Source organism: Corynebacterium sp. sy039 (assembly GCF_007904105.1).
Classification (GTDB): domain Bacteria; phylum Actinomycetota; class Actinomycetes; order Mycobacteriales; family Mycobacteriaceae; genus Corynebacterium.
Map to the genome: position 1 here is coordinate 519,041 of NZ_CP042325.1, position 57,671 is coordinate 576,711.

Consider the following 57,671-nt stretch of genomic DNA (forward strand, 5'->3'; position numbering starts at 1 on the left):
GAGATGGACTATCTCAAAGAGGGCATTGGTTTGCGTGCTATGGCACAGCGTGACCCATTGGTGGAATACCAAAAAGAGGGTGGCGATATGTTCAATGCGATGAAAGATAGCATTAAAGAAGAAACTGTGCGCCAGCTTTTCTTGTTGCGGAAGCAATTTGCTGAGCAACCTGCCCCAGCATCAGCTGAGGCTTGAGACTGAGGCTTGAGGCTTAGTGGGCAAAAATTAGATGAGTAGCGTCGCGATGGCGTTAGAGAATATCTAATTGTTGGACTTGGAGTCCAAATAGCGCATCTTTTATCAGAGCCAGATAGGCGTAGGCCTTCTGGCTCTTTATATGTATCACCGTTCCGTAGGCTTGAAAAGTGTCGGGTGATATTTCGCGAAAGCGAATAGAGACGATCCCGATTGGTCCAGGTGTTAGTATCTTGTTCGGGCCAGGTGTGGTGGATAAGCGTCTAATGGCGGGGCTAAAACGCTTGGTGTTCAGACTATGCGCTGGTCTGAGGCCAAAAGCTGCGGCAAGACTTGTGTGAGTGAGGGCATAGATTTCTTGTTTGCGTTGTGCAGTAAGGTGCTTATGTATTGTTGCTATACCCGTAGTGGTTGTGTGTTCCGGCAGCCTAGTGGTTTGTTCTAGTTTCAGTAAAAATCTTGTTCCTGGCATCGGAACGAGTTGTTTTTCGTGACGAGAAGATGCACAAAGCATAGAAAACATCCTTGAGGAAAGAATCTCAAGGCAAGTGACGCTACAATAAATAATAAATATAGAGCATTTGTATAGCAATTGTATGGCGGTCTATGGAAAAATGAATGCCGCCAAAACAGATTTTGAGAAAAGGTGAGGTGCAGCCAAGACATGCGTGGCTTGATTGTTGATTACGTAGGTGTGTTAGATGGCAGTGATGAGGATCAGCGTCGGTGGCGCCATCTTTTAGAGGCTGCTCGAGCTAATGGTGTTGCCTTGGCTGTGCTTTCTAATGATCCAGGGGTCAACGCTGATCATATTCGTGTTTTGCAGACGCAGGGACTTGTCGATGCTGTAGTGCTCAGTGGGGATATTGGGGTGGAGAAACCAGAGAAAGAGGCATTCCAGGCAGCTGCTGATGCTCTTGAGTTGCCTATGCGTGATTGTGTCATGGTTGATGATTCCATCCTTAATGTTCGTGGTGCGGTAGAAGCAGGATTAGTTGGTGTGTATTATCAGCAATTCGATCGTGCAGTGGTAGAGATTACTGGCTTGTTTGGTATTGACAAGGAGTTTTAGTGCGGGTTTATCTTCCAGCTACTTTTTCCATGCTTCGTGAGTTGTCGCAAACGGGAGTGATTCATGCTCGCTCTGGCTATGGTTTTGCGGTAACGCCAGCGTTAACTGATTTTTTTGAGTCTGGCACTGAAGAAGAAATCGCAGAGTATGCTTTCGACGAAGCCTCTCGTGCATCTTTGCGACTATTGGCGATTGGTGATGACTTCTTCCCGCATCGGCGTGTTGTGGTAAGTGTCGATATTGATGATGGGCGTGTAAGTTTTGTGCCTGATCTCGACGAGGCAGTGCTTAAGATTGAGCCAGCGCAGATAGCTGTATCGGATGTTGCTGCGATACATATTGATGTGGAATCAAGTGAGGAAGCAGTAGCCAAAGCGATTGCTGTTATTGATGAGGCAGATCTTGGTGATGAAGACGCCATGCTGGTAGTGGGCGACGCATTGGATAATTTTTTGGCTTGGTATGACCCTAGCGAATTATCTGCCTTAGTAGAGTTGTTGTAGCACTACTGTGTGTTACCTGGTATCTCGGTAGTTTCTATTTTCTCCTAGCTCTTTGTGGCTAGGAGTTTTTATTTTTTCTAGGTGCAGTGGTGCTGTGCTTTTGCAGTGTGTTTTCAGGAAAGTTACCTACTTTAGCGTAACTTATAGACAAGTAACTTACTAAAGCGTAATATGAGGCGTTGTTGATGTACTCACCAAGAAATGGGGATCACAATGCCCAAAGATGCCTTAGGGAAAATACGTGGTGTGCTCACCAGGCTGACTACGCCATTGTTGCCTGATGATTATTCAGTATTGGCTAATCCCTTGTGGTCCACCCGGCAATTGCGTGGACGCATAATATCTATCGAACACGATAAGAATGCATCAGATGTGGTGCATATTGCGATTCAGCCCGGTTGGGCAGTACCTACCACTTTCTATGCAGGGCAATATATTGGCGTTGGCGTCGCTATCAATGGTCGATTTGTGTGGCGAAGTTACTCACTCACTAATGCTCCCGTCTTATCTGAGGAAGAAGATAAGAGTGCCCTATTATACATCACGGTTCGAGCAGTAGAAAAAGGCCAGCTTTCTCAGCATTTAGTGGGCAAGACCCAGCCGGGAACTATTATTCGGCTTCTGGCACCCGCTGGTGATTTTCAGTTAAGCCAGCCACCAGCTCCGAAAATGGCTTTTATCGCAGCAGGTACAGGCATTACCCCCATTATTTCTATGTTGCGTACCCTTGCTCGTCGAGGTGATTATGCCCACTGTGATGTCGTGATTGTGTACTCGACAAAAAATAGCCATGAGGCACTCTTTGCTACACAAATCCAGGAATTAGCTGACACCTATCCTAGTGTGCACGCCATATTCCATTACACGCAAGAAAAACCACGTCTTCACGCTCAAGATTATGGCACTCTTATTCCAGATATTGCGCACAGAACTATCTATGCTTGTGGTCCGGCGCATATGCTCAGAGATTTAGAACAGTGGGCTAAGCAAGAATCTTTATGCCTAAAAACAGAGCATTTTACGCTTGATCGACGATCCGATGCGCAGGGCGGCGTGGTGACTTTCGGACATCGTGGCGCTATCACTACCGATGGAGCCACAACAATTCTTGAAGCAGGCGAACAAGCTGGGATAAATATGCCCTTTGGTTGTCGTATGGGACTGTGCCATACCTGCGTGCGGCCATTGCGCAAAGGGCACGTATTTAATGTGCATACTGGTCATACCCATGAAGCTGGGACACAGATACGTACGTGTGTTTGTGTCGCTGCTGGTGATGTCACTATTGATGTCTAAGAAAAATAATCACTCTGATCGATAAGGACTTTTTAATGGCAATTGATAATATCAAGGCTTATTCTCATCTAAGCGACGACGATATAGCAGAAATTGGTGCGCGCCTAGATCGCATTAAAGCTGAGGTAGAAAATGATTTAGGCACAAAAGATGCGCGTTATATTTATCGACTCATTCGCACTCAGCGAGTTCTCGATCTCGCTGGCCGAGCAGTATTGATTTTCTCTGGCAATAAAAAGTGTTGGTGGACTGGTACTGCCTTACTTACTACTGCAAAGGTGCTAGAGAACTTAGAAATAGGGCACAATGTTTTGCATGGTCAATGGGATTGGATGAATGATCCAGAAGTGCACTCGACGACATGGGAGTGGGATATCGTATGCCCATCCTCACAGTGGATGCATTCGCATAATTATGTGCACCATACTTATACCAATGTCTTAGGCATGGATCACGATGTAGGATATGGTATTTTGCGTGTTACTCGTGATAAAAAATGGACTACGCTCCATGCCTTCCAGCCTCTTGTCAACACAGTGCTCGCTACTCTTTTTGAGTGGGCAGTAGGATACTATGACGTAGAGCTGGGTAAGTTTTTTAGCGGCCGTGCCACATGGGCACAAACTCGGGAAAAGTTTTGGGAGACTACGCGCAAAGCCGGACGACAAGGTGTGCGTGATTATGTTCTTTATCCGTTATTGTCCGGAAAAAATTTCCGCCATACGCTTGGCGCTCACGTCAGCGCTAATATCTTGCGTTCACTGTGGGCATATGCGGTTATTTTTTGTGGACATTTTCCAGATGAGGTAGAAACCTTTACCAAGGAGCAGTTCAAGGACGAAGATCATAATCAGTGGTATTTGCGCCAAATGCTGGGCTCGGCAAACTTTCGTGGCGGAAAAGTGCTCACGATTTTATCCGGTAACTTGAATTACCAAATCGAGCATCATCTATTTCCTGATATGCCATCAAATCGTCTTGCTGATGTGGCGAAAAAAGTACAACAGCTGTGTGCAGAATATGATTTGCCCTACAATATCGACTCATTCCCGGTGCAGTTATTGAAGGTGCAAAAGACACTGCTCAAACTCACATTGCCGAATAAGTATTTACTCGCTGATCCAGACAATGCCCCAGAAGTGCGTTCTAACCGAGCGTTTACGCATAACCCAGATGTGGAGGAACAATTATGGGTTGGGGTTAAAGATAATCAGCGTGCCGGGTTGCGTACTGGACTCACACTCTTAAAGAAGTTACGACCACGGATAACGGATGTGGCGCGTAATTATTTTCGCCGTGCATGACCCTGTAGCTACCAGTCCACGTTATTGCGCAATGTGGTGAGTAATTTGCGTACGGCTTGCACTCGACGACCAGTGGGGGAGTCATGGGGAAAATCATCCAGCTTGCATTCCGGATCTGCAGGTGCTCCCATGTGTGTGCAACCACGTGGACAATCCTCTACTGAGGAAGCTAGATCCTCGAACACATTGACAACGGTATCTGCATCAACGTGTGCTAGTCCGAAGGAACGGATACCAGGAGTATCGATGATCCACCCACCGTGTGGTAGTGCTAATGCAACAGCTTGGGTGGATGTATGCCGTCCTTTTCCTACACCGGATACTTCTCCGGTTTGTCGTCCGGCTCCAGGAACTAATCTATTGACAAGTGTGGATTTGCCTACACCGGAGTGTCCGATTAGTGCTGTCAAGGAATTATTCACAATGTCATTGATCGGTTCTAATGGGTCATCGATGCCGCAGACTATGACCGGAACGTCGAGAGCGGCAAACTCAGCAGCAAATTCTTGTGGATCAGCAAGATCGGATTTCGTCAGACAAATAATAGGCTTGAGATTGCCGACAAAGGCAGCAATGAGTGCTCGCTCGACAAAACCCGCTCGTGGTGGAGGATCAGCGACTGCACAGACGATGAGGAGGTTTTCGGCATTGCCGACGACTATGCGTTCATAGGGATCGTTATCATCAGCGGTGCGTCGCAGAACGGAAGATCGCTCTGCTATTTTTACGATTCTTGCCAAGCTGCCTTGCCTACCTGAAGTATCGCCGACGACGCCTACTCGGTCGCCAACTTCAACGGGACTGCGACCAAGTTCTCTGGCGCGCATACAAGTAACGGTAGTGCCGGTGTCGAGAACTACGCCCCACCTACCGCGATCTTTAGAAATGACCATGCCAAATTCAGCGTCATCATGCTGAGGACGTGTTTTGGTGCGTGGTTTAGAGCGTTTTCCAGGACGAATTTTCACGTCTGATTCATCCCATGCACCACGGCTGCGATGAGTGATTTTTTTAGCCATGCATCATCTGCTCCCACATAGCGGCAAAATTGGGCAAGGTTTTGGCAGTAGTCTCAATATCTTCCACAGTCATATTTGGTACACCTAGACCAATGATGGCGCCAGCAGTTGCCATGCGATGATCTGCATAAGAATGCCATTGTGCTCCATGATAATTATGCGTAGGTTCAATATAGAGTCCGTCGTCAAGCTCAGTGCACACACCACCGATCTTATTGATTTCGGTGCATAGCGCAGCCAAGCGATCTGTTTCGTGACCTCGCAGATGAGCAATGCCACGCAGCGTAGTAGGGGAATCAGCAAAAACTGCCAATGCTGCGACGGTAGGGGTAAGTTCACCGATATCGGACATATCAAGATCAATACCGCGCAAAGAGCCTGTGCCTTCTACCGTTAAGGTGCCATTATGCAGGGTTATTTTAGCTCCCATAGCGTCGAGGATTGGGCGAATACGATCGCCAGCTTGGGTGGTATGCGTTGGCCACTGCCTAATGCGAACACGGGATTGGCTGATAGCTGCCGCGGCGAGAAAAGGCGTAGCATTGGATAAATCAGGTTCGATCACCCATTCTCTGCCAGCAATAGTGCCAGGGGAAACGTGCCATTGGTTTTCTACACTGTGGTCAACGTGTACTCCTGCTTGTTCGAGCATTGCAATGCTCATGTCAATATGAGGCATACTCGGCAAAGTATTCCCAATGTGTTTGATGCTTAGACCTTGCTCAAAGCGTGCCCCAGAAAGCAAAAGTCCCGATACGAATTGTGATGAATGCGAAGCATCAATTTCTACTGTGCCGCCTGGTGCACAGCCGGTACCGTGAATACTAAACGGCAAGCGATCGCCAGATACTGTTACTCCAGCTTGTGTCAGACCATGCAGAATTTGAGTCATTGGGCGAGAACGTGCTTGCTCATCGCCATCGAATACCACTTCACCCTGGGCAAAAGCAGCCACAGGTGGCACAAAACGCATGACAGTACCAGCAAGCCCACAGTCAATGTGTGCACTGTGAAAAGGCGCAGGTGTGATATGGAAAGTTCCAGTATCATCTGTGCTTATTTCAGCACCGAGGCTACGGAGTGCCTGTGCCATTAAATCAGTATCACGCGAACGTAGTGCACCGCGGATAGTTGAAGGCTGATCGGCAAGAGCAGACAGGATGAAAGCACGATTAGTCATTGACTTTGAGCCAGGAATGCTGAGCGTGGCGTCGAAAGCCTGTGTGCAATGTGGAGCTTGCCATAATGGGGTAGGGGTGGGGCTAGACATAGTTATCTACTATAGAGTCTTAATGCGATCATGTGAATGGGGCAGGCACAAGAGCAACTGTGTAGTCTAGCAAGAAGAAGCTAGGATTGAACACGAGCCTAAGGAGGGTGACGATACATCTTGGCTGAGCGATCTGAGAAAAAGCATAAAACACCTGCGTCTGGTTCGGAGTTAGAACAGCGATTCAAGCAAGAGGCACTGCCGCTTTTGGATCAGCTCTATGGTGGCGCATTGCGTATGACGCGCAATCCCGCAGATGCAGAGGATTTGGTTCAAGAAACCTATATGAAGGCCTTTAGTGCATTTTCTTCCTTTACCCCAGGGAGTAATCTTAAGGCGTGGTTGTATCGCATTATGACCAATGCTTATATCAATAGTTATCGGAAAAAGCAGCGGCAACCACAACAATCATCGGCCGATGACATCACCGATTATCAGCTACTTGAATCCTCCTCGCATACGGCTACTGGTTTGGAGTCTGCTGAGGTAGCAGCGTTAAAAAATATCCCTAATCAGCATATTGTGCAAGCAATGAATGAGCTTTCCGACGATTATCGCATGGTCGTTTATTATGCTGATGCTGAAGGACTGCCCTATAAAGAAATCGCTGAGATTATGGATATTCCTTTAGGGACTGTCATGAGTCGTCTGCATCGGGGAAGAAAACAGTTGCGTGGTGCGTTGAAAGATGTGGCGCGTGAATATGGCATTGGTGTGACTGGCACGAAAAATGCTCAAGAGACGAAAAAGACGCACAAGGCGGATAGTGAGAAACAGAAAGTGAGCACGCAATGAGTCATGACAGTTCTTCTCGTTCATCTGAATGTAGTTGCTCCGAGGTTCATGTGGGGATGTATGCGTTACTTGACCGTGAGCTTACCCCTGCTGAGTGTCAGCGCTTGGAAGCTCATGTGGCGCAATGTCCTGAGTGTGCTCAACAAATAGCGGCAGAAGTAGATTTGCGGCAACTTCTTAAAAAATGTTGTTGCCAGCCAGCACCAGAGAGCTTAAAAGAACGAATAAGTGTATCGATTAGCACTGTGTCCCTTAGGACAGAGGTTATCGAGTAAAAGCCTGAAGATAAAAATAAAGAGTGCGTATCTTTGTTAAGAAGATCGCACTCTTTTACTTATGCGTTAGGACGCTTGCCGTGGTTAGCTTTTTTCTTACGACGATCCTTGCGCTTACGACCACGCTGGCTCATGAAGATACTCCTCACTCATTGGGATAATAACAGCTATACACTTTAGCTGTTTGCAGTGCACGAACTGAAATTAAGGCTGTGCACTGCTGTTTTGGGTTGGTCTTTTAGGAAACGATGCTGCGGGCGCGTCCACGACCACGGTTCTTGCGTCGTTTGAGCGCACGACGCTCATCTTCGCTCATGCCGCCCCATACGCCAGCATCTTGCCCGGTTTCTAGTGCCCATGCGAGGCACTGAGAAGTAACAGGGCAGCGGTTGCAGACAACCTTTGCAGAGGCAATTTGGGCAAGAGCTGGTCCTGAATTACCGACAGGGAAGAATAGCTCGGGATCTTCGTCTCGACATACTGCTTGGTGACGCCAGTCCATGAAAAAACTCCTTAAAGATAGTTGTGGGGTTGTTGCTTTGTCATTGGGACACAGTTGTGCAGAGCTTAGTGGGAAATAAGGGTGTTATATGCCCAGAAGCTGCGTTATGGAATCAGCTCGTAGTGCATGAACGTGTGGTTCATGTGTTTACGTACTGTTTACTTTGCAACTGTGCAAAATGCTGAAGTTGATCTCTTATGATCACTTCAGGAAGTGCTTATGAAATAATGTCACGACTTTGGCAACTTCGCTAGGTTTATCTGGGTAAAAGTGATTAAACTCACATATTTATGTCATGTTTTGATAGTTTTCCCGCTCCCATGACGCGCCGTCTCTTGAAGGTAAGGGTAACCTTTTAGGTTAATAGGGGTGATTGAACAGCCTTTTCTCTAATATCTTCGAGAACACCCTTGCGTTATTACGTCAAATTACCAATGCGCAAAATGGGGCACTGTGGTTTGTGAACTATGGCGAAAAACTTAGGCAAAAAACTCAAAAAAATCACAGGAAAAAGAATCTGATGGGCGTCGTAGGTGCACAATGAGGCAAGAGATAAGAAAAGGGAGAGGGTGACGAAAAAGTAAACACAATATGAAAGAAGATCGGATTGCGCTTGTGTTGGTATTAGTATGTGTGGAAGTTTGTCGAAAACAGAAAGCGCTATAGTCGCTAGAATAAAGTTCTATTGTTATCAATAAAAATAAATAGGAATGGTCATGTCGTCGCACCCAGGAACACAAGAGCACTTAGAACACAACAAGACAACACAGCTCGCACCCCCACAAACACTGAAAAAAGCAGGGGTTATTGCCATTGCACAATCAATGCTAGGGATCGCCTTTGCAGCGTTTTTAATTATTCGAGAAATATCTGGACTTCATGACGAGTCACTTGTCTATGAGACTAAAGCTAACGACCTCACGCATACCGGAGTAGGTTATGGTACCGCACTATTTTTTATCATTGTATTTGGTGTGGTGATAATCGCTGCAGCCATGATGATTAAAGGGAAACGATGGGGGCGTGGACCAGTGCTTATGCTTGAATTACTCTTACTACCCATCAGCTACTATATGTGCACCGGTGGGCAAATTATCGCTGGGATCATTACTGCTTTATCTGCCCTCATAGCGCTCGCTTTGTTATTTAGTGCGCCAACCTTGCAATGGTTAGCGCACACTACTCGTAGCGCACAATGAAAGAGCAAGTGATGAGACAGGAAAGCAGGAGCAGAGGCACCTCGCCTTTCAGGTAAGCGTTAAGTAAGCGGTAGGAGCTTTTCGCCGTGCGCAAAAGTAGCTCGCACAGTGTGATCCTTATTGAGCGCCACAATATCTGCTCGTGCCCCTGGCTCCAACCTACCACGATCAGGCAATCCCAATAATTGGGCTGCGCGCGTCGACGTAAAACGAACCGCATCAGCTATACCATGCCTGGAAGCAAAGCGTGCAAATTGCTGAGCAAGTGTTGACGTCCCACCAGCAATAGTGTGCGTGCCCTGGGCATAGGCATCAGCTAAAAATGCGCCGCCTTGCTCTACTACAACTGATAAAGAACCAAGCTGATAGTGACCGTCAGGCATTCCGGCAGCTTCCATCGCATCAGTGACCGCAATGGCGTTATGCGGATAACTCATATCCACCACAGCATCATGAAGATGAACTCCATCAGCTACTAACTCACAGAACACCTTATTTTCTTGAGCAGCATTAAGCAGTGCTACCGTTGCACCGGGGGTGCGATGATGAATAGGGGGCATAGCATTAAACAGATGCGTCGCACTGACTGTGACACCCAATTGCCGAGCCTTATCAATCACTGCCAGGGTGCTGTGATAATCAGCATCTGTATGCCCAAGACTAGCAATGACATTATGCTTGGCGCACAGGTCAAGCAGTTCATCAATATGATCAGTCTCTGGGGCGAAAGTAATGGAGCGCAAAAAGCCCTGCGCATTATTGATAACCTTTTCTAAAATTTCAGGATTGCCTGGAATAATGTGGTGTGGATCTTGAGCGCCGCACTTATGCGCACAAATAAAAGGCCCTTCCATGTGGATGCCGTAGATTTCTCCTTCTTGCGCAAGACGGGCAAGAATGCGCGTTTGAGCATATAGCTGTTGCTCTGATGCAGAAACCAAACTGGCGAGCAATGTTGTCGTACCATGACTGCGATGAAAGCGAGCTGCACGTTTGCAATCCTCATAGTCCCCATTGGGAAAAGAACCATGAAACCCACCATGATTATGCACATCAATGAAACCTGGTACTAGCAGGGGTAACGATGCGGCTTGTTGCTCATTTTCTGGTTCATACTCGCTAATATCAATGATCTGTCCTGATTCAATACGTATGGTATGTGCCTGCATTTTTTCATCAGAGCAGTCAGAGTAGCCAGAATATAAATATCCGTTAATCATATGTGAATCAGTCATCATCAACCTCTTATTGTGCCTTTGTTGTGCATCATTATGTATGATTGCGCATTATTGCGCCTGAAGAATTGCAACTGTATCTCCGCGCTTTTCGACGACATACTCGCCAGCGAGAGCAAGAGAAACATCCCCATCATAAGTACCACGATCGACAGGAATAATTCTTTCGATTGCATAAGTATCAGGATTAGCGACCGCAATACCGCTGCGAATAGGTAGTAGTAAAGAACCCTCTACTGCAGCACCAGTGCCAATAACATTGCTGAAAATATGCAGCAGTTTTTGCGTGCTAGGGTCAAAAAGATAGAGGGAATGACCGTCGAACCAGCTCATGTGATGAGGTAAATCAGCGGTTTTGGGATTAAACACATGACTATCGGGATCAACAACAAGTTCTGGTGGCGTGGAGATTTTTGTTCTGGCAGTGACTTGACCATCTTTTTGGTAGCTTATGATGCTTGGTTGAGGACCAGGAACATATACTGCAGCTCCTTCCTGTCCAATGGATACAAGCTGTGCCTGAGGATTATCTAGTTTTACTTCATGCTCTATTTTTGGTTCTCGAGAATCCTCAGGTGTAGTTTTCTGAAAACGTAACCACGCTTGACCATCACATATGTCTACGCTCGCCAACAGTTCTGTGCGGGTAAGCGCGGAGGCGATTGTACAATTTTCATGTGGCTGTTGATTAGGTTCTTGTTTCGCAGGGATTTTTCCGTATTCGACTGTCCGAACAAAATCACTAGGTCGCCATAGCTCTAATCGCGTGGAGCTTACGACTCCAACATAGGAATTAGACCGCAATAGCGCACTATGTTCGCTGGCAATAGCACTGCGCGTACCTGCATAATCGCCAGTTGTGGCATCAATACCTACGACATCACCGCATCCGACACCAGTAGCAAAGACCAGAACAACTTTTTCATCCAACGTGCTCAGCGCACACAAGGCTGCGTCACGTTCATAGCTCCAGACCTGTTTATTATTTTCTGGGTTGATTGCGCTGACTACTGAATGAGAACCAGTATTGTGTGCTGAAATAACAAGTCCATTGGTGACAATAGGTTTGTGGTTAAAAGAGTCAGCGGGAAAAGAACCTCTGTCTCCTGAAAAGCTCGTAGGGATAGTCGGTGCAGTAGCAGATTCTTCATAATGTGAGAGCACCGTAAGATGTGCTTGTCGAATGGGAGCGCTGAGCCATGCACATATAAGCGCAGCAATGCTCACAATGCTGATGACGCCACAAATAATCCAATTCTTTTTACTAAAACCAGGTGTGACCGCTAGAGACGTAGCTGTATTTACGTCTGTATTGTCTCTATCTGATTTTTGAGTCTGAATCTGCTCAGGTGCTTGCGTCATAAAACCATTGTTAATGAGAAAAAGCAAAGACGCAAAAGTACATCACATTAGGTATAAGATTCATCTCTCGATTTCGAGCTATGATAGGAGGACATATGTTTAACTCAAGAACCTCTTGTTTATGAACTGAGAAGAACTGGGAAGAACGAAGAAAAATCAACAACCTGAAAGGATATGAGTTCCACATGGATATTAAAATTGGTTTAACGCAATCACCACGTGAATTGGTAATTAGTTCAACTAATACGCAAGAGGAACTAGCTGCACAGGTGAGTGCTGCTTTTACTGCAGAAAACGCCCAAGGGTCAGGGGTGTTAGATCTCGTCGATGAGCGCGGCAATCGTTATCTTGTGCGTACTGCACAGATTGCGTATGTTGAATTAGGTAGTAATCAAACCCGAACCGTTGGGTTCGCAGGAGCATAAGTTCATGGCACACACTGATGAGGGATTTCTCGTACGCTTTGCACGCAATTATGGTTGGCGTGCTTATGCAATACCAGTGCTGATTGTGATTAGTATTTGGGTGCTTTACGACGTTCTCATCAGTCCTGCTTTAATCGAAAAGCGCACGCAACCTGTGGCATCAACGGTCGCGACGGTATCAGAAGCGGAGAAAAGCGTAAGCAATACCGATAAAAAGTCTGCTATTCCCGGTCCGAATCCAGCTAGTGCGCGTAAGTTAGCCAATGACGCGGCACAGTTACCTCTAGGCGGTTCTTATACAGAAAAAGGTGATGAGTCATATCGCACCGTTGGTGTCGCAGGAGCAGCGGTTGGGCAGGGGCGAGAAAAAACCTTTACCTATGTTGTAGAGATTGAAAATGGCATAGATTCTGCTGCTTATGGTGGTGATGATGGATTTGCTGCCATGGTTGATGCCACTCTTGCTAATCCCAAAGGTTGGACTGCAGATTCTCAATATAAGTTTGAGCATATTAACGACCCTGAGCGAGCTGATTTGCGTATTCAACTCACTTCACTTGGTACCACTCACAAATTATGTGGCGATGACATTGCTATGGAAACAAGCTGCTTTTATTCTGAAGGCAATCGCGTGGTCATCAATGAATCTCGTTGGGTTCGAGGTGCAGCAACTTTTAACGGTGACCTAGGGGCATATCGCCAATACTTGATTAACCATGAGGTTGGGCACGGCATTGGTTTCTCTCAACATCAACCCTGTGCACGCAATGGTGAATTAGCGCCGATAATGATGCAACAGACATTGAGCTTATCTAACTCAGAACTGTTTAGAATAGAACCTAATGAGGCGTATGCAAATGACAACGCAGTATGTGCGCCGAACGCATGGCCTTATCCACGTGGTTGAATCATAGCCAAACCATAGCTGCTGAGCACAGCATATAGAGAGTACACAGCTACAGTGCAGGATTGAGAGGATAGTAGCAATCATGGATCATCAGAACCTACCAGATCATGTTCGTGATGCTTTTCATGCTTCTCATGCATCAGCACACATACTCGATGTTGCATGGGGCTATGGTTGGCGCGTTGATGATCTTGTGCTCTCTGCTGTTACTCGGCATGATCATAGTGCTTGGTCAGCGCGGATAAGAGAGAAGCTCAATGTTCATGGTCTACGTATCGTGCGCCCAGTGCGTGCTACAGATGGCAGATTTATTAGTGCTGGTTGGTGCGCTAATACCTTCGTCGAGGGCAAAATAGAACCACGAGTTGATGAAACAGTTGCTGCGGCACTGCGCCTAGATACTATGTTGGGGCAATTGGATATTCCAGACTTCTTCCATGAGCCTGATCCTACAGATATTTTTGCTCTTGCCGACGTTCATGCCTGGCTCCCTAACCCAGCACATACATTAACCTTTGACCAGGAGATTCCTACGCAACGCCTTGCCGCAGAGCTTGTGACACAATTAGCACCCTACTTCTCGCTTATCGACGCCCCTCGCCAGGTAAATCACGCCGATATGATGGCGACAACCATCTACGCTGGTAGCCAAGCTCCTGTGCTGACGGAACTTGTAGGAGTAGCGCGTCCTTATGGATATAGTGCGGCTTTAGCTATTATTGATGCACTGCTTATCGGGGCAACTGATGAGAAAATTATTGATCGCTTTGCGCATATCGCACATCGTGATCAGCTTTTGTTAAGGGCACTAACGTATCGAATTTGTTTGCATGCCTATCATCCGGAAGCTAAACAAAAAGCAGGGGAAAACCTAAAATGGGTGACTGGTGCGCTTATCTCGCGGCTATCTGCCAAACTATAAGCTATGACTGATAAGACAGATACAACTCATGACTCGATTTTTCTAGGGCAGCGCAGTCCTATTCCTCGTATTCGCCTTCACGCTCCTGAGCGGCAGAATGTCGCACGTACGTGGGATAATGATTTATATCGTGAGCATAAGGGGATTTGGCGCTTACAAGGTAGTGCAGGTAGTGGTGTGAGTAGCCTGATCCTTGATACCGTCGCAAAGCGTATTGAGCAAGGATGTGATCCCGCCAGTATTATTGTGATCGGTACTACTCAGGCAGCTGTTGCTTCACTGAGGTGGGGACTGGCACAGCGATTATCCGATAGTCAATTCGCGAGCACTAATACAATTGTTCGTTCAGTACACTCGCTTGCTTTTGCCATGTTGAGAATAAATATGGCAGAACATACTCAAGAAGAGTTAAGGCTGATCCCTGGTGCGCAGCAGGACGCAGTTATGCGTGAGCTATTGGCTGGTCATGCGGCTGCTGGGGCGCCTGGATGGCCAGAACAAATGCGAGAAGCCGTGGGAATGCTTGGCTTTGCCCGGCAGCTTCGTGATTTTCTCTTGCGCTCAGCAGAACGTGGGGTAGGGCCGGAGGATTTAGAAGAACTGGGGGCGCGCTTTCACCGTCCAATGTGGACCAGTGCTGGAGCATTCATGCGCGAGTACGAGCAGACTATGGAATTGGGGGGTAACCGTTCCTTGAGTGCTTCTGAGCTCATTAGTGCAGCATTAGCATACTCGGCTACCGATTATGGTTTTAGGACAGTTATTGTTGATGATGCGCAAAACTTAGATCCACAGGCTGCCCGCTTGATTGATCGGCTTCTGCACTATGCAGATTTTGGTATTATTGCCGGAAATCCTCAGCACAGTATTTTCCACTTCCGTGGTGCGCATACGCAATTTTTAGAACACTACCCTGTAGATCATGAGCTGTATCTGTCGGATAGCTACCGTCAGCCAAATAAAGAAGTACATATTCTTGATTCTGAGAATAAGCAGTGGGAATTAGCTGCTGATACTTTTCGCAGGAAACACTTGTTAGAAGCAGTGCGGTGGCGCGACATGGCACTTATTGTGCGTTCATCCACAATGGTCGATGCAGCACGTCGTACGCTGTTGGCAGCAGGAGTGCCGGTACATACTGATCCAGGCGATATTATCCTTGCTGAACAACCTATTGTTGCTGCACTTTTGCGTATTCTACGTTCCTTGTCTCAGCCACTTAGTGCTCGTGAACTAGAAGACCTTGCCCTAGGGCCACTAGGCGGTGCCGACCCAGCAACAATGCGGCGTCTTTTACGTGGATTGCGGTTATTAGAGATACGTCGAGGTGGAACGCGTCGGGCAATCGAAGTGCTCCAGATAATAATTAGTGCACAGCCAGAACACCAGAATGAGAAAGCTGAGCTATATGAGCAAGCGCACAGTGTGCTGACACAGCGTGAGTTAGACATTCTTGACCGTATCAGCAAAGTTTTTATTGCTGCTGCACAGGCTTATCGTAGCAAAGCCAATATCGAAGAAGCATTGTGGGCTGTGTGGTCGACATCTGGCTTAGCAGAGCATTTACTGGCAGTAAGTTTACGTGGTGGTACTGCAGGTGCACAGGCAGATCGTGATTTAGATGCAGTAATGGCGCTTTTCGACGCAGCGAGCGACTGGGTACGTCGTCGTCCAGGAGCAAGCATCCATTCTTTCCTTGTGCATATCGACGAGCAGGAATTACCTACAGGAGTGCGTGATCGTCGGGTACTTAGACCTGATGCTGTGCAGATCTTGACAGCTCATAGCGTGGGTGCACAAGAATGGGACATTGTTTTTATTGCAGGGGTACAAGAGAATACGTGGCCGGATATGGCAATCACGGGTTCACTTTTTGGTCAGGAAGAACTTATTGATTACCTTGACTCAGGTATTGAACCTGGTACACCAGTATCACAAATTAGTGCACGTGTTGCAGAAGAAAAGCGGTTATTCGAGTTAGCAATCAGTCGTGCAACGACATTAGTGCAAATCAGTGCGGTGGATGATCCAGAAGGGGATATTCCCTTAGAACCATCACGATTTATTTATGACATACCTGGGGCAGAATACTATGACAGCCATGATAAAGCAGCTACTACCACAGGTGAGCAACACGCGGGGGCTGACAGTGGCACGTCGGATGCGTCGCATACTACTAAATCCACTGAATCCACTAATTATTTTCGATTCTTTTTGCTCAGCTCACTGGTAAGTGAGTTGCGTAGGGCAGTAAGTGATGAAGAGAACCCACCGCAATTGCGAGAACAAGCAGCACGTCAGCTTGCAAAACTAGCTGAGACAGGGGTGCCAGGGGCAGATCCTGATTCTTGGTGGGGAATACAGGAACCTAGTGAGTCAGAACCAATAACAGTACGCAGTTTATCTCCGTCGGCTGTGGAAAAAGCAATGGAGTGTCCATTGCGTGTCAGCCTAGATAATAAGAAACTTTCCGCTGATGCAAGCAATGCTTTTGCTATGCACAAAGGCACTCTAGCTCATGCTTATGCCGAAGCAATCACGAATGGTATGCCCGAGGAAAAAGCGCGAGCACTGGTCAACGAAGCATTTGTGGATTTGGCGGAACTGCCATCGTGGCGTAAAGATACCGCCATAGAAGAATGGGAAAATATACTGGCTAAGTTACGTAGTTGGTTGGCGGGAAGAACCGGAAAGACTGAACTGCTAGGGGTGGAAGTGAGCGCTGATGTGCGTATTTCTGATTCTCTGCGGTTGCGCGGCAGGATTGACCGACTCGATAAGACCGAAGATGGGGTATGTATCGTCGATATTAAAACGAGTAAAACTGCCATCAGTGTCAAAGACGCCGAGGACAATAAGCAATTGCTGACCTATCAGTTGATGTTGAGCCGTTCGCAGTTGGAAGAACAAGACGGTGAAATCCATATTCGCAGTATTCCTATGCGAGGTACCGGTAACAACAGCGACGATGCCAACGACACAGCACGTGTAGGAATAGACGTTGATGAGGCAATGTTGGTGTATCCTGCTACCACCTCCAAAGGCGTTACGGTACGTTCTCAGACGCGTCGTACTAGAGAAACTCTTGATGAGTTGGCAGCAGAGCTTATTTATGTGGCTCAGGAATTACGTGGTCCCACTATTATCGCGCGGAAGAATAAGCAATGCGATTTGTGCGATTACAAGAGCATATGCCCAGTGCAACCTGAAGGAAAGACGGTGTTATCATGAGTTTTGCGAATAAAGCTAATAAAAACGCCACCAGTGAGATAAAAATTTCTCCGCAGGAACTTTCGGTTGCGCTCGGGCAAAAATTTCCCCCTACAGAACAACAAGCAGCAGTTATTGCTGCCCCGCTTCATTCTATGCTGGTCGTCGCGGGTGCAGGTGCGGGTAAAACCGAAACAATGGCGGCTCGGGTTGTGTGGTTAGTGGCTAATGGTTTTATACGCCCAGATCAGGTTTTAGGCTTAACTTTTACCCGGAAAGCAGCACAAGGACTCAGTGCTAGGATTCGTCAGCGTTTAGAGCAACTTGTTGGTGCCCCGATTATTAAAGATCTAGATCCCACCGGAGAGCTGGAAAAAACTCTCGAAACCATTGCGCCTGTGAGCTCTACCTATGATGCGTTTGTCGGGAAGGTTATGGGGGAGTTTGGGTTACTGCTGCCGGCGGAACCAGGGGCACGTTTGATTGGTGAGACTGAACTATATCAACGTGCGCATACTTTTGTCACTGAGTATCGCGGCACGTTGAGTACGAGCCACAGCACTGCTACCGTAGCGGGAACACTATTAAAACTCATTGCTGAGTTAGATAATCATCTCATTGACGAGAAAGAATTAGCTGAAGAAACTGATGCATTTGACAAGCTTTTCGACGAACTGCCTCCAGGGCCACGTCAGAAATCTACGCTCAATCAAACTCTGCAAAAAATACGTGATCTCCAACTAAATCGTTTGGAATACGTCGATCTTGTACGGCTATTCAAGCAGCAATTGCGGGAAGATCGACTCAAGACTTTCGGCGAGCAAACTGCCCAAGCTGCACGGTTGGCACGGCAAGATCCCAGCGTGGGCGCATTGTTATCCCAGCGCTATCCAGTAGTTATGCTCGATGAGTATCAAGATACCAGCTATGCTCAGCGGGTGCTTTTGCGTAGTTTATTTGCCCATAGTGCAGTTACTGCAGTGGGTGATCCCATGCAGTCCATCTATGGGTGGCGTGGTGCAACTGCTGCTAATCTCGAGCACTTTATTGCGGATTATGCTATTCGAGATGAGCAGGGCGAAATAAGCGTTCCAGTAGAGCGCAAAGAACTAACGACAAGTTTCAGAAACCCAGAGCAAGTATTAGCACTTGCCAATGATGTCGCCGCTAGTGTCTTAGAAAAAAATGGTGCAGATAAACGTCCTGTCTCGCCTTTGCAGCCAGGTCCTGGTGCTCAAGACGGCATGATCCAATTTGGTTTTTTCGCAACAGGGCAGCAGGAATGTGATTTTATTGTGGATGAACTCGCCCAAGCATATGAGCGTAGTCATATCCAATCTGATGGCGCTGCGAAAGATTTTCGTGCGGCGATTCTCTTGCGCAAAAACGCTCAGGCGGCACCCTTTGCCCAGGCCTTAGCTGAGCGTGGTATTCCTTATGAAATAGCTGATACCAGTGGGTTAATTCATATACCAGAGGTGGCAGATCTTATTGCAGTGGCAACAATGCTGATTCGGCCTCAGGATTCTCATGCTGCATTGCGCATTTTGCTCGGGCCACGGATTCAATTGGGTCTTAATGATCTTGGAGCTCTTGCTCAGCGTGCTGCAACATTAGCTGGTCGTGTTCGCCATGAGGGGCAAACCCAACCTGAGGAGCAATCAAAGACACCTGAGGAAAAACTAAAAGATATCATCGCAGAGCTATATGAATCTGATCCTGATTTTTCCGTTGGGTTGGCAGATGCGTTGGCAGATTTGGGCGAGCCTGAGCAGTATTCTGTTCAAGGCTATCAACGTCTTTATCGACTTTCTGGTGAGCTACGTGCCTTGCGTACTCATAGTTTGCATCAGAGTTTGTCTGATCTATTCAATGATATTGAACGGGTAATGGGGATTCGTACTGAAGTGCTCAGTCGTCAGGATCCTCATGCTGCGGGGGCAGTAGGCACAGTGCATTTGGATCAATTTGCCAAAGTCGTAGCCGATTATGCCAAAATACCTGGTGCAACGCTTGGCGCCTTCTTAGATTATTTGCGCGATAGTGAAAAGTGGGAGCGAGGTTTATCCCAAGGGCAAGTACGCGTTAATACTCAACGAGTGCAGATTCTCACGATTCACAAAGCTAAAGGCCTAGAGTGGGATTTTGTCATTGTCCCAGGGGTTGATCAAAAAGCATATGTCACTAATACAAGTACTTGGTTGAGCAAGGTGGAGTATGTGCCTTGTGGTGTCAAAGGTGATCCTGATGACGCAGTTGAGCCTGGAGTTCCAGTGCTTGACTTAGTTGAGGTGGAAAATCGCAAAGATCTCGAAGAAGCCTTAAAACACCATAAGAATGAATACATTATTGCTACTAAAGACGAAGCCACGCGACTTTTCTATGTGGCACTCACGCGTAGCGAACGACGACTACTCATTACTGCATCGGCAGAAAATGAAGCTATTGTCTCTGGTGACCGTGAACCTTATGAGCTTTTTAGCTCTCTTGCTGCGCACTATCCGGATTATGTAACCCAGTGGTATGGGCAAAACCTAGAGGTAGACATATCAGCAGAATCTGATCAACCTCTATGTGCCAAACCACCTGTCTCAGCAGTGGTAGAGGGGGCATTTCCGCAGCAATTAGAGCACTCACACAAAGCAGCATTACTTAGTGGTGCACAATTGGTGCGCCAGGCGCAACAGCAACTACCTGAGTTAAGTCAGGATCGAGAGATTTATGGCACGTGGGAAAAAGAAGTTGCTGCTTTGATTGAAGAACATCGATTGGCACAGCAAGCATATGTCGATATTGAGTTATCTCAAGAATTGACTGCTACAGATTTGGTGAGTTTAAGCAGCAATCCTGAGTATTTTGCTCGCCGTCAACGTCGTCCGGTGCCTTATAAACCACAGAGCAGTTCGCGGCTTGGTGAGTCTTTCCACAGTTGGTTGGAAAAACGTGTTGGTGTCCAAGCTCTGTTAGATGAAAATGAGCTTGTAGCAGATGAAGAACAGGTTTCTACAGAACAACTTGATCAACTTAAAGCTGCTTTCTTAGCTAGCGATTGGGCACAGCGCACGCCAACTTATGTGGAGTATCCATTTGAGATCGCCATTGGACGAGTGGTGGTGCGTGGCAGGATGGATGCAGTATTCACCCAACCTGATGGCACATGGCAGATTATTGACTGGAAAACTGGGCATATTCCTGGGAAAAAAGAAATGGAGTCGGCAAAGATACAATTAGCGGTGTATCGTTTGGCATTATCGCGACTACATGGCATACCAGTCGATTCCGTGTCTGCAGCGTTTTACTATGTTGCCCATGATGTGTTAGTCGCACCGAAAGATTTACCAACACAGCAGGAACTAGAGCAACTGTTGTTGATAGAAAGTGGAGGTAGCAACGAGCATGAGTAATTCTCGTTCTCTGGCGCGCCGTCGGAAAGAACATAGCTCTGGGATTGCTGAATATGCGCAGTTACATACAGTGGGTTTGCCTAAGCCATATGTGGTTTCTCCGGTGCGGCTCATTGCGCAGCGTATTGCTTATGCTCTTATCCTTCTTGTTGCAGTAGCGCTTTTGGTCTATACCGACAAAGGTGGATATTCAGAGTCGTTGACGTTCATTGATGCTCTGTATTATTCGACCGTGTCACTTTCTACCACTGGTTATGGTGATATAACCCCTGTGACTCAGCAAGCGCGATTGCTCAACATTATTATTATTGCTCCTTTGCGAGTAATGTTCCTTATTTTGTTGGTCGGTACGACATTGTCAGTGCTGACTGAAGAGTCACGAAGAATGTGGCAGATCCAGCGTTGGAGGAGAAGAATGCGCAACCATACGGTTGTTATTGGATATGGGACTAAGGGGCGATCCGCAGTGGTTGCCTTGCTTGCCGACGGAGTCCTACCGAAAGACATTGTTGTTGTTGATACAGACAAAGAGGCGCTTGACCTTGCAAACAGTGAGGGCTTGGTGACCGTCGCTGGTTCCGCAACGAAATCGGATGTCCTAAAACTAGCCGGTGTGCCGAAGGCGAAAGCAGTGGTAGTGGCACCAAATCTTGATGATACTGCAGTGCTTGTTACCTTGAGTGTGCGTGAATTAGCGCCATCGGCGTGGATTGTGGCTAGTGTGCGAGAGTCAGAAAACCAAAGGCTTCTTGAACAATCTGGTGCTGATTCAGTAGTCATTTCTTCGGAAACCGCAGGTCGAATGCTTGGTCTTGCTACAGTAACGCCATCTGTGGTGGAAATGATGGAAGATTTGCTGTCGCCAGACGAAGGTTTTTCTGTTGCTGAACGCCTTATCGCAGAGGACGAAGTAGGTGCAAACCCTCGTCACCTCGCCGATATTGTGCTAGGAGTGGTGCGTTCCGGTGAGCTATACCGCATTGATTCTCCTGAAGCTGAAACAGTGGAACCAGGCGACCGTCTCCTCTACGTGCGGCGCGTTTTCGCTGATCAAGATTGATAATCCATACCGCAATAGAGGCTGTAGCTAATAGATGAGTATAGATTTAAGCCTTCTCGACGCCGACCAAAAGCAAGCAGCACTGGCTCCGCGAGGACCTGTTGCTATTTTGGCGGGTGCAGGTACTGGAAAAACTCGGACTATCACCTATCGTATTGCTCATTTAATTGAGCAAGGATTAGTAAGCCCACAGCGTGTGTTAGCCGTATCTTTTACCAAACGTGCTGCGGGTGAAATGCGCCAGCGCCTGACCAACATGGGTATTAGCGGAGTACAAACCAGAACTTTTCATTCTGCAGCGCATAAGCAACTCAGCCATTTTTGGCCGCAGATTGGCGGCTCATTGCAATGGCAACAAGTGGATAAAACCTATGCGCTGGTTGCTCAAGCAGCGCAACGGATTGGTGTTTCCAGTGAGAAAGAAAACATCAAAGACATCAAAACCGAGATAGATTGGGCAAAAGCTAATCTATTATCACCTAATGGATATGCGTCGTATGTGCACCAGCATAATGACAGAACGCTGAATGAATCAGTGGAAAAAGTCGCTGCTGTTTATGCCGAATACGAGAGGCTCAAAGATGCAGGTGAGCATCTTCTTTTTGACTACAATGACATTTTGCTCCACATCGCAGGGGCAATAGAAAATCAACCTGCTATTGCTGAGCAGATTCGTGAGCAATACCGCACTTTTGTTGTCGATGAGTACCAGGATGTTACTCCGCTGCAACAGCGATTATTAGAGGCATGGTTAGGTGGGCGAGACGACCTAACCGTGGTGGGGGATCCAAGCCAAACCATCTATTCTTTTGGTGGGGCAACAGTGCGGTATTTGCAGGAGTTTTCTAAAAAATATCCGCACGCTGTCACTATCAAATTGCAGCGCGATTACCGTTCCACACCAGAAATAACTGGACTTGCCAATCATGTCATTAGCCAGGCTAAGGGGACACTTGCTGCTCATACACTCACGCTACAAGGTATGCAGCCTACAGGTCCACACCCAGCGTTTTCCCGTTACGCTGATGACTATGCGGAGGCACAAGCTGTAGCTCAGAAGATAAAAGATCTCATTGCTCAAGGGGTAGCGGCTGGACAGATTGCAATTCTATTTCGGACAAACTCACAAACTGCGGTGTTGGAGCAAGCACTCGCCGAGGCACAGATTAGCTATTATGTCCACAATGATGATGAGTTTTTCCAACGTCCGGAAATTAAGCAGGCAATAAGCCAACTCATCCGGATAAATATGCGCCTGGAACAGGAAAAAGCGCAACTCGATTCTGATGTAGCTCTAGTAGATTTGGTGCGCAATGCCCTTGCGCCAGTGGGGTTGGTGGCTCAAGAACCCCAGGGGCAGCACGCGAGAGCACGGTGGCAAACCTTGCGTTCTTTGATGGACATAATCGTCGACATTGTGCAGCAGCAGCCACACATGGGGTTGGCGCAATTACTTACCGAGCTACATAACAGACACCAGCGGCAACACAATCCAGCTCCTAGTGGGGTCAGCCTCGCCACGCTACATACCGCCAAAGGTTTGGAATGGGAGGCGGTTTTCCTCATTGGGTTAAGTGATGGACTGCTGCCAATGACTCATGCAATCACCGTGGGAGGGGAGGCTATTGAAGAAGAGCGTCGGTTGCTTTATGTAGGAATTACTCGTGCGCAGAAGTATCTTTATTGTTCCTATGCCAAGGCGCGACACGCTGGTGGGCGAGCGAGTCGTCACTGTAGCCGATTTTTAGCTCATGGTGAGTATGGGTTCAATCCACAACCGAGTAGTGCGAAGAGACGTGGTGTGCATTGCCGTGTGTGCGGCGTGAGTGTGACAACTGCTCAAGAGAAAACCTTGAGGCGCTGTAGCGCGTGTATGCAAGATATGCCAGCCCAGGTACATGAGCGTTTTGAGCAATTGGCACTCTGGCGTACCCGCCAAGCGCAAAGCCAGAATGTTCCTGCTTATATGGTTTTTTCCGATGCTACTTTATGGTCACTGGCGCTTGAGAATCCGAGGACAGAGTATGAATTGCTGTCTATATCAGGTATCGGTGCAGTGAAACTTGAGCATTATGGTTCCGAACTTTTAGCATTGCTTAAAAAGTTGTAGGTGTGTGGCGCTAGCGTGTGGTTGATGTGTGTTGGCGCTGTTCATAGCAGTACACGCATAGTGGATGCGAGTGGCGTTGCTCGTGGTGCATATTCGCTGTGTAGAGGTCAAAACTGACGACAGTGCCCGCAGATAAGACAGGTGCCGTGATCGTTGGACTCATCCTTGCATTGTGAGTTGCACCATGAAAGGTAGCTGTGAGCAAGCCGGTGAGTTTAGCTGCTAAGAGGTGTTCATAAGCTGGTGCGTAGCGTTGGCTGGGGCTGCATTGTTCTAGCAGAGCTGTCCAATGTGGATCAGCGTCAATGCAATAGAGCTCTATGCAATGTAGACAAGGACCAGAACCAGATAATTTGACTGGTCCGATAACACAATGTGTATCAATTATGCGGGCAGGAATGACGCTACGTCGACGAGCTAATGCCTGAGTAAGCGCCCCCATTGGTTGCTGCCCGACGACGATAATCGGGATATGTGCCTCGAGTCGTTGAATGAATAAGCGTGGAGATTCATTGCGCATTGGCACGCGAGCTGCAATATCTGATTCGTTTAAGACTTCGTGCACAATAGCCGCACTACGTGAGTTGCCGATGAGAGCGACTGTTGTGGGCTGGTGGTGCCAAATGATGCCGTGTGCTATGAGCTCTTCTACCATAGTGCGTGCGGCAAGTTCGCCGAGTCCTGCTTGAACAAGGCGGGTTATGAATTGTTGCGTTATTGTGGGGGCACGTAATTCTAAAAAAGCTGCCAATACTGCGCTAATAATCTGTGGTTCGCATTGAATAATGCCAGCATGATACGCATTCATGCCAAATTGGATTGCGCCGCCAGGGCGTAAAAATACTCGAGCGTGTGGGCTGAGTTTGATCATATGCGATGTATCGGAAATGCATATGTTATGCATAAGTTCCCCGTCCCCCTGTTGTCTTATACAATTATGAAAACTATGCCAGACAAATACTCAGATGTCGAAATTATTGCTTCCACCAGGCGTGTTCGTAGCATTTCTGCAAAGGTCGTTGATGGGAGAATCCAAGTGCGTGTCCCTGCACATCTTCCTGCTGCTCAGCGCGATAAGGAAGTTGCCGCAATCGTGCGAAAATTACGCGCAAAGTTACACAAGGATACCTTGGATAATGATCAGTTGTGTGCGCGTGCGCACACACTCAATGCTCGCTATCTTGAGAACAGGGCGAGCTTTTCGACGATTACCTGGGTAAGCAATCAACATCAACGCTGGGGCAGTACGACGGTGAAGCACAATGCACTCAGTGAGATTCGCATTAGCCATCGACTAGCTGAGGTACCAGACTATGTGCTCGACGCTGTGATTATCCATGAACTTGTGCATACTTTTGTTCCTGGTGGACACACTGCTGAGTTTTGGCTTTGGGCAGATAGAGCGCCCAAAGCCGAGCGAGCTAAAGGCTTTTTAGAAGCCTATAGCCGCTTTGGAGGCTAATTCGATTTCGCCTCTGGATCCTCGTCTGGACCTTCGTCTGAACCTTCGACGCTACCGTTACCACTATCGCTATCGTCGGAAGAATCTTCTGCGTCTTCTGTTTGGCGTGCCTGCTCAGCAAGTTGTTCTTCCAGAGCGGTGATTTCTGCAATGGGGTCAAAATCATTGCCCAGTGCGTCGTCAAGCAATCCGTCGATGAATTCTGCTGAGTTATCGAGGTCTTCTGCAGTGGGGAGGAAATCTGGATGATCCCACACTTGATCTCTGCGCTCGGCACCTACTGCAACGGTCACACGTCGCCACAGCTCTACGGCTGCCGCTACTTTTGGTGCGTCAAATTCAATACCCACCACAGAAGAAAAGGCTTTTTCTGCAGATCCGCCTGTTTCGCGTCGATGCTTCCAGGCTTCATTCATGGCTGCGGTAGAAGGCAGCATTTCACTTAGGGCTTCGGTAACGACATATTCGACCCAGCCTTCGATAAGGGCAAGGAGAGTCTCTAAGCGGGTTACTGCGCCTAGGTTGCTGGAAGAGATATTAGGGGACAGATCCATCTCCTGTAATTGATGCATTGCATCTTGAATAGCAGAAGGATCTCCCGACTCTAAGTTCATCTCTCGCATTTTTTCTTCGATATGGGACGTGTCGATCACAAGTCCGCTAGCGTATTCTTCTGCGGAAGATACTAGGCGCTCAATGAGCCAAGGAGCATGATGGAAGAGGCGCTGTCGTGCGCTTTCTTGTGCCGCTAGATAAACGAGAAGTTCATGCTGCGCAAACCCTAGTCCGTGGGAGATTTTTCCGAGATTTTTGGGCAAAAGCGCAGTAATTCCGGCAGGGGCAATGGGTAAGCCAAAATCGGTGCCAGTTAAAGTTTGGTCTGCTAAATCACCAAGAGCATTGCCTAGTTGCATACCAAAGTTCATGCCAGACATTTGGTTCATCATGCCGATCATAGGCCCTACCATTTCCCGAGCTTCTTCTGGTAGTGATTCCATTTGGGCTGCGTTCATATTTTCGGCAACTGGGGTGACCATGCGTTTCCAGGTAGGCAGAGTGTTTTCTAACCAGTTTTCTTCATTCCATACCTCTACCTTGTTGCCTGAGGCAGGAAGGATAGTGGATTTATCTAACCATAATTCAGCTAAACGTACTGCGTCATTAACTGCTGTGACATCAGAGTCAGTAATACGGCGCGATATATGTATTTGTTGCCTAGCAATGCGCTCTGCCAAGGCATAATTAACTGGGCCTTGCCCGTCGGGTGAGTTCATTGTGGAACCCATACCGGAGAGCATTTGCCCAAATTGATTGAGCATATCGCCTAAACCGCCCCCGAAGGGATTATTTTTGTCGTTGTTATCGTCATCGTCGTTGCCATTAAAGCTAAAAGAAAATCCAAAACCGTTATTCATAAACCCTAAGTTACCTGCGAGTGAGTGTATTTAGCTATTCATTATCAACGCTCTCAGCGAACACATAGGTATTCTTCGGTGTAGAAATTGGTGTGACCAGCATTGATATTCCAAAATGGGTGTGAGATAAAGTTTTGTGTCTAGGTTTTGTCGGGGGACACAGGGTAGTGTATGTAGCGTGAAACGAGGTTCCCGTACGTTAATTCTTGGCGCTATTCCACTGGTATTGCTTACTGGGTTGGTTACCGTTGATCATATTCCTGGTACCAATATCAGTTTGACTGTGCCTTATGCGGCTGAGGGGACAGGACCTACGTTTAATACTTTGGGTGAAGTAGATGGTCAGGATGTTGTCGAGATTTCCGGTGCGCAATTAGATGATACTGATGGTCACCTTAATATGACCACTGTGAGTGTGCGCTCGAATATGACCTTGGGGCAGGCTTTGGGGCGGTGGCTTTTTACCAAGGATACCCTTGTGCCTATTGAGCAGATTTTTCCGCAGAACATGACTGAAGAAGAAGTCAAAGAAGCAAACGAGAAGGCTTTTAGCACCTCAGAAGCCTCGGCGACGATTGCCGCTATGAATTATCTCAATCTCCCTCTTTCTATTGAAGTTTCTGACCTTGCTGAGGATTCTCCCGCAGCCGCAGTTCTAGAACAAGGCGATGAAATAATCGCTATCGACGACAAGCCCGTGGCACAACCAGAGGAAATTAAGCAGGCAGTGCAAGCCAAAAAGCCTGGTGATTCCCTGTCGGTTAAGTTTAAGCGTGCGGGGAAAGAACAAAGCATATCGCTACGATTAACAGCCAAAGAAGATGAACCTGACACTGCCTTTTTGGGTGCTTCGCTTGTGTCGATTCCTGCTAATGGCGTGGAAGTGACCTATCACTTGGAAGACGTCGGCGGGCCGTCGGCAGGCATGATGTTTAGTTTGGCAGTGATCGATAAGTTATCGAAAGGCAGTCTTACGGGGGGTAAGTTTATTGCTGGTACTGGAACTATTGATGCAGATGGCACTGTTGGTCCTATTGGTGGGATTGAGCATAAAATTCGTGCTGCCAAAGAAGCTGGTGCGCAGTTATTCCTTGCGCCTGAAGCTAATTGCTCGCAGGCGCGTCGTGAAGCCTCGGGAATTACCTTGGCCAGCGTGGACAATATCAGTGACGCTATTGAGCAAATTAAGGCTTTTAATGAGGGGAAAGAGGTAAAGACCTGCTCTTAAAATAGAGCTTTACGCCTAAGTCTAAAGCGCTGGCGTGGTGACACGTGGATTAGTACCCCCCAGGGTGCTCAAAGGGATATTGCAGTGCTGCGATAACACCAGGGGCGATATTTTCCCCACCGCGTAATTCAATATCATCCTCAGCAAAAGGACCTTTGGTAGCTAGTTCTTCTTCGCTGGGACGCAATTGGAGCAGGGTTAATTGTGCATATGTGCCTAAGACTCCGGAGAATAAGCGTGCTGGGCGGGCTTGTGGCACAGCGGAAATGTCTAGTGCAGCGTCCGTGATTGACGTGGATGAATCGGATGCAGATGAGTCATAGAACATGATTTCTTGAGCCAGCACTGCACCAACTACTTGATCGGGCCAGACAATACTGGCAAGAAACTCGCCTAACTCTTCTGAGCCAGGCAGGATATGTTCTGGCAGCATATCTTGAACCACCAAGGCTAGAGGGGTGTGTTCATCTTCTTCGGCAAAGACCTCTGGCATGGCGTCGTCAAGCAAGGACGCGGGAACGAGTGCAAAAAGAGTGGGGGGCTGGTCCCATCCTTCGGCGTGAATAAAATCCACTGCCTCAAGCATGGATTTATTGAGGGCTTGGGGCGGAAAATCAGAGGTAGTCATGATAGTGCGTGTCCTTTGAGCAATGGTCGAACAATAGTTGAGCAATGGTTGCGGGGGATGAACATTAGTTATACCCAAGTTATACCCAATTAACGATACGTGAAAAAGTATGTGTGGGGACAAAACTTTCTTGTTAAGCGTTAGAAAGGCAGCGTCATGTGTGCTTAACGCCCACACCGTGTCTGTCTTGTGTTGTATAAACTGGAAACATTAAGACTGAAAACTGAGAATGAGAGAGTTAAGGAGAACCGAGAGTTGTCGCTCAAAACCTCGTCTGCATTTCCGCAACGCAGGCGCCCACCTCGGCTATTGACCGGAATTATCAGCATTATTGGTATTCTTGCTGTTGCATTGCCGCTGATTGTAGGGCTATACACCAATTGGCTTTGGTTTGGTGAAGTTCAATTCCGTGGCGTATTCAATAAAGTTATCCTGGCGAGGGTAAGCATTTTCCTTGCCTTTAGCATTATCGGCGCAGCCATTATTTGGCTGGCTGGGTATCTTACGTATCGCACTCGTCCGGATATGAGTGTGCTGAGTGCGCTGGCAGGAAAAAGCCCTATTGTGGAGTATCGCAAGGTTCTGGATAAGTCTATTCGGAGGCTGCTTCCTGTGGCTGCTGTTGTTGGTGGTGTGGCTGCCGGAGTCATTGCTCAGCAAAAATGGCAGGTCTTTCAGCTGTTTTTTCACAGGCAAACCTTTGGTAAAACCGATCCGCAATTTGGCATGGATTATGGTTTCTATGCTTTCGACCTTCCCTTTATCCGCACAGTGCTTAGTGCATTGATCACGTACATTGGTATCGCTTTTGCGATTACCTTGGTGGGACATTATCTGCTGGGTAACATTCAGGTTGCCAACCAGTTGATTAGTACGAAAACGAAAGTGGCAAAAGCAGCACGTATTCAATTAGGGGTATGGGCTGGGCTGTGGATGCTGGCGCACGTAGCAGGCTATTGGTTTGACCGCTATGATTTGCTCAATAAAACTCATGAGACGTTCACCGGTGGTAGTTACACGGACATTAATGCTATTTTGCCGGCAAAAATTATTCTCATGGTCATTTCCTTGGTGGTAGCACTGTCATTTTTCAGCGTGATTGTGCTCAAAGATCTTCGGATCCCGGCAGTAGCTACTGTGCTCATGCTCGTTAGTGGTGTTGTGATTGGCACTGCTTATCCTCTGGTCGTAGAGCGTTTCTCTGTTTCGCCAAACCGTGCTGAGAAAGAAGCGGAGTATATTGCGCGAAATATCGACGCTACGCGCTATGCTTTTGGCATCACCGACGATAAAGTCACCTATAAAGACAACTGGGGTACGTCTACGACTCAAGCTGCAGAATCACAGCAGCGCACTGAGGAAGTATCACAGGATAATGCGACGATTAACAATATCCGACTGCTTGATCCTGAGGTAATTTCGCCCACCTTTACCCAGCAGCAACAGCTCAAAAACTTCTATGGTTTCCCAGCGTCGTTATCTATGGATCGTTATGAGATCGACGGTCAACTGCGTGACTTTGTGGTGGCGGCACGTGAGATTAACCCTAATTCTTTGCAAGAAAATCAGCGTGATTGGATTAATCGGCATACGGTCTATACCCACGGTAATGGGTTTGTTGCTGCTCAAGCTAACCAAGTTGATGAGGTTGCTAGGGATGTTGGCTCTGCGCGTGGTGGCTATCCGGTTTATACCGTGTCTGATTTGCAGGCAACCGATAAAGAAGCAGAAGAAGTGGGTATTAAGGTAACTGAGCCACGTATTTACTATGGTCCTGTTATTTCTTCGGCACAAGATGGCGCTGATTATGCCATTGTTGGCTCCGACGACGGCAAATCAGTGGAATACGACTCCGATTCTTCTACCTACACCTATTCCGGTAAGGGCGGAGTAAAGATCGGCAATATCTTCAATCGCGCGGCTTATGCTATCCAATATCAAGAGATGAATTTGATTCTCTCTGATCGAGTAAATGCACAGTCCAAGATTCTCTATGATCGTGATCCTCGTGAGCGTGTGCATAAGGTTGCTCCGTGGTTGACCACAGATTCCACTACATATCCTGCTGTGATTGATGGAAAAATCAAGTGGATCGTGGATGGGTACACCACATTGAGCTCTTTACCTTATGCTCAGCGCACTAATCTGACTGACGCTACTCAAGATACTTCCTCTGATATTGGGGTAGGTGGGCAGCGCCCAGTCATTGATAATGTTGGCTACATTCGCAACTCGGTCAAAGCAGTCGTCGACGCTTATGACGGTTCTGTGGAACTCTATGCGTTTGATGAGCAAGACCCAGTGCTTAAAGCATGGCGTGGCGTGTTCCCAGATACGGTAAAACCAAAGTCTGAGATTTCTGAAGAATTGATGAATCATATTCGCTATCCAGAAGATTTCTTCAAGGTACAGCGCGAAATGCTTTCTCGCTATCACGTCGATGATGCTCGCGAGTTCTTTACCAATGACCGTTTCTGGTCTGTGCCGGGCGATCCTACTGCAGAGGAGAGTCAGCGTAGTGTGAACCAGCCACCATATTATGTTGTGGCTGCTGACCCTGATACTGCTAAGCCAAGTTTCCAGCTCATTACGGCTTTCCGTGGTCTTAATCGTGAGTTCCTTGCTGCACATATGAGTGCGTCCTCTGACCCAGATAACTACGGAAAAATCACTGTGCGCGTATTGCCAACAGATACGCAAACTCAAGGTCCAAAGCAGGTTCAAGACACAATGACCTCGTCGGATCAGTATTCCGCCAACCTCACCTTGTGGCGTGGATCCAATGACATCATTACGGGTAATTTGCTGACACTACCTGTGGGAAGTAATGAGATTCTCTACGTAGAGCCGATTTACTCAAAACGCAAAGACCAAGCCTCAGCATTCCCTAAACTGTTGCGAGTATTGGTGAGCTACCGCGGTCAAGTAGGTTATGCACCTACTATTTCCGAGGCGCTGGCACAGGTAGGCATTGACCCTAAGGCAGCACAAGATCTTGATGAGGCGGAATCCATTACCCCAGCTTCTCCTGCTGATAGTGCAGCTTCTGGTGATGCGGCTCCTGCTGAGCGTCCGGCCGCGCCAAGCCTGCCGGCCAGTGGTACTGGTACTGAAGGTGAGGCAATTGAGCGGATCAATAATGCGCTGAGCAACTTAGAAAAGGCGCGTAGTGGTTCGCATGAGGAATACGGTAAGGCACTTGATGCTCTCGACGCTGCGGTGGAGTCCTATCAGTCCATTGTAAAAGCAGGTAACGCTGGCGGTGCTGGTGCTGCTTCTGCAGCACAATCATCGGGGGCAAGTGCTGATACCCACGCTACAGATCAGAATAAGAAGTAATTAAGCGCTCAGTGATCTGAAAATCACTAAGCCCGCTGCATGAGCGAATCACTGTGTACGTAGTTGCTTGGTGCAGTACGTACAGTACATAGTCGTTTGGTGCGGCGGGCCTGCTAGCTGGTTCTTTATCGGTGATTTGTCATTAGGGTGAACAAGAGGTAAAGTGTTCACTCGTTGCAAAGAAGTGTTCTTTGCAAGCGTAGCGGGGTGGAGCAGCTCGGTAGCTCGCTGGGCTCATAACCCAGAGGTCGTTGGTTCGAATCCAGCCCCCGCCACTAATAGAGGCTCCCCACAGGGGAGCCTCGTTTTGTTTTGTGCGTACCTCAGACGTACCCTTAGTCCCCCCTTAACCTCCGCACTAATCCTTTGTTCTCTTTGTCTGAATGCCGTCGGGAACTGCTCGTCCTTGTGGTGCAGCTAGTCGAGTATCGAATTGACTACTGGCTAGTCTGCGGTCGGCGTGGGTGATGAGGCTGAGGATGTCATCAGAGAAATAGCCTTGCAGACCATGTTTTCCGATAATTTTTGTGCGTAAAATTCCAGCATTTTCAAGGCTATCTAGTGCTTTACGGGCATTAGCTGTACTTATGCCGTAAATTCGCTGGACAGAGGTGGTGGTTACAATGGGATGTCCAGCAAGTCCCTGTAGTAATTGTGCTTCTATTGAATCTGTGCGTAATGCACGGGTTTTCCCTTGGGCTGTGCGTGCAATAGTTAAAGCGTCATGCCATTGCTGTTGAATATCGCGTAATTGGTTCGCAATTATTTGTGCTTGTTGTATCGCTTGTTCTGTTGCATCGAGAAAGATATTTAGCCAGGTATGAATGTCTCCTTTTCGGAAAGCTGTGAGTCCTTCGATATATAGCTGGGACCATGTTCCTAATATCAAACTTATGGGGAGTATGGTGCGTTGGATAAGATTACGGCGTAGCAATACTCCGTGAATAAGCGCACGGCCAACTCTGCCATTTCCATCAGCGAAAGGGTGAATAGTCTCAAATTGAGCATGGGTAAGTGCAGCTTGAATAAGTGCACCATGTGCGGCTCCATTGAGGTATTCGCATAGATCTTCCATGAGCTCAGGGACATAGTTTGGTGGGGCGGGAATGAACTCTGCTCCGATGGGGGTGTAGGAATTTCCACCAATCCAATTTTGTAATGTTCGTATCCCGGTGGGAATTGATGTTTTCCCAAGCAATTCTCGTTGGAATTTTTCTAATAATTGGATACTGATAGTTTCTTCTGAGCGGAAGTGTGCTTCGATCCCGTGTAGAACGTGCACATTGCGCGCTACGGCTTCTGCGCCTTCTTTAAAGCCGCGTATTTCTTCTTGTTGGGCGAGTTCGGCTAGGACTACTTTGTCTACTCGTGGTGCGATGCCTTCAATTCTGGAGGAGGATAGTGCTTCTGAGCGTAAAAGGAGACGTGAGATATTTCCTAACGCGGTCATATCTTCGTGTGTGCTTAGTGTGCTAATTGCTTGTTCGACGTGTGCTGCGCGTTTAGCTATTTCGGGGTCAATGTGAAGTGGTGTAGTGCTAAGCAAATCGGGTACGTAGGCGCGGTATGTGCCTCCAGCTTTTTCACGCCGGGGTAGTCCTGAGCCATCTGGTGGGATCCAGTGGCATGTGATATGAGTGGGCATTTAACGCTTTTCCGATCGAACTGAGACAAATGAAGAATGTTTAAGAGTTATCTATACACTCTACAGTAGTTTGATGTACGGATAACTATTTTCCATATATTCTGAATGCTGCCTAGTGCACTGGCTTTTCGACGCTCATGCTTTGTGCATGGGCGTTTTTTGTTATAGGGGTGCTGTAGTGTGCTGTGTTCTACCAAAATTGACATATAGATTTTACCTATAAAATATATAGATATTTTCCTGGTGTTTTACCAATTAGAGAGCGCGGCACCTCCGTCAACAACGTGAAAAAGAGGACACTTTATGCCAGTTTGCGTCCCTATCTGTGCAGGTGAGGGGTTCTTGTTAGTCTATGTCAATTTTGGTAGAACACAGCAGCTGTAGTGGGTGCGTGAGCACTCTCTCGGTTGGACATTTTTATGGGGGGGGGGGGCTACTCTTTAGGTGTTTTATGTTTTCTTAAGGTTTTTCTAAGGAGTGTTCATGGGGAAGAAACACTGGTTGCTGCGCCGTGTTGGTGCAGTGATTATGACTACTGGATTATTGTCCAGTGGTATGTGGGGTGGTGCTGGCTCTGGTGTTGGTGTGCCTGTGGTGTGGGCTGCTGATGAAACAACAGCACCAGCGGCGGATACTGCTAGCCCGAAAAAGTTGCCTGGTAAACCTGGTGAGCCTGGTTCAGCTATTAAAAGCCTGACAGTGGCAGCTGATCCTGATAACAAAAATAAGGTTGTGTTGAACGTTGATTTCGCGTTCCCTGATGACGCAAAACCAGGGGATTATGTTGAATTCTCGGTGAGTAAGATGCAAGCAGGACGTGGCGGTTTTGCTTTCGTTGGAAGTGATTCACCTCTGAAGGATCCTAAGACAGGAAAAACAATCGCTGTTGTAACATCAACCTTGGGTAGATTTCGTGTGACGTTGTTACCTGAATCCGATGGTCTAGTAAACCGTACCGCGCAGTTCACGCGTACAGAGGAGATCCCTTACAATCCATGTGATCGTGATCCAGCGTCGGTGGAATACACTGCGATAACAACTGATTCGCAGGGCAACAATCATAACTGGGGTTTATTCACCGTGACAGAACGCAATAATACCGCATGCAATACCAACACGAACCCTATTCCTCGTGGCACGGTTGAGGGTATGCCTATCCCACGTATGGCATGTGCAACACGTCCCATGGTTTTGATGTATTATGATGCTCTCAATAAGAAAGCTACACAAGGTGCTGGCGTGTACGGTGATGCGAACGGTACTGTGTATGTGACTCCGCCGATTGGTGATGTTGGCGGTGCGAACGAAACCTTCCAAGACATCTATGTGCGTGTACGTGTAGATGAAGCACAAACACCCATGAAAATGATAGGGGGGTTCGATGCTGCTGGTGTGGATCTTAATGATTCTAAAACATCAGGTTTTGATGATAATCTCGTTGGTGGATGGAAGCCTGGTGACATTGGGACGAAGTACCCTGAGGGTACTCGTGTACCACCGCAAGCCTATGTGTATCCACCTGACTTTGATCTCGAGGGTGTGAAAGCGAAAGCACAACCAGGAACCAACGGACTAAGTGAGTCTTTTGACTGGAACAGTAAAACAATTACTCAAGAAGACGCTACTGCTTTAGGTAAATTGTTTAGGGAAGCATATGAATCCTGGAAGGAAGCTCATAAGCCTGAGGTGATTGGATCCAACACTGATCCTGCAAACGGCACCGTGTACGTGGACTATAAGATCCCTGGGTTGTATAAACCTGTGATCATGAAAAACGCCTGGGGAGAGCCTGTTGCATCATTGCGCACTAGAGGCGAGGTTGACCTTGATGAGAATGGTAATGCTAGTGCTAATGTCGTAGCTTCAATGCTCGAGACGAATGCCTTGTATCGACTCTCTGTTTTTGGTGGTGATGTGTTTGCTCCGTATTCTGGTGCTGCGAAGTACAACACTATCCTGACGTATTCCACTGATCCTGTGAGTTATAAGGAAGGTGCTCACGTCGGTGGTGGTGCGCATTATGGTTCCTGCGGTGAAGCAGGTGCTACACCGTTTGTTGCTCAGGAAGGTGTTGCTGCTGGTGATCCGCTCCAAGCAAAACCTGTGCCTCGTGTGAGCGTGAGCAAGAGGGTCAATGGTGAGGGTGCGAATGAGGCTCCTGGTATTGCTGCTGCTGAGGGCAAAGAATTATCGTTTAGGTTTATGATCCGTAACTCGGGTAATACGGTGCTGAAAAACCTGAAACTTGCTGATGATAAGATCCCAGCTGATCAAATCACTTGTGGTAAAAACAGTCTTGATACTGTTGTGCTACAGCCTGCTGAAACAGTGGCATGTACTGCAACATTGCCTGCTCTGAAACCTGGTGAGCAGCATACAAACATTGCGACAGTAACAGCAACACCAGTGGATAAGGATGGTAATCCTGTTGATGGTGGGGATGTTTCGTCACAGGATCCTGCGAATGCGCATGGTGCAGTCCCTGGTGTTGAACTTGTGAAGAAGATTAACGCTGTGGATGCTAACACCACACAGGATGCTGTTGTGGTTGATGCGGACTCAGATATGAGTGTCATGTTTGAGGTGACTAATACTGGTGATATGCCGTTGAAGGATATTGTGGTCAGTGATGATGTGATTACTGATCCAAGTAACATTACGTGTCCTGGTCGACCAGAGAAACTGAATCCTGGTGCGAAACTGATTTGTTATGCAACCCTGCCTGCACCTCAGGCTGGTGAGATGCATACGAATACGGGTACGGTGACTGCTACACCTGTGGATAAGGATGGTAATCCTGTGGGTGATACACCGTTAACGGATTCTGACCCAGCGAATGCTCGGGTACCGAAACCACGTGTTCCTGGTGTTCGGGTGGTGAAGTTGATTAATGGTGATGATGCGAATCGTGAGCCTGGTGTTGCTGTGAAACCTGGTGAGTCGTTGAACATTTCGTTTGAGGTGTCGAACACGGGTGAAACACCACTCAAAGACGTGACAGTGTCTGACGATCAGATTAAGAATGCTCAGGATATTGTGTGTGAGAATAAACCAGATGTTCTTGCACCGGGTGAGTCGTTTACGTGTACGGCCACGTTGCCGGCACCAAGCTCTGGTGTCACACATAAGGATACTGCGACAGTAACTGGTACTCCGGTGGATGAGGAGGGTCATCCTGTGGGTGATACTCCTGTCACTGATGATGATTCGGCGTTTGCGTGGTTGGATGAGCCAGCGAAAGTAGCCAAAATCCCATCGATTAAAGTGATTAAGAAGATTGATGGTGATGATGCGAATGTGGCACCGGGTGTGAGGGTAGCCCCTGGTAGCGATATGAAGGTGTCGTTTGAGGTGACTAATGATGGTTCGGCAGCACTAGAGAACATTAATCTCACGGATAATGTGATCCCTGCGAAAGATATTGTGTGTGCGGATAAACCTGAGTCACTGAAGCCTGGTGAGTCGTTTACGTGTTCTGCGACATTGAAGGCTCCTGTGTCTGGTGATCATGTGAATATCGCAACGGTTGAGGCAACCCCTGTGTATGGTGATGGTGAGTTTGGTCCAACGAGCCCTGTGTTGGATGTTGATCCTGCGCGTGCGTGGGTGGATGAACCAGTAAAAGTAGCCAAGGTTCCTTCTGTGAAGGTGATGAAGAGTATTAATGGTGATGATGCGAATGCGTATCCTGGTGTGGGTGTAGCCCCTGGTAGTGATATGAGCATCTCGTTTGTGGTGACGAATGATGGTGATGTGGCACTGGAAAGCATTGATCTCACGGATAATGTGATCCCAGCAGACCACATCACCTGTGCGAATAAACCAGAGTCACTTAAGCCTGGTCAGTCGTTTACGTGTTCTGCTACGTTGAAGGCTCCTGTGTCTGGTAAGCATGTGAATATCGCGGCAGTAGAGGGCACACCTGTTTATGGTGAGGGTGAGTCTGGTCCCACAAGCCCTGTGTCGGATGTTGATCCTGCGCGTGCGTGGGTGGATGAGCCAGCTTCGGTGGTGAAGACTCCTGCTATTAGTGTGATCAAAAAGATTAATGGTGATGATGCGAATGTGTATCCTGGTGTGAAAGTTGGGCCAGGTAGTGACATGGACATTGTGTTTGAGGTGACCAATACTGGTTCGGCAACACTGGAAAAGATTGATCTCACGGATAATGTGATCCCAGCGAAAGACATCACCTGTGAGAATAAACCAGAGTCACTCAAGCCTGGCCAGTCGTTTACGTGTTCTGCGACATTGAAGGCTCCTGCTACGGGTGAGCATGTGAATATCGCAACCGCCCAGGCAACACCTGTGTATGGTGAGGGTGAGTCTGGTCCCACAAGCCCTGTGTCTGATGATGATCCTGCGCGTGCGTGGGTGGATGAACCACAAAAAGAAGTGAAGAAGCCTTCTATTACTGTGGTGAAGAAGATTAATGACGAGGATGCGAACACGAAGCCTGGTGTGAAGGTTCAACCAGGTGAGGATATGGACATCGTGTTTGAGGTGACCAATACTGGTACCGCAACACTAGGCAATGTCACTGTGTCGGATAATGTGATTCCAGCAGACCACATCACCTGTGCGGATAAACCTGAAACACTCAAGCCTGGTGAGTCGTTCACCTGCCATGCGACATTGGCGGCACCAGCGTCTGGTGATCATGTGAATATCGCAACGGTTGAAGGCACACCAGTGTATGGTGAGGGTGAGACTGGCCCTGATTCTCCTGTGCGGGATTCTGATGAGGCGAATGCGTGGGTGGATGAACCACAGAAAGAAGTCAAGAAGCCTTCCATTACAGTGGTGAAGAAGATTAACGACGATGATGCCAATTCTAAGCCTGGTGTGAAAGTACAACCGGGTGAGGATATGGACATTGTGTTTGAGGTGACCAATACTGGTACCGCAACACTCGGTGACATTACTGTGTCGGATAATGTGATTCCAGCGAAAGACATTGTGTGTGAGGATAAACCTGAAACACTCAACCCTGGCCAGTCGTTCACCTGCCATGCGACACTCAAGGCACCAAGTACGGGTGATCACGTGAATATCGCAACGGTTGAAGGCACACCGGTGTACGCCGATGGTGAGACTGGTTCTGATGGGCCGGTTAAGGATGTTGATGAGGCGAATGCGTGGGTGGATGTTCCTGATGCACCTGTGATGAATCCTTCTATTACAGTGGTGAAGAAGATTAACGACGATGATGCCAATGCGAAGCCTGGTGTGAAGGTTCAACCTGGTGAGGATATGAGCATCGTGTTTGAGGTATCGAATGATGGTGATGTGGCACTCGGTGACGTTGCATTGTCGGATAATGTGATCCCAGCAGACCAGATTACGTGTGAGGATAAGCCTGACACGTTGAATCCTGGTGACAGTTTCACGTGTTCTGCGACACTTACAGCACCATTGTCTGGTGATCATGTGAATATCGCAACGGTGGAAGGTACCCCTGTGTACGCGGAGGGTGAGTCTGGTCCGACTGATCCTGTTATGGATTCTGATGTTGCTCGTGCGTGGGTGGATGAGCCTGAGAAGGTGGTGAAGGTTCCTTCCATTACAGTGGTGAAGAAGATTAATGGTGATGATGCCAATAGTAAGCCTGGTGTGAAAGTACAACCAGGTGAAGACATGAACATCGTGTTTGAGGTGACTAATACTGGTTCGGCAGTACTGGAAGACATTGATCTTGCGGATAATGTGATTCCATCGGATCAGATCACGTGTGAGGATAAACCAGAGTCACTCAAGCCTGGTGAGTCGTTCACCTGCCATGCGACACTCAAGGCACCATCGTCTGGTGATCATGTGAATATCGCAACCGCCCAGGCAACTCCTGTGTATGGTGATGGTGAGACTGGTTCTGATCAGCCTGTGTTGGATGTTGATGTGGCTCGTGCTGTGGTGGTGGAGCCTGACCAACCAGAACAACCAGAGCAGCCTGAGGAAGGCAAGCCTTCTAAACCTGCTAAGCCTGCTAAGCCTTCCAAGCCTGAGGCGGACAAGCCTGCTGGGTCGTGTGGTGAGTCTGTGGGTGTTAAGCCTGCGTGTGGCACACCAAGCGAACCTGAGTCCAGCAAACCTGGGTCTGAGCCTGGCCAGTCTGGTGGTGTGATTGCTGGTGAGGTTGTGAAGCATTGCCAGAAACCAACCAACCCTGGTGATAGTCCTGCCCAGTCTGGCACCAATCCTGCCGAGTCTGGCGAGCCTGTGAAGGCTGAGCCTGGTGCGGATAAGACCGCTAAGACGGTGAAGGCTGGTGCTAAGACTAATACTGGTGGCAAGACTCAGAAGTCTGGTGTGCGGGTAACTACGGGTGGTCATCTAGCAGCGTAGTTGGAGCCTGCTTCTTAGACGGGATGGTGTGTCCTGCACGCGTATAGCACGTATAGTGTGGGCGCAGATGTGGGGTGGTGTGACAAAGCACCACCCCACATTTCACATTCAATGCCATTTATAACTTCTTAGCCACAACGTCGAAAAGCTGCGTAGCATGATCAAGCAGTGCAGCGCACTCTGCGATTGTTCAGGCATCGCACAGTCCTCACCTCAGCAATCCTATTCCGGTACTTCATCTGGACTCCTTCAATTGCCAACCCATATTTCTATTTTCCTATTGAATTTCCCATTCTTGCTGAGCACACCCTAAAATACTTATCATGTCCGATTCTTTATCTGCGCATAGCGCTCAACAAAGCGAGGAACCACCTGCAGTGGCAGACCGCGAGCATGGTTTCTTTGGTCACCCGTGGGGGTTGGCAAATCTTTCCGCCATCGAGATGTGGGAGCGATTCAGCTTCTACGGTATGCAAACATTAGTCGCATACTACATCTATTATTCGGTGTCCCAGGGGGGGCTAGGGTATAGCGAAACTGTCGCTACTTCTATCCTTGGTGCCTATGGTGGTTTGGTCTACCTTTTCGCTATTGCGGGTGCTTGGGTTTCTGACCGTGTGCTTGGTGCTGAGCGTACTCTTACTATTGCAGCGGTGCTTATCATGTGTGGTCACCTCACTCTTTCTTTCCTCCACAGTTTGCTTGGCGTGGGTATTGGTTTGGTGTTGATCGCCATTGGCTCTGGTGCGCTAAAGACTACTACCTCTGTGGTTATTGGTTCGCTTTATCGACGCAGTGATAGTCGTCGTGACGCTGCTTTCTCCTTCTACTATATGGGCATTAACATCGGTGCTTTGGTCGGACCAATTTTGACTGGTATTTTGTGGAAAACCAAGGGGTTCCACTGGGGTTTTGCGTTGGCGGCAATTGGTATGGCTCTCGGCTTGACCCAGTATCTGTTCTTCCGCAAGCGCACGCTCTCGACGACGTCCAAAGGCGCACCTAACCCTGCACCGAAGCAACAACTGCGTGTGGTTGCTATTTGCGTCGTGGTTGGTCTTATCGCGTTGATTGCAGTATGCGCTTTGGGTGTTGTGACTTTGGAGCGCTTGTCTAGCATTGTTACTGTCGTAACGTTGCTTGCTTCTTTGGTGCTCTTTACTGTGTTGATTCGTTCTCAGCAGTTGACTAAGGTGGAGCGTTCTCGCGTGTATGCGTTTATCCCTATGTTCTTTGCCTCAAGTGCTTTCTGGGCGTTGTTCCAGCAGCAGTTTACTTCTATTGCTGTTTTGGCTGATAAGCAACTTGATCGCCATATTTTTGGTATGGAGTTGCCGCCGTCGGTGGTGCAGTCGATTAACCCGATGTTTGTGATTATTTTCGCTGGTATTTTCTCAGTGGTGTGGTTGAAGTTGGGTGATCGTCAACCACCAGCACCAATGAAATTTGCTTTCGCTAATATCATCATGGGTATTGCGTTCTTGGTATTTATCCCATTTACTAAGGGTCTTATCCCCATGTATGTGATTGTGGTTGTGTTCTTCCTCTTTACCATTGCGGAGTTGTTGCTTTCTCCATTGGGTATGTCGTTGGCTACTAAATTGGCGCCTCAAGCATTCAACTCGCAAATGGTTGCGTTGTTCTTCATGTCCATTTCGGTTGGTACTGCTGCTTCAGGTTGGTTGGCTGATTTCTACGTACCAGGTGATGCCGCGGCAACCAACAAGTATTTCCTCTTTGTCGGGGTTGCTTCTATTGTGTTGGGCATTATTTTGGCTGTGTTTACTAAACCAATCGTGAAACTCATGCAGGGTGTGCGCTAAGCCTCAGAGGATTCAGAGAGCAAAGAGCGTACCTGCTCATGTAAGTGCCCGTTAGTGGCCAGAGCATCACCACCATGAGGTCCTGGAATGCCGGCGAGAGAGCTAAAGCTCCCGCCGGCTTCTTCAACTAAAATTGCCAGTGCGGCAAGATCCCATAGCGATACTTCTGGTTCGGCAGCTATGTCGACGCTACCCTCAGCAACTAAACAATAAGACCAGAAGTCGCCAAAGCCGCGTAGCCGCCAGGTGTCATCGGAGAGTTTCTGAAAATTAGCTAATAGTTCGCGTTCTTTCCAACCGTCGAGTGAGGAAAAAGAAACCGAGGCATCACCAAGTTGGGTAACGCCAGAGACGTGAATGGGGTTTACTTTTCCATTGACACTGCGATATGCCCCGCTGCCTTGGGCTGCCCACCAGCGTCGATTCAATGCTGGGGCAGAAACCACACCTACCACAGGGTGACCGTCGACAAGCAAGGCGATAAGGGTAGCCCACACAGGTACTCCGCGCACATAGTTTTTTGTGCCGTCGATGGGGTCGATAACCCATTGCCGTCCGCTTAGCTGGGGCTGTCCGCCGAATTCCTCGCCCAGAATATGATCCTGCGGAAAATGCTCAGTAATGAGTGAACGCAGCAGCTGCTCGCACGCAATATCCGCATCAGAAACTGGAGTCATATCCGGTTTAGCTTCCACGCGCAGGTCATTGGCATAGAACCGTTCATGAGTAAGCTCATCGGCACGTTGGGCAAGTTCTAATGCAAAAGCTAATTCAGCAGCATAAGGGGTATTCATGCTTGTTTAGCCTAATTGCTTAGCTAGGGATGTGTCCATCTACTGCTGTTTTGCTTGTTCTATGATGCGCAACATTTCTGCTACCACCTGCTTATTGCCCGCAAGCGACCATTCAATGCCATTTACCTCAACCTGTTCTGCAGCACCGCCAGCGCCTTGGATAAGCGCAGCACCAGGCAACCAATCCCAGGCAGGAACACTATGCTGTGCCCATGCGCCGAGATTTCCTTGGGCGACTTGAGCTAAATCCACTGAGCCTGCCCCTAACATTCGCAGAGCAGCAAAGGACTCAGCCAATGCCTGCCACGGTTGCGCAATCTCTGGTTGACTCAGGGCAGTAGGGTGGATGTAGGTCGCAAAAGAAATATCAGCACATGGTTGTTCACTAAGCGACGCTACCTCTTTGCCGTTAAAAGTAGTAGGAATATCTGGACCGCCAAACCAGGTATAGCCCAGATCAGGGCGATGGACTGCACCAAAATGTAGGGCAGTGGGATGTGTTGGTTCGCCGTCGATAAGCGCGAGGGCACTGCACCAATAGTCGGATGCAGCAGCAAAATTGTAGGTGCCGTCGACAGGGTCAATAACCCAAGTTCGCCCAGAGGTGCTGGCTTTGGCGGTTCCTTCTTCGCCGAGAATACCGTCGTTGGGGCGTAGTTGCTCTAACACAGAGGTAACAAATTGCTCGGCGGCACGATCGGCATTAGTTACAACATCGCTTATCGACGTTTTGTGTTCCACTGCCACTCCTTGTTCGCGCAGGCGCCACGCAAGACGAGCTGCATTAAACACTAATGCTTGGGCGAGGTGGGCGTCAGTATCATCTTGGTGCGAAATAACAAAGGTTTTGGCAAGGGCTGCGACAAAAGTTTCTAAATCTGGATGCGTTGCGTCGTTCGTCATACTTTCTATTGTGCAATATCGACAAAGATTCTGCTTTTCGTTAGGGCATATTTTGGCGAGCGGAAGTTCAAGGTAGAATGAACCACCATGCGACCGGAAACATCAGCCCAGATAACGAAACTCGACACAACCCTCGTCACTATTGAAAAAGTGCTTGATCCGCAACAGATGGCTGATCGGATTCGCGAGTTAGAAGCCCAAGCATCAGACCCATCACTGTGGGATGACCCCGACCATGCGCAACAAGTCACCACAGAGCTTTCTGCTGTCCAATCTTCCCTGAAGAAAATACGTGATATTCGTCAGCGTCTCGACGACCTTCCCATCATGTATGAATTAGCCGAAGAAGACACCTCAGACTCATCTGGGCTAGAACTGGCAGAGCAAGAATTAGCTGACCTTACCGCAGCAATTGATGCTTTAGAAGTAAAAACCATGCTCTCTGGCCCTTATGATGCTCGTGAGGCAGTGATCAACATTCGCTCAGGAGCTGGTGGTTCCGAAGCTGCTGACTGGGCAGAAATGCTGATGAGAATGTACACTCGCTGGGCAGAAAAGAATGGTCATGCAGTAGAAATCTATGATATTTCCTATGCGGAAGAAGCGGGCATTAAATCCGCCACTTTTGTGGTTCATGGCGAGTATATGTATGGCACGCTTTCTGTGGAACAAGGGGCACATCGGTTGGTACGCATCAGTCCCTTTGATAGCCAATCCCGACGCCATACTTCTTTTGCCGAGGTAGAAGTATTGCCGGTGGTGGAGCAAACAGATCACATTGATATTCCAGATTCTGATATTCGTGTTGATGTGTTCCGTTCTTCCGGACCAGGTGGACAGTCAGTAAATACCACAGACTCAGCAGTGCGCATCACGCACATTCCCACAAATATCGTGGTGACCTGTCAGAATGAGAAATCGCAAATCCAGAACCGGGCGTCGGCAATGCGCGTGCTCCAAGCAAAATTATTAGAGCGCAAGCGCCAAGAAGAAAAGAATGAATTAGAAGCTCTTGGCGCTGGCGGCAATGCCTCCTGGGGTAACCAAATGCGCTCTTATGTATTGCACCCATATCAGATGGTGAAGGATCTGCGCACAAACTATGAAGTCAATGACCCCGGAAAAGTTCTCGACGGGGACATTGACAAGTTCCTTGAAGCTGGTATTAGGTGGCGCATTGCCCAAAACCAAGCTGATTAATCGCTGATCAAGCAGGGTAGGTGTATGGCGTACCAGGTCCAAGTGGTAATCCGAGGAAATACCACAGGATAAAGAATAAGAACCAGCTAATGAGCATGGACAGTGAGTAAGGCAGCGCTAGCGAAAATAGCGTACCGACACCAGCCTTTTTGTAATAGCGCTGTAGGAAAATGAGCGCCAACGCAAACGAAGGGCTCATCGGAGTAATGATGTTGGTGGTGGAATCACCGATACGGAAAATCATCTGAGATACCTCCGGGCTGACGCCAATATACATCATCATCGGTACCACAATAGGAGCCATAAGCGACCACTGAGCCGAGCCAGAGGTAATGAGCAGGTTGAGCAAGGCAACCATGAGAACCAACAAGGTAAAGGTGACAACAAGTGGCAAGTGCCATTTCTGCAACAATTCTGCGCCTTTAATTGCCAACCACACTCCAAGATTTGACCACTTAAACCAAGCAAGGAATTGAGATAACACCAAGAACAGACCAATCAGCGGCAGCAAAGGTGCTAGTCCTTTGGCAATAAAATTAGGGACATCGGCAGATTCAGTGATTGTCTTTGCCGCAAGACCATATACAGTACCCAGGATGAAAAATCCTGCAGTAATAGGCACTGCAATGGCGCGGATCAATGGGCCTTCGAGTGGGCCTTCTGGGCTGTAGAGCGGGGAGAATGGCGCAAATAGTGCTGCGAAATAGCACGCAATGTAGATGGCGGCAGCTATGCCTGTTACTTTTAAGGCTTTTACTTCTTGTGGTTTAAGGCTGAGATCTTTTTCCGATACTGCACCGGAGTCAGCGCCAGTACCAGTGCTGGTATCAGAGTCAGAAGGTGCGGCTGAATCTTCGGAGTTCGCAAAAGACAATTCCGAAAAATCAATAGCACTGTGGTCGATAATACTGTGTGCTTTGCGTTCCATATATAGCTCTGTCACTGCGGTAATAATCAAGGAGAGCAAAATAGTAGAAGCGATGACGAAGAAATAGTTTGCCAGTGGCGATACCTCGTAGGATTCATCAACAATATGTGCTGCTGAAGTTGAAATACCGCCCAGGAGCACATCGGTGATGTTGAGAATCAAACTTGCGTTGAATCCGGCAGAAGAAGCCGCAAAAGCAACGATTGCCCCCACGATGGGTGAGCGCCCCAGGGCACGGAAACTAATAGCGCCAATGGGAATGAGAATGACATAGATGGCGTCGGAAGCAATGGAGCCAGTGACGCCAGCAAGGGAGAGCATAAAGGTAATGGTGCGTGCCCCTACGCGAGCCACCATGACCCGAATAAGCGCAGAAATAAGCCCTGAATGTTCTGCTACTGCGACGCCAAACATCACGGTAATAATCACGCCTAGTGGTGGAAAAGTCGTGAAGTTATTGATCGCCTCACTAAACATCTGCTGTATCCCTTGCTTGGTGAGCAGATTAGTGACGTAGATTGTTTCCCCAGTTTGTGGATCTTGTGCGTGGAGTCCCAAAGCGGAACCAATCCAGCTGCCTACTGCTACCATCACGGCAAAGAACATAAAGAGCCATAATGGTGCAGGTAGTTTATTGCCTAGTCGTTCAAGTTTAGCTAGGAACCCGCCGCTGCGCGTAGCGTCGGGTGAGTGCTCTACAGGAGTGGCCTGAGCATTCATAGGAGATTCCTCCGCGTTAAGGTCAATGAGATATGAATGTAGCAATGCCAGCATGATTGCACGCAAAAGCGTCGAATGCTGTTGGCATGACAATAGCACTAGAAATATCTATAGGTAAATAAATACTCATGATGCACTGGGCTGTATGGAATTTGCGGAGTTTGCTAAGGTGTAGTTCGTGATTACCTTTGACAACGTCACCAAGCTATATAAGACTTCTACGCGCCCAGCTCTCGACAACATCTCTCTTGAGATAGACAGCGGAGAGTTTGTTTTCTTGATCGGTCCTTCTGGTTCTGGAAAATCAACTTTCTTACAATTAATGATTAGAGAAACTAATCTCACCAGCGGTGACATTTATTTTTCTGATACCCATGTGAATAAATTACGTGGTAACCAGATCAATAAGCTACGGCAAAACATTGGTTATGTGTTCCAGGACTTCCGTCTCCTACAGCAAAAAACAGTCTATGACAACGTAGCTTTTGCACTAGAAGTGATCGGCACCAAGAAAAAAGATATTGCGCAGCGCGTACCCGAGATGCTAGAGATGGTGGGTCTTGCGGCTAAGGCAAACCGTATGCCACAGGAGCTTTCTGGTGGTGAGCAGCAGCGAGTGGCAATTGCACGTGCTACGGTAAACCGCCCTATTCTTCTGCTTGCCGACGAACCAACAGGCAACCTTGACCCAGATACTTCAGACGACATTATGACCTTGCTAGCCAACATCAATAGCGCTGGTACAACAGTTATTATGTCGACGCATAATGCTCGGGCGGTCAATGATATGCGTAGGCGAGTCATCGAGTTGAATCTCGGTAAACTGGTGCGCGACGACGCTCATGGCGTCTACGGCGAGGCACAATAAGGAACAAAGGGAGTAAAAAATAATGAGTTTTTCTTATGTGACTCGTGAGGCTTTCCGTGGTCTAGGAAAAAATATCACCATGACCATTGCGCTTGTGATTACCACAGCAATCTCGCTAGCGCTGCTGGCAACAGGAGTGTTGGTGACCAATATGACTGCAAAAACAAAAGATATCTACCTCGACAGGGTAGAGGTCATGGTGCAGTTCAATGAAGAAGTTTCTGCCCAGGATCCTGATTGTTCTTCCCCGCAGTGCCGAGAGGTAAAAGATAAGCTGGAACAAGAATCAGGAATTGAATCTATCGAGTATCGTTCTCGTGCTCAATCCTATGAGCGTTTCGTGCAGGTATTTGAGAATTCTGATCCTTTGCTTGTGCAAGAGACATCACCAGATGCACTACCAGCTGCATTGCACGTACGCTTATCGGATCCTCTTGATACCACCCCGCTTGATGTTATTCGTCAGCTCCCACAGGTGAGTTCAGTTGTGGATCAGGTTGATGATTTGCGTGGAGCTACTGAGAATCTTGATTCAATCCGTAACGCTACTTTCTTATGCGCGGGTATTCAGGCATTAGCCGCGATATTCCTCATTGCAAATATGGTGCAGTTGGCTGCTTTTAATCGTCGGGAAGAAATCTCTATCATGCGCATGGTTGGTGCCTCGCGCTGGTACACCCAGGCTCCTTTTGTGCTCGAAGCAGTGATAGCGGCAATTTTTGGTTCAATTCTTGCTGGTGTATCTATTTTCGCTGGAAAAGTTTGGGTTATTGATAAAACATTGCATGGTCTTTACGAGGCTCAATTGCTTGCCCCAATAACTATGAATGACATCTGGCTAGTCCTGCCAATTGTAGCGGCGATCGGTATTGTCTTTGCTGCGATTACTGCGCAAGCTACCTTGCGTTGGTACGTCCGCAAGTAGGTTTTGTTGGTTTTTCTTTAGCCGCATAAAGAATTAGCATGGTAAAGCATTATGGCTAAGAAAAAAGATAAGAAGAAAAATAATAACCCTGTGATTGCCACCAATCGCAGGGCACGGCATGATTACACAATTTTAGATACCTATGAGTGTGGTGTGGTTTTAGTCGGTACCGAGGTAAAGGCACTGCGTGAGGGCAAAGTGTCGATTGTGGATTCCTTTGCCAGCATTGACGAGGGGGAAGTGTGGTTACGCAATCTCAACATTCCGCTTTATTCGCGAGGGCATTGGACTAATCACAACCCTATGCGTACCCGAAAGCTCTTGTTACATCGTCGAGAGATTGATTCGCTTTTAGGAAAGGTTCGCGATGGTGGGAAAACCCTGGTGCCCCTGTCGCTGTATTTTAAGGATGGGCGCTTGAAAGTAGAATTAGCGCTTGCTCAGGGTAAGCAAGACTATGATAAGCGGCAAGCAATCAAACGTCGCACTGAAGAACGCGAGATCGTACGTGACCTGGGGCGTCGCGTAAAAGGTATTGCAGGCTAAAACATAGCAAGAGGCGTCGTAGAGCATTGTGCTTTACGACGCCTCTGCCATACATTACTGAGTGCTTTTGTTGGCACCATCCCACATGAAAAATGCAACAGGACCCATGAGTGGGGCAATGAGAATAACGATAGCCCACAATGCAGTTTCTGAGGTCGTGAGTTGTTTACGCAAGAGTGAGAGAAGCGCAATGATGGGGATAACAATGAGAATAATGAACGATATGGCTGCGAGAATGAGATTCAACATAACTTCGAGTATATATTTCTGTTTTTTTTTTCAATTTTTAACTGTTTTTCAACACGTAAGTGTGAGGTATTTGGTTCCCTGAGAGCACTATGGGTAGACTATTAAAGTTCGTGTCAGCTCATGTTCGGAATCTCATGCGTGGCTTTGTAACACATGGGGAGTGAGCATAAGGCTTGCCCTGGCGTAGAGGCGGCATGGTTGTGCTGACACTGAAAAAGGGAAGCACTGTACAACCTATTGATTGAAACGAGGAAGCCTGTATGGGTTCTGTCATTAAGAAACGCCGTAAGCGTATGTCTAAGAAGAAGCACCGTAAACTATTGCGTCGTACCCGTGTGCAACGACGTAAACTCGGTAAGTAAGACGCGTTTGCCAGCTCATGTAATACGTTTGTGTTGCATGAGCTTTTCTTTTTTCTTGAAGTGTGGTTGTGGTCGTGGCGGGAAAGATGTGGGCACCGAGTATCTTTTACCGAAATCTATAGATATAAAAATCCCTCTCTAGCTGTGATAACTAGAGAGGTTTTTGTGGAGCCGCCGGGGATTGAACCCGGGTCCTGCGCCACCTTGCCAGGGCTTCTCCGTGCGCAGTTCGCGCGGAATCTTTACTTGACTTTCTGGATGGGACGAACTCCTCCAGATGATAAGCCCAGTTATCAGTGTGCGTCCCACATAGCCCTAATAACACAACTATGCGGCAAGTTCCTTAGTCGATGCCAGATTCTAGATCAGGAACGAAATCTAGGCTGACAGACACGCGTCGCTGAAATTAGGCAGCGAGGGCGTAGTCACGCTGAGAGTTTTTCTCTGCGTTTATTTTAGTTGCTACGACGCTTACGGTGGTCTCTAGCCTGCACCGGCACGCTTCCCCTGGCGCAATGTACACAGTCGAAACCAAAATCGACCCCAAGATAACCACGAGGTTCGAGGTTATATGTACGAGCTATGTGGTTCCTAGGGAATAAGAAAACCAATAGCCTTAGTGAGATTACTCTCTGAAGATGTTTTTGTAAAGTATGCTCCAGCATTGCCGACAAGATTCAGTTGAGTAAGTTGAGAAAGCTGATCAGGCTGAGAAGAATTAGTGCTGTGCATTTTGGGCAAGGGTATGCATTCCGCCGCATAGAGAGCGCACAGTGAATAGGTGAAAACATGGTTTGAGCATTGATTTTGTGTTATTGGAAAGTTCAAGTATAGTACAACACAGCGTAGACAGCTGGTTATAGTGTGTCTATGGTTCTAGCTCCCATCGTCTAGAGGCCTAGGACTCCGCCCTTTCACGGCGGCAACACGGGTTCGAATCCCGTTGGGAGTACAACTACCACTTGGTAGCTATAACAAAATAAGGCCCTGTGGCGCAGTTGGTTAGCGCGCCGCCCTGTCACGGCGGAGGTCGCGGGTTCAAGCCCCGTCAGGGTCGCTTGTGTGAAAGCCCTGTTATCCTGTGTAAGTTCAGGATAGCAGGGTGTTTTGCTGTGTAGACGTCGTTAAGCGGTTAAGGTTTCTAGAGTGTTTGTTTTATAGCTCGTCGTTAAAGACAAGGGACGGGAAACATGGGGGGGCATGGGGAGCAGGCAAGCCGGAGTGATGGTGTGTTATCGAAGCAAAAGCTGTTGGAGTCATCAGTAAGCAGAGATGCTAGAGTGCTTCTACCAGCAGACTTGCTAAATAAAAAGCATTCTGTGTAATGTATCAACTCGTGCAAAGATATGTTGTATTCAATGCTCTTTGTGCGTATGTGTAGTGATTCTTAAGAATTATTCGCATTGGCCCTGTGGCGCAGTTGGTTAGCGCGCCGCCCTGTCACGGCGGAGGTCGCGGGTTCAAGCCCCGTCAGGGTCGCTGGCTATTTTTTAGCCTGTGGCGCGGTAGCTCAGTCGGTAGAGCGTCCGCCTGAAAAGTGGAAGGTCACCGGTTCGATCCCGGTCCGTGCCACATAGAAAAAAACGGTACTTCTTAAGAAGTACCGTTTTTTTTCTAAAAGAATCTTTGCCTAAAGCCTAAGATAAATATGTATGAGTATCCATACTGCTGTGCATGAATCCAAATCTCGCTTTGAGATTTTCGTTGATGATACCTTAGCGGGCTATGTCACTTTTCTTGAAGACGAACAGCGTAAAACACGCAATTTTAATCACACTCTCGTCAAAGAAAAATATCAGGGGCAAGGTTTATCAAAACCACTTATCCGTTTTGCACTAGACCACACCCGTGCCGATGGATATGGTGTCATCGCTACTTGTTCTGCCGTAGCAGCCTTTATACAGAAGAATCCTGAGTATCAGGATTTACTGGTGCAGCACTAGCACAAACTAGGTAGGCGTCGAAAAGCCTAGATACAACCTAGATATAGTAGTCTGGGTCCACCAGCTTGATTTTTTCTTCCTTCTTGCGTGGTCGATAGCTTGCAGGAATACCTACGGCGATACTCTCCGCCGGAACGTCCTTTGTGACTACGGCATTGGCGCCGATGGCTGAGCCTTTTCCAATCCGAATAGGACCTAAAATTTTTGCGCCTGCCCCGATGGTGACATCATCTTCTATAGTGGGGTGGCGTTTTGTTTGGGTTAAGACCTGACCGCCCAGGGTGACACCGTGGTAGAGCATGACTCCGTCGCCGATTTCTGCGGTTTCGCCGATCACGATACCCATGCCATGATCAATAAAAAAGCGTCTGCCAATAGTGGCACCAGGGTGGATTTCGACTCCGGTGAGAAACCGCGTGAATTGCGCTAGCAGGCGTGCAATGCCTTTGTGCCCACGTATCCAGAGCCAATGCGAGATTCTATGCGACCAAATCGCGTGCAGCCCAGAATAAACGATGGCATTTTCTATATCACTACGCGCGGCAGGGTCATGCTCGCGCGCATTTTTTAGATCTTCACGGATTCTGTCAATAATTTTGTTCATAGGAAAAGACCCTAGCAGGTTTATGCGCTTGACGACGTTGTCTCTGGTTGTGTACTGGCATATAAAAAGCGTGCGCCGTGACATGGTGTTTCATGCAGATCAGGCACACGCTTTATGGAGAAAAAGAGAGTTTAACTGCGAATATCCTCGTAAAGGATGGTGGAGATGTAGCGCTCACCGAAGTCTGGAATAACGGTAACGATGGTCTTACCAGCAAACTCAGGGCGTGCTGCTAATTCAAGAGCCGCTTTCACATTGGCGCCAGCTGAGATGCCGCCCAAGATGCCTTCCTTTACGCCTAGGCTGCGAGAGGTTGCTACTGCGTCTTCATTAGAAACAGTGAGCACTTCTTCGTAGATTTTCTGGTTGAGCACCTCTGGAATGAAGTTTGCACCTAAGCCTTGAATCTTGTGTGGTCCTGCTTTTCCAGTGTTGAGCAGTGGAGATGCCTCTGGTTCTACGGCAAAAACCTTGATGTCTGGGTTGTGCTTTTTGAGGGTTTCGCCGGTGCCAGTAATGGTGCCGCCGGTGCCGATTCCTGCAACGAATACGTCAATGTTGCCGTCGGTATCTGCCCAGATTTCTTCGCCAGTTGTGTTGCGGTGTACTTCAGGGTTTGCTGGATGTGCGAATTGGCGAGCTAAAATTGCACCTTCGCGTTGGGCAACAATTTCATGTGCCTTATCCACAGCGCCTTGCATACCGGCTGCGCCTGGAGTGAGGATAATTTCTGCGCCATAAGCACGTAAGATGACGCGACGTTCCACGGACATTGTTTCTGGCATGGTTAGCACTACGTTGTATCCGCGGGCTGCACCGACTAAGGCTAAGGCAATACCGGTATTTCCCGAGGTGGCTTCGACGATGGTGCCACCTGCTTTGAGTTCTCCAGCGGCTTCAGCGGCGTCGATAATCGCTTTTCCGATGCGATCTTTTACTGAGTTGGCTGGGTTAAAGAATTCAACTTTGGCAAGCACTGTTGCGCCAAGCCCCTCGGTTAGGTTGTTGAGACGCACAAGTGGGGTATTGCCAATAGTGTCTAGGATACTGTCATAAATTTTAGCCATTGGTTCTCCTTAGAGTTCTTAAAGTTGCTGAGAGAATTTATTGGGCGCATGATTACTGATTTTTCTTTTATACTCGCTTCGCTTTTTGAGTGGGAAACTAGAAAAATCATCATGCTCTGTCTGTTATAGTACACAGCCTCAGTAAATAAATCTAGACAGAACTGTCTTTACTTATGGAACGATCTGTCTAATTTTGGCAATGAGGGATAATCGGGGAGATGGGTTGTTAAGATTTTTTATAATTTATGCAGATAAAAAGATAAATAATGAATAGAAATAACTAGAAAAAGTTAGCACCGTGTGTCCCATAAATCTTTAATACTTCGAGGCTGTCATGTCCGTTTTGTGGCTTTTGTGGGGGTAGGTGTATTTGTAGGTGCAAAGGGGGGATGATAAGTCGTGGCATATTTGTTTTCTGCGGGGAATTTTTGTCTATGCCTGAAATAAAAAACCCATATAGCAGGATATTTGTCTAGTTTGTTCTCCTATAAACTTGTATGGAATATGTTCGGATCAGTCTGAAACCTGTTATTTTGTGGTGAAAAATGGAGGGGGATAGGGTGTGAAAAATTGTCATTTTTTTGATCAGATCATGCATTGAATGTGGGATTAGTAATGCATAGCATGGTTTTGCATACCCCCGCGCTAAAGCTATACTTTCGACAGGATGTTTTGCATACCCCAAAAGGGGTACATTTTCAGGAGGAACATTAATGGAAATGCAGCGGCTAAAAGAGGATGATGAAGCTATACGCTCTGCTTTGACTTCGCTCAAAACCTCTACAGGTATTCCAGTCACAATGTATGCAGCGGTAATACCTGATAATCGCTTGCAAATAGGGCAGTGGGTTGGTTTGCGAACCCCAGCACTACAAAACCTCGTTATTGATAGCAATGTTGGTGTTGGTGGTCGTGCATTGAGCACTCGTCGCCCCATTGGAGTAAGTGACTATACTCGCGCAAACAGCATTTCTCATGAACTTGATTCGGTTATCCAGGATGAAGGCCTGCATTCAGTTGTTGCAGTACCTGTTATTGTTAATCGAGAAGTAAAAGGTATTCTCTACGTCGGCGTGCATTCCCCAGTGCGCCTTGGTGATAAGATCATCGAAGAAGTCACTATGACGGCACGTGTTTTGGAACAAGAGTTTGCCATTAACGCTGCTGCTCGACGCAGTGATGGATTGCGTCCTGGCATGAATAAACAAGGTCGCATCATGAATGGTGCTGAGTGGGAGCAAGTACGCTCTACTCACTCCAAGCTAAGAATGCTGGCAAATCGCATTGAACAAGAAGAATTGCGCGCAGAGCTAGAAGAGCTATGCGATCAAATGGTAGCGCCGGTACGAGTGAAGCAAACTACTAAACTTTCCGCTCGTGAACTTGATGTTCTCTCTTGCGTTGCGCTGGGACACACTAATGTCGAGGCAGCAGAAGAAATGGGCATTGGTGCAGAAACCGTAAAGAGCTACTTGCGCTCGGTTATGCGTAAACTTGGTGCACACACTCGTTATGAAGCTGTGAACGCAGCTCGTCGGATTGGTGCTTTGCCTTGATATGTGAATACGTGATGTCTTCTTATGAAGAAAACATCACAGTGATTATGTAGCGATTATGTAGCACATGGGTATCTAGCGATTACCGCCGGGTACCCATTTTACGTCTTTGCCTTCATTGGCTGTACGGCAGAGGATAAACAGGAGATCGCTTAACCGATTAAGGTACTGGGCTACTAACTTATTTGTGGTCTTTGGATGTTCTATTATCGCAGCCCATGCGCTGCGTTCTGCTCTTCGGGCAATCGTACGTGCCAGATGTAGATATGCAGCTAGTTCAGTGCCGCCAGGCAGGATAAAAGAATCAAGTTTGCTTAAATGCTCATTAAATTCATCGCAGTCTTGTTCTAAGCGATCGATATAATCCTGAGTGATTCTTAGCGGTTCATAGCCCAAGTTCTCTTGTATGGGGGTGGATAAATCTGCCCCGGCGTCGAAAAGCTCATTCTGGATTCTCTTAAGCAATGCAGCTATCTTTTTTTCAGGATGACCTGCAGCTAATGCAATCCCAAGCGCTGCGTTCAATTCATCGCAATCAGCGTATGCCGCAAGCCGTACATCGTTTTTGCTAACTCTGGAGAAATCGGACAAGTTCGTGTGTCCATCATCGCCAGTGCGGGTATAGATTTTTGTTAAATGAATAGCCATGACCTCTACCGTAGTTGCTTATCGACGTTCAGGGTAGGACTTCGGTAGGCTAGGGGGAGTGAGTGATCGTTTTCTTGTAACAGGTGGAGCTCGGCTTCGAGGTTCTGTGCACGTCAGTGGTGCAAAAAATAGTGTGCTTAAGCTGATGGCTGCATCGCTATTGGCTGAGGGAACTACAACATTAACTAATTGTCCAGAAATTCTTGATGTGCCGTATATGAAGCGCGTATTAGAAGGACTGGGTTGTAGCGTTGAATTAGAAGGCTCGACGGTGCGTATTACTACGCCCGCAGTGTTATCGCCCAATGCTGATTTTGATGCAGTGCGTCAATTTCGTGCATCCGTATGTGTGTTAGGTCCGTTGACTGCTCGTTGCGGGCAAGCTGTTGTGGCTTTACCAGGTGGTGATGCCATTGGATCCCGTCCGCTTGATATGCACCAGTCCGGATTAGAAAAACTCGGTGCAAAAACACGCATTAGTCATGGCGCAGTGGTTTCTGAAGCTCAAGAACTCGTCGGCGCAGAAATTAGCCTTGATTTCCCTAGTGTTGGTGCTACGGAGAATATCCTGACTGCTGCGGTATTGGCTAAAGGTCGAACCGTTTTGGATAATGCAGCGCGTGAGCCAGAAATTGTTGATTTGTGCACCATGCTCAAAGAAATGGGGGCGCAAATTGAAGGTGAGGGCACTTCGACGATCACTATTGATGGTGTCTCTGAGCTAACGCCTACTACCCATGAAGTAATCGGCGATAGAATTGTGGCAGGAACCTGGGCATATGCTGCAGCGATGACTCAAGGGGATATTACCGTTGGCGGTATTGCGCCACGCTATTTGCATCTGCCGTTAGAAAAGCTAAAAGTTGCTGGTGCTGAAGTTGAAACCTATGAATCTGGGTTTAGAGTCCGTATGAATTCCCGCCCAATGGCAGTGGATTATCAAACTCTTCCGTTCCCTGGCTACCCTACAGATTTACAGCCGATGGCCATTGGTATTTCTGCAATTGCCGAGGGAACCTCCGTGATCACAGAAAATATCTTTGAGGCTCGTTTCCGTTTCGTGGATGAAATGACCAGGCTAGGCGCTGATGCTACTGTCGACGGACATCATGTGGTGTTGCGCGGTGTAGAAACATTGTCCTCGACACCTGTATGGAGTTCTGATATTCGTGCTGGAGTTGGTTTAGTGCTAGCTGGATTGTGTGCAGATGGCATTACTGAGGTTCATGATGTGTTCCACATTGACCGCGGTTATCCTAATTTTGTGGAAAATATGCAAAAACTCGGCGCAACAATTGAAAGAGTAAGCTCCTAAAAACCTGTTGTGTGCTGTGTGTTTGACAGTGGTGGGGTGTTGTTTGTATTGTTTATTTTCGCTGCTGTTGAGTGCTGGCTTCTTTGTTGGGGGTTGGTGTTTGGTGGTGGGTGTTGTTTGAGAACTCGATAGTGTACTGATAGTGATCATTTTTTGATGGTTGATTAACATTGTTTTTTGTGGGGAGTGTTTTTGTCTCGTCGATGGGATGCTCTTCATTTGTTTTTTTGGTGGATTGATTGATTGCGCTGCATGGCATGGTTGTGTGTTGTGTGGTGTGGTTGGTTGGTTTGCTGGTTTTTGTTTTTTGTTGGGTATTGGGCTTTTCACGGCCTGTGCTTGCTTACTTTTTTGTTTGTGAGTGTTTTTGTGGAGAGTTTGATCCTGGCTCAGGACGAACGCTGGCGGCGTGCTTAACACATGCAAGTCGAACGGAAAGGCCCTGCTTGCGGGGTGCTCGAGTGGCGAACGGGTGAGTAACACGTGGGTGATCTGCCCTTCACTCTGGGATAAGCCTGGGAAACTGGGTCTAATACTGGATAGGACCATGCTTTAGTGTGTGGTGGAAAGTTTTTTCGGAGGATGAGCCCGCGGCCTATCAGCTTGTTGGTGGGGTAATGGCCTACCAAGGCGTCGACGGGTAGCCGGCCTGAGAGGGGGACGGCCACATTGGGACTGAGATACGGCCCAGACTCCTACGGGAGGCAGCAGTGGGGAATATTGCACAATGGGCGCAAGCCTGATGCAGCGACGCCGCGTGGGGGATGACGGCCTTCGGTTGTAAACCTCTTTCGCTAGGGACGAAGCGTAAGTGACGGTACCTAGATAAGAAGCACCGGCTAAATACGTGCCAGCAGCCGCGGTAATACGTATGGTGCGAGCGTTGTCCGGAATTACTGGGCGTAAAGAGCTCGTAGGTGGTTTGTTGCGTCGTCTGTGAAATTCTGGGGCTTAACTTCGGGTCTGCAGGCGATACGGGCATAACTTGAGTGCTGTAGGGAGACTGGAATTCCTGGTGTAGCGGTGGAATGCGCAGATATCAGGAGGAACACCGATGGCGAAGGCAGGTCTCTGGGCAGTAACTGACGCTGAGGAG

Annotated in this window: 46 protein-coding genes, 5 tRNA genes, 1 rRNA gene and 1 other RNA gene (2 of these 53 running past the window's edge); 34 read left to right on the forward strand and 19 right to left on the reverse strand. The window is 48.0% G+C overall.

What is annotated here, in order from left to right:
- Window positions 1–195, forward strand: partial view of a preprotein translocase subunit SecA gene (secA, locus tag FQV43_RS02305; RefSeq protein ID WP_146338585.1) — the final stretch only. 2,349 nt of this gene lie to the left of the window's left edge; only the last 195 of its 2,544 coding nucleotides appear in the window; its start codon lies off the left edge, out of view; the stop codon is at window positions 193–195.
- 55 nt (window positions 196–250) lie between these two features.
- Here secA and FQV43_RS02310 read toward each other — a convergent pair whose 3' ends face one another.
- On the reverse strand, window positions 251–709 hold the full coding sequence (locus tag FQV43_RS02310; RefSeq protein WP_146338588.1) for a hypothetical protein: 459 nt from the start codon (window positions 707–709) through the stop codon (window positions 251–253).
- A gap of 150 nt (window positions 710–859) precedes the next feature.
- Here FQV43_RS02310 and FQV43_RS02315 point away from each other — a divergent pair, with 150 nt between their 5' ends.
- The 4 genes from FQV43_RS02315 (at window position 860) to FQV43_RS02330 (ending at window position 4,370) form a co-directional block, all read left to right on the forward strand.
- The gene (locus FQV43_RS02315) at window positions 860–1,267 is read left to right on the forward strand and encodes an HAD family hydrolase (RefSeq protein WP_144273996.1); all 408 of its coding nucleotides are present in this window, start codon (window positions 860–862) and stop codon (window positions 1,265–1,267) included.
- Window positions 1,267–1,770, forward strand: a complete 504-nt coding sequence (locus FQV43_RS02320) for a hypothetical protein (protein WP_146338592.1) — start codon at window positions 1,267–1,269, stop codon at window positions 1,768–1,770. Before FQV43_RS02315 ends, FQV43_RS02320 begins: the two co-directional genes overlap by 1 nt.
- Before the next feature lie 213 nt (window positions 1,771–1,983).
- Window positions 1,984–3,066: a flavin reductase family protein gene (locus FQV43_RS02325; RefSeq protein ID WP_146340353.1), complete on the forward strand. Its 1,083-nt coding sequence runs from the start codon at window positions 1,984–1,986 to the stop codon at window positions 3,064–3,066.
- A gap of 35 nt (window positions 3,067–3,101) precedes the next feature.
- Entirely contained in the window at window positions 3,102–4,370 is a 1,269-nt protein-coding gene (locus FQV43_RS02330; RefSeq protein ID WP_146338594.1) for an acyl-CoA desaturase, read from the forward strand.
- Window positions 4,371–4,378: 8 nt separating this feature from the next.
- Here FQV43_RS02330 and rsgA read toward each other — a convergent pair whose 3' ends face one another.
- Window positions 4,379–5,389, reverse strand: a complete 1,011-nt coding sequence (rsgA, locus tag FQV43_RS02335) for a ribosome small subunit-dependent GTPase A (RefSeq protein WP_144274002.1) — start codon at window positions 5,387–5,389, stop codon at window positions 4,379–4,381.
- Window positions 5,382–6,659: a 3-phosphoshikimate 1-carboxyvinyltransferase gene (aroA, locus tag FQV43_RS02340; protein ID WP_146338596.1), complete on the reverse strand. Its 1,278-nt coding sequence runs from the start codon at window positions 6,657–6,659 to the stop codon at window positions 5,382–5,384. Before aroA ends, rsgA begins: the two co-directional genes overlap by 8 nt.
- A 120-nt stretch (window positions 6,660–6,779) precedes the next feature.
- Between aroA and FQV43_RS02345 the strand changes: the two genes are divergently transcribed.
- Together FQV43_RS02345 and rsrA are read left to right on the forward strand one after the other, a co-directional pair.
- The gene (locus FQV43_RS02345; protein ID WP_146338598.1) at window positions 6,780–7,454 is read left to right on the forward strand and encodes a sigma-70 family RNA polymerase sigma factor; all 675 of its coding nucleotides are present in this window, start codon (window positions 6,780–6,782) and stop codon (window positions 7,452–7,454) included.
- A complete protein-coding gene (rsrA, locus tag FQV43_RS02350) occupies window positions 7,451–7,729 on the forward strand; it encodes a mycothiol system anti-sigma-R factor (RefSeq protein WP_144274010.1) in 279 nt (92 codons plus the stop codon). Before FQV43_RS02345 ends, rsrA begins: the two co-directional genes overlap by 4 nt.
- Window positions 7,730–7,788: 59 nt before the next feature.
- On the opposite strand, the gene FQV43_RS10270 is transcribed toward rsrA, so the two are convergent.
- Together FQV43_RS10270 and FQV43_RS02355 are read right to left on the reverse strand one after the other, a co-directional pair.
- A complete protein-coding gene (locus FQV43_RS10270) occupies window positions 7,789–7,863 on the reverse strand; it encodes a 50S ribosomal protein bL37 (protein WP_370443781.1) in 75 nt (24 codons plus the stop codon).
- A 104-nt stretch (window positions 7,864–7,967) separates the two neighbouring features.
- Window positions 7,968–8,231: a WhiB family transcriptional regulator gene (locus FQV43_RS02355; RefSeq protein ID WP_144274012.1), complete on the reverse strand. Its 264-nt coding sequence runs from the start codon at window positions 8,229–8,231 to the stop codon at window positions 7,968–7,970.
- Between the two features lie 716 nt (window positions 8,232–8,947).
- Between FQV43_RS02355 and FQV43_RS02360 the strand changes: the two genes are divergently transcribed.
- Window positions 8,948–9,430 carry a hypothetical protein gene (locus FQV43_RS02360; RefSeq protein WP_144274014.1) on the forward strand — a complete coding sequence of 161 codons (483 nt, stop codon included), beginning with the start codon at window positions 8,948–8,950 and terminating at the stop codon, window positions 9,428–9,430.
- A 59-nt stretch (window positions 9,431–9,489) separates the two neighbouring features.
- On the opposite strand, the gene FQV43_RS02365 is transcribed toward FQV43_RS02360, so the two are convergent.
- Both FQV43_RS02365 and FQV43_RS02370 read right to left on the reverse strand, forming a co-directional pair.
- Window positions 9,490–10,665, reverse strand: a complete 1,176-nt coding sequence (locus FQV43_RS02365) for an N-acetylglucosamine-6-phosphate deacetylase (RefSeq protein WP_246846940.1) — start codon at window positions 10,663–10,665, stop codon at window positions 9,490–9,492.
- Window positions 10,666–10,716: 51 nt separating this feature from the next.
- The gene (locus tag FQV43_RS02370; RefSeq protein ID WP_146338602.1) at window positions 10,717–12,027 is read right to left on the reverse strand and encodes a hypothetical protein; all 1,311 of its coding nucleotides are present in this window, start codon (window positions 12,025–12,027) and stop codon (window positions 10,717–10,719) included.
- 185 nt (window positions 12,028–12,212) lie between these two features.
- On the opposite strand from FQV43_RS02370, the gene FQV43_RS02375 reads away from it, so the two are divergent.
- The 7 genes from FQV43_RS02375 to FQV43_RS02405 all read left to right on the forward strand — a co-directional run bounded on the left by FQV43_RS02375 (window position 12,213) and on the right by FQV43_RS02405 (window position 24,065).
- Window positions 12,213–12,452: a DUF3107 domain-containing protein gene (locus FQV43_RS02375; protein WP_146338605.1), complete on the forward strand. Its 240-nt coding sequence runs from the start codon at window positions 12,213–12,215 to the stop codon at window positions 12,450–12,452.
- A 4-nt stretch (window positions 12,453–12,456) separates the two neighbouring features.
- On the forward strand, window positions 12,457–13,359 hold the full coding sequence (locus tag FQV43_RS02380) for a DUF3152 domain-containing protein (RefSeq protein WP_144274021.1): 903 nt from the start codon (window positions 12,457–12,459) through the stop codon (window positions 13,357–13,359).
- Between the two features lie 82 nt (window positions 13,360–13,441).
- On the forward strand, window positions 13,442–14,281 hold the full coding sequence (locus FQV43_RS02385; protein WP_146338607.1) for a TIGR02569 family protein: 840 nt from the start codon (window positions 13,442–13,444) through the stop codon (window positions 14,279–14,281).
- A 3-nt stretch (window positions 14,282–14,284) separates the two neighbouring features.
- The gene (locus FQV43_RS02390) at window positions 14,285–17,512 is read left to right on the forward strand and encodes an ATP-dependent DNA helicase (RefSeq protein WP_146338610.1); all 3,228 of its coding nucleotides are present in this window, start codon (window positions 14,285–14,287) and stop codon (window positions 17,510–17,512) included.
- Window positions 17,509–20,895, forward strand: a complete 3,387-nt coding sequence (locus FQV43_RS02395; protein WP_146338613.1) for an ATP-dependent DNA helicase — start codon at window positions 17,509–17,511, stop codon at window positions 20,893–20,895. Before FQV43_RS02390 ends, FQV43_RS02395 begins: the two co-directional genes overlap by 4 nt.
- Window positions 20,888–21,955 (forward strand): TrkA family potassium uptake protein, encoded by a 1,068-nt coding sequence (locus FQV43_RS02400; RefSeq protein ID WP_144274029.1) that lies wholly within the window; start codon window positions 20,888–20,890, stop codon window positions 21,953–21,955. The genes FQV43_RS02395 and FQV43_RS02400 overlap by 8 nt, the downstream gene beginning before the upstream one ends.
- 34 nt (window positions 21,956–21,989) lie before the next feature.
- Window positions 21,990–24,065 carry an ATP-dependent DNA helicase UvrD2 gene (locus FQV43_RS02405; RefSeq protein WP_146338616.1) on the forward strand — a complete coding sequence of 692 codons (2,076 nt, stop codon included), beginning with the start codon at window positions 21,990–21,992 and terminating at the stop codon, window positions 24,063–24,065.
- 10 nt (window positions 24,066–24,075) lie between these two features.
- On the opposite strand, the gene FQV43_RS02410 is transcribed toward FQV43_RS02405, so the two are convergent.
- Window positions 24,076–24,969 (reverse strand): hypothetical protein, encoded by an 894-nt coding sequence (locus tag FQV43_RS02410; RefSeq protein WP_168195023.1) that lies wholly within the window; start codon window positions 24,967–24,969, stop codon window positions 24,076–24,078.
- A gap of 33 nt (window positions 24,970–25,002) precedes the next feature.
- Here FQV43_RS02410 and FQV43_RS02415 point away from each other — a divergent pair, with 33 nt between their 5' ends.
- Entirely contained in the window at window positions 25,003–25,527 is a 525-nt protein-coding gene (locus FQV43_RS02415) for a SprT-like domain-containing protein (RefSeq protein ID WP_371710911.1), read from the forward strand.
- Here FQV43_RS02415 and FQV43_RS02420 read toward each other — a convergent pair.
- Entirely contained in the window at window positions 25,524–26,942 is a 1,419-nt protein-coding gene (locus FQV43_RS02420; protein WP_146338623.1) for a zinc-dependent metalloprotease, read from the reverse strand. The genes FQV43_RS02415 and FQV43_RS02420 overlap by 4 nt on opposite strands.
- A gap of 178 nt (window positions 26,943–27,120) precedes the next feature.
- Here FQV43_RS02420 and FQV43_RS02425 point away from each other — a divergent pair, with 178 nt between their 5' ends.
- Window positions 27,121–28,170 carry a PDZ domain-containing protein gene (locus FQV43_RS02425; protein ID WP_146338626.1) on the forward strand — a complete coding sequence of 350 codons (1,050 nt, stop codon included), beginning with the start codon at window positions 27,121–27,123 and terminating at the stop codon, window positions 28,168–28,170.
- Between the two features lie 49 nt (window positions 28,171–28,219).
- On the opposite strand, the gene FQV43_RS02430 is transcribed toward FQV43_RS02425, so the two are convergent.
- Window positions 28,220–28,798, reverse strand: coding sequence for a PPA1309 family protein (locus FQV43_RS02430; RefSeq protein WP_146338630.1), 579 nt, complete (start codon window positions 28,796–28,798; stop codon window positions 28,220–28,222).
- 255 nt (window positions 28,799–29,053) lie between these two features.
- On the opposite strand from FQV43_RS02430, the gene FQV43_RS02435 reads away from it, so the two are divergent.
- Together FQV43_RS02435 and FQV43_RS02440 are read left to right on the forward strand one after the other, a co-directional pair.
- A complete protein-coding gene (locus FQV43_RS02435) occupies window positions 29,054–32,137 on the forward strand; it encodes a UPF0182 family protein (RefSeq protein WP_146338633.1) in 3,084 nt (1,027 codons plus the stop codon).
- A 201-nt stretch (window positions 32,138–32,338) separates the two neighbouring features.
- Window positions 32,339–32,412 (forward strand) — tRNA-Met (locus tag FQV43_RS02440).
- A gap of 83 nt (window positions 32,413–32,495) precedes the next feature.
- Here FQV43_RS02440 and FQV43_RS02445 read toward each other — a convergent pair.
- Complete coding sequence (locus FQV43_RS02445; RefSeq protein ID WP_146338636.1) at window positions 32,496–33,782, reverse strand: Fic family protein; 1,287 nt, start codon at window positions 33,780–33,782, stop codon at window positions 32,496–32,498.
- Between the two features lie 483 nt (window positions 33,783–34,265).
- On the opposite strand from FQV43_RS02445, the gene FQV43_RS02450 reads away from it, so the two are divergent.
- Window positions 34,266–40,124, forward strand: a complete 5,859-nt coding sequence (locus FQV43_RS02450) for a hypothetical protein (RefSeq protein ID WP_146338639.1) — start codon at window positions 34,266–34,268, stop codon at window positions 40,122–40,124.
- A 323-nt stretch (window positions 40,125–40,447) separates the two neighbouring features.
- Window positions 40,448–41,947, forward strand: a complete 1,500-nt coding sequence (locus FQV43_RS02455; RefSeq protein ID WP_146338642.1) for a peptide MFS transporter — start codon at window positions 40,448–40,450, stop codon at window positions 41,945–41,947.
- Here FQV43_RS02455 and hisN read toward each other — a convergent pair.
- Both hisN and FQV43_RS02465 read right to left on the reverse strand, forming a co-directional pair.
- Complete coding sequence (hisN, locus tag FQV43_RS02460) at window positions 41,944–42,741, reverse strand: histidinol-phosphatase (RefSeq protein ID WP_146338646.1); 798 nt, start codon at window positions 42,739–42,741, stop codon at window positions 41,944–41,946. The genes FQV43_RS02455 and hisN overlap by 4 nt on opposite strands.
- Window positions 42,742–42,780: 39 nt before the next feature.
- Window positions 42,781–43,644, reverse strand: coding sequence for an inositol monophosphatase family protein (locus tag FQV43_RS02465; RefSeq protein ID WP_146338649.1), 864 nt, complete (start codon window positions 43,642–43,644; stop codon window positions 42,781–42,783).
- A gap of 87 nt (window positions 43,645–43,731) precedes the next feature.
- Between FQV43_RS02465 and prfB the strand changes: the two genes are divergently transcribed.
- On the forward strand, window positions 43,732–44,844 hold the full coding sequence (gene prfB / locus FQV43_RS02470) for a peptide chain release factor 2 (RefSeq protein ID WP_144274055.1): 1,113 nt from the start codon (window positions 43,732–43,734) through the stop codon (window positions 44,842–44,844).
- A gap of 7 nt (window positions 44,845–44,851) precedes the next feature.
- On the opposite strand, the gene FQV43_RS02475 is transcribed toward prfB, so the two are convergent.
- The gene (locus FQV43_RS02475; RefSeq protein ID WP_144274057.1) at window positions 44,852–46,492 is read right to left on the reverse strand and encodes an AbgT family transporter; all 1,641 of its coding nucleotides are present in this window, start codon (window positions 46,490–46,492) and stop codon (window positions 44,852–44,854) included.
- A 178-nt stretch (window positions 46,493–46,670) separates the two neighbouring features.
- Here FQV43_RS02475 and ftsE point away from each other — a divergent pair, with 178 nt between their 5' ends.
- Genes ftsE through smpB form a run of 3 tightly spaced genes read left to right on the forward strand, consistent with a single transcriptional unit; the run spans window position 46,671 to window position 48,831 of the window.
- Window positions 46,671–47,360: a cell division ATP-binding protein FtsE gene (ftsE, locus tag FQV43_RS02480; protein ID WP_144274059.1), complete on the forward strand. Its 690-nt coding sequence runs from the start codon at window positions 46,671–46,673 to the stop codon at window positions 47,358–47,360.
- A gap of 22 nt (window positions 47,361–47,382) precedes the next feature.
- Window positions 47,383–48,285, forward strand: a complete 903-nt coding sequence (ftsX, locus tag FQV43_RS02485) for a permease-like cell division protein FtsX (RefSeq protein WP_144274061.1) — start codon at window positions 47,383–47,385, stop codon at window positions 48,283–48,285.
- Between the two features lie 51 nt (window positions 48,286–48,336).
- Window positions 48,337–48,831 carry an SsrA-binding protein SmpB gene (smpB, locus tag FQV43_RS02490; RefSeq protein ID WP_144274063.1) on the forward strand — a complete coding sequence of 165 codons (495 nt, stop codon included), beginning with the start codon at window positions 48,337–48,339 and terminating at the stop codon, window positions 48,829–48,831.
- 54 nt (window positions 48,832–48,885) lie between these two features.
- On the opposite strand, the gene FQV43_RS02495 is transcribed toward smpB, so the two are convergent.
- Complete coding sequence (locus FQV43_RS02495; protein WP_146338652.1) at window positions 48,886–49,080, reverse strand: PLDc N-terminal domain-containing protein; 195 nt, start codon at window positions 49,078–49,080, stop codon at window positions 48,886–48,888.
- A 260-nt stretch (window positions 49,081–49,340) separates the two neighbouring features.
- On the opposite strand from FQV43_RS02495, the gene FQV43_RS02500 reads away from it, so the two are divergent.
- Complete coding sequence (locus tag FQV43_RS02500; protein WP_003402602.1) at window positions 49,341–49,442, forward strand: 30S ribosomal protein bS22; 102 nt, start codon at window positions 49,341–49,343, stop codon at window positions 49,440–49,442.
- A 163-nt stretch (window positions 49,443–49,605) separates the two neighbouring features.
- Here FQV43_RS02500 and ssrA read toward each other — a convergent pair.
- Window positions 49,606–49,987, reverse strand: a transfer-messenger RNA (tmRNA) gene (gene ssrA, locus FQV43_RS02505).
- Between the two features lie 334 nt (window positions 49,988–50,321).
- Between ssrA and FQV43_RS02510 the strand changes: the two genes are divergently transcribed.
- The 5 genes from FQV43_RS02510 to FQV43_RS02530 all read left to right on the forward strand — a co-directional run bounded on the left by FQV43_RS02510 (window position 50,322) and on the right by FQV43_RS02530 (window position 51,385).
- Window positions 50,322–50,394 (forward strand) — tRNA-Glu (locus FQV43_RS02510).
- A gap of 31 nt (window positions 50,395–50,425) precedes the next feature.
- Window positions 50,426–50,499 (forward strand) — tRNA-Asp (locus tag FQV43_RS02515).
- A 348-nt stretch (window positions 50,500–50,847) separates the two neighbouring features.
- A tRNA-Asp gene (locus FQV43_RS02520) sits at window positions 50,848–50,921 on the forward strand.
- A 20-nt stretch (window positions 50,922–50,941) separates the two neighbouring features.
- Window positions 50,942–51,014: transfer RNA gene (locus FQV43_RS02525), tRNA-Phe, on the forward strand.
- A gap of 80 nt (window positions 51,015–51,094) precedes the next feature.
- A complete protein-coding gene (locus tag FQV43_RS02530; RefSeq protein ID WP_146338655.1) occupies window positions 51,095–51,385 on the forward strand; it encodes a GNAT family N-acetyltransferase in 291 nt (96 codons plus the stop codon).
- Window positions 51,386–51,422: 37 nt separating this feature from the next.
- Here the strand turns inward: FQV43_RS02530 and epsC are convergent, their stop codons facing one another.
- Window positions 51,423–51,989, reverse strand: a complete 567-nt coding sequence (gene epsC, locus FQV43_RS02535; RefSeq protein WP_144274069.1) for a serine O-acetyltransferase EpsC — start codon at window positions 51,987–51,989, stop codon at window positions 51,423–51,425.
- 131 nt (window positions 51,990–52,120) lie between these two features.
- Window positions 52,121–53,056 carry a cysteine synthase A gene (cysK, locus tag FQV43_RS02540; RefSeq protein ID WP_144274071.1) on the reverse strand — a complete coding sequence of 312 codons (936 nt, stop codon included), beginning with the start codon at window positions 53,054–53,056 and terminating at the stop codon, window positions 52,121–52,123.
- 713 nt (window positions 53,057–53,769) lie between these two features.
- Here cysK and ramA point away from each other — a divergent pair.
- The gene (ramA, locus tag FQV43_RS02545; RefSeq protein WP_144274074.1) at window positions 53,770–54,612 is read left to right on the forward strand and encodes an acetate metabolism transcriptional regulator RamA; all 843 of its coding nucleotides are present in this window, start codon (window positions 53,770–53,772) and stop codon (window positions 54,610–54,612) included.
- Between the two features lie 75 nt (window positions 54,613–54,687).
- Here the strand turns inward: ramA and FQV43_RS02550 are convergent, their stop codons facing one another.
- Window positions 54,688–55,260 (reverse strand): cob(I)yrinic acid a,c-diamide adenosyltransferase, encoded by a 573-nt coding sequence (locus FQV43_RS02550; RefSeq protein WP_144274076.1) that lies wholly within the window; start codon window positions 55,258–55,260, stop codon window positions 54,688–54,690.
- 58 nt (window positions 55,261–55,318) lie between these two features.
- Here FQV43_RS02550 and murA point away from each other — a divergent pair, with 58 nt between their 5' ends.
- Both murA and FQV43_RS02560 read left to right on the forward strand, forming a co-directional pair.
- Entirely contained in the window at window positions 55,319–56,575 is a 1,257-nt protein-coding gene (gene murA / locus FQV43_RS02555) for a UDP-N-acetylglucosamine 1-carboxyvinyltransferase (RefSeq protein ID WP_144274078.1), read from the forward strand.
- Window positions 56,576–56,941: 366 nt separating this feature from the next.
- A 16S ribosomal RNA gene (locus FQV43_RS02560) occupies window positions 56,942–57,671 on the forward strand (it continues 781 nt past the right edge of the window).

Coding starts and splice junctions, on each gene's coding strand:
- FQV43_RS02395 (WP_146338613.1), top strand. CDS start 17,509: ATGAGTTTTGCGAATAAAGCTAATAAAAACGCCACCAGTGAGATAAAA.
- FQV43_RS02410 (WP_168195023.1), bottom strand. CDS start 24,969: ATGCATAACATATGCATTTCCGATACATCGCATATGATCAAACTCAGC.
- FQV43_RS02495 (WP_146338652.1), bottom strand. CDS start 49,080: ATGTTGAATCTCATTCTCGCAGCCATATCGTTCATTATTCTCATTGTT.
- FQV43_RS02475 (WP_144274057.1), bottom strand. CDS start 46,492: ATGAATGCTCAGGCCACTCCTGTAGAGCACTCACCCGACGCTACGCGC.
- rsrA (WP_144274010.1), top strand. CDS start 7,451: ATGAGTCATGACAGTTCTTCTCGTTCATCTGAATGTAGTTGCTCCGAG.
- FQV43_RS02420 (WP_146338623.1), bottom strand. CDS start 26,942: ATGAATAACGGTTTTGGATTTTCTTTTAGCTTTAATGGCAACGACGAT.
- rsgA (WP_144274002.1), bottom strand. CDS start 5,389: ATGGCTAAAAAAATCACTCATCGCAGCCGTGGTGCATGGGATGAATCA.
- FQV43_RS02385 (WP_146338607.1), top strand. CDS start 13,442: ATGGATCATCAGAACCTACCAGATCATGTTCGTGATGCTTTTCATGCT.
- FQV43_RS02465 (WP_146338649.1), bottom strand. CDS start 43,644: ATGACGAACGACGCAACGCATCCAGATTTAGAAACTTTTGTCGCAGCC.
- ftsX (WP_144274061.1), top strand. CDS start 47,383: ATGAGTTTTTCTTATGTGACTCGTGAGGCTTTCCGTGGTCTAGGAAAA.
- FQV43_RS02430 (WP_146338630.1), bottom strand. CDS start 28,798: ATGACTACCTCTGATTTTCCGCCCCAAGCCCTCAATAAATCCATGCTT.
- FQV43_RS02360 (WP_144274014.1), top strand. CDS start 8,948: ATGTCGTCGCACCCAGGAACACAAGAGCACTTAGAACACAACAAGACA.
- FQV43_RS02375 (WP_146338605.1), top strand. CDS start 12,213: ATGGATATTAAAATTGGTTTAACGCAATCACCACGTGAATTGGTAATT.
- FQV43_RS02355 (WP_144274012.1), bottom strand. CDS start 8,231: ATGGACTGGCGTCACCAAGCAGTATGTCGAGACGAAGATCCCGAGCTA.
- FQV43_RS02450 (WP_146338639.1), top strand. CDS start 34,266: ATGGGGAAGAAACACTGGTTGCTGCGCCGTGTTGGTGCAGTGATTATG.
- prfB (WP_144274055.1), top strand. CDS start 43,732: ATGCGACCGGAAACATCAGCCCAGATAACGAAACTCGACACAACCCTC.
- ramA (WP_144274074.1), top strand. CDS start 53,770: ATGGAAATGCAGCGGCTAAAAGAGGATGATGAAGCTATACGCTCTGCT.
- aroA (WP_146338596.1), bottom strand. CDS start 6,659: ATGTCTAGCCCCACCCCTACCCCATTATGGCAAGCTCCACATTGCACA.
- FQV43_RS02400 (WP_144274029.1), top strand. CDS start 20,888: ATGAGTAATTCTCGTTCTCTGGCGCGCCGTCGGAAAGAACATAGCTCT.
- FQV43_RS02455 (WP_146338642.1), top strand. CDS start 40,448: ATGTCCGATTCTTTATCTGCGCATAGCGCTCAACAAAGCGAGGAACCA.
- FQV43_RS02380 (WP_144274021.1), top strand. CDS start 12,457: ATGGCACACACTGATGAGGGATTTCTCGTACGCTTTGCACGCAATTAT.
- smpB (WP_144274063.1), top strand. CDS start 48,337: ATGGCTAAGAAAAAAGATAAGAAGAAAAATAATAACCCTGTGATTGCC.
- FQV43_RS02445 (WP_146338636.1), bottom strand. CDS start 33,782: ATGCCCACTCATATCACATGCCACTGGATCCCACCAGATGGCTCAGGA.
- epsC (WP_144274069.1), bottom strand. CDS start 51,989: ATGAACAAAATTATTGACAGAATCCGTGAAGATCTAAAAAATGCGCGC.
- FQV43_RS02325 (WP_146340353.1), top strand. CDS start 1,984: ATGCCCAAAGATGCCTTAGGGAAAATACGTGGTGTGCTCACCAGGCTG.
- FQV43_RS02370 (WP_146338602.1), bottom strand. CDS start 12,027: ATGACGCAAGCACCTGAGCAGATTCAGACTCAAAAATCAGATAGAGAC.
- hisN (WP_146338646.1), bottom strand. CDS start 42,741: ATGAATACCCCTTATGCTGCTGAATTAGCTTTTGCATTAGAACTTGCC.
- FQV43_RS02315 (WP_144273996.1), top strand. CDS start 860: ATGCGTGGCTTGATTGTTGATTACGTAGGTGTGTTAGATGGCAGTGAT.
- cysK (WP_144274071.1), bottom strand. CDS start 53,056: ATGGCTAAAATTTATGACAGTATCCTAGACACTATTGGCAATACCCCA.
- FQV43_RS02530 (WP_146338655.1), top strand. CDS start 51,095: ATGAGTATCCATACTGCTGTGCATGAATCCAAATCTCGCTTTGAGATT.
- FQV43_RS02550 (WP_144274076.1), bottom strand. CDS start 55,260: ATGGCTATTCATTTAACAAAAATCTATACCCGCACTGGCGATGATGGA.
- FQV43_RS02405 (WP_146338616.1), top strand. CDS start 21,990: ATGAGTATAGATTTAAGCCTTCTCGACGCCGACCAAAAGCAAGCAGCA.
- FQV43_RS02310 (WP_146338588.1), bottom strand. CDS start 709: ATGCTTTGTGCATCTTCTCGTCACGAAAAACAACTCGTTCCGATGCCA.
- FQV43_RS02330 (WP_146338594.1), top strand. CDS start 3,102: ATGGCAATTGATAATATCAAGGCTTATTCTCATCTAAGCGACGACGAT.
- FQV43_RS02415 (WP_371710911.1), top strand. CDS start 25,003: ATGAAAACTATGCCAGACAAATACTCAGATGTCGAAATTATTGCTTCC.
- FQV43_RS02365 (WP_246846940.1), bottom strand. CDS start 10,665: ATGACTGATTCACATATGATTAACGGATATTTATATTCTGGCTACTCT.
- FQV43_RS02500 (WP_003402602.1), top strand. CDS start 49,341: ATGGGTTCTGTCATTAAGAAACGCCGTAAGCGTATGTCTAAGAAGAAG.
- FQV43_RS02390 (WP_146338610.1), top strand. CDS start 14,285: ATGACTGATAAGACAGATACAACTCATGACTCGATTTTTCTAGGGCAG.